This window comes from Ruegeria sp. AD9 (assembly GCF_056542305.1).
Genome location: NZ_JBQFZP010000005.1, coordinates 1 through 54961, shown reverse-complemented (window position 1 = coordinate 54961; position 54961 = coordinate 1). Strand labels below are relative to the sequence as shown.

Here is a 54961-nt window from a genome sequence, read left to right as displayed (position 1 = left end):
CGTTGTACAAATCGCACAATTTCGGCCTAACGGTCCGTACGGAGCGTTTTGCACCCGCAGCATCGCGGGAATTTCGGGTGCCGGGGTCATGTCCGGTTTTTTCCGCCCTCAACCCTTCGCAGGATCGGGGATTCTGGGGTTATCCACAAAATTCTCCCGCTGGATATCAACATCTTATCCCCGTCTAATTTTCATGCTGCAGTGCTATTTTCTTGTCGGATGCAGGGCGTGGTGCAACAGTCATCTCACCGCACAGGGTCTTCGGAACCGGGGCGGGACGCAAAGGCCAAGGGGGTCTGAGCAGAGGAAGGCGGATCTTAGGATTTGCATTTAACTGCAAAGGCTTACCGGTTGGTGATCAGCCAGATATGGGTCTCGGACCCAGGTCGGGTGGCCATCTTCTCAAACGGCCAATGCATGTCGCGATGGACCTTAGGGGACAAAGCGGCGGCTGCAGTCTCTCAGGGGGCTGGGGCGACTGGATCGGAGTGCTCCTCGGGGTGCGTCGACCCGGTAAGGCGTCAGGGCGTATCCGTAAGGGTACATGCAAAGACCGCGTCTGCGCACCTGACGCCTTTTCTTATGCCGAAATTCGGTTTCATACAGGCTACCACTCACCCCTGCCGAACGGGAACGGGGCTCTTCTGCGTGCGCGAAAGAGCCCCGATTTAGTGTCAGATATGCAATGCCGCGTCTATGCACCTGTAGGGCTAGATTACTGCGTGTGGGCGCAATCTTCAACCATATATTGCGTTAGAGTCCGGGTTGCCCGCAAGATAAGCGCGTTTACAGGCTTTCCTGCACGTCCGAAGCTGCGTTCTGGATTGCATCCCCGGCCTTTTCGATATCTTTACCCGCGCCTTTGGCGGTTTCGCAGGCGGTCAGTGCAAACAGGCTCAGGCCAATCAGAATTACGCGGATCATGTGTGTCTCCTCAGTGCTCGATACGGATTCGGTAGCACCTTTCTCGACACCAAGCCAGAGCTAGCCTTTGTCCTCACCGCAGAACAGCTCGTACACCACTTCAAGCATCCGGCGCGGGCGGTCATCGGCCAACCGGTAGAAGATGGTTTTGCCCTCTCTGCGCGGTATCACAAGCCCCTCCAGACGCAGGCGGGAAAGCTGTTGCGAAACAGCGGCTTGTCTGGCGGACAACAGCTCTTCCAACTCGGTGACAGATTTCTCACCGGACACCAGGTGACACAGGATCATCAGCCGGCCTTCGTGACTGATTGCTTTGAGGAAGTTGGACGCGCGTGTCGCATTATCGACCATTCGATCCAGGTCGTGTTGCGACATGTCCTGGGACAGCTGTGGAAGTGCCATCGAATGTGTTCCTTGTGAACCCGTTGACCGGGCGTAGTTTCCGTTACGTAAAGCTCGTCGCCTGCGAGCCCCTTCAGTACATGTTTCGATCAATTATTGCTATATATATGAATCAAAAAACCGTGATCAGAAAAGGGGAACCCGCAGCCGTTTTTCCCGCAGCCCCTTGTGCAGGGCGCAATCACGGATGTGGTGGTACTGCGAGGCAGCGGCAGGTGTGGCATTCTTATTGGCGTTGGTCCACATTCGTTCTGTGTTCTCACCGACACCCCCTTGCAGCCCCCCGGAGCCAACACTAAGACTCAGGTAACACTTGTTGGGATAATGTCCCGATCCACAGCAAAACAGGCAGGTTGCGAATGTTCGATCCCGTAGATACCTACATGAATACGCTTGTCCCCATGGTCGTTGAGCAGACCAGCCGGGGCGAGCGCGCTTACGATATTTTCTCCCGCCTGCTGAAAGAGCGGATCATTTTCATCAACGGCCCGATACACGATGGCATGAGCCATCTGATCGTGGCCCAGCTGCTGCACCTTGAAGCGGAAAACCCCAAAAAGGAAATCTCGATCTACATCAACTCGCCCGGTGGCGTTGTGACCAGCGGTTTGTCGATTTACGATACAATGCAGTATATCAAGCCGAAATGTTCCACTTTGGTGATCGGTCAGGCCGCCTCGATGGGATCGGTTCTGCTGGCCGGTGGCGAGAAAGGGATGCGCTTTTCGCTGCCCAACAGCCGGATCATGGTGCACCAGCCCAGCGGCGGATATCAGGGCCAGGCCAGCGATATCATGATCCACGCGGCCGAGACGCAAAAGCTCAAGGATCGCCTTTATGATATCTATGTGCGTCATACCGGGCAGACAAAAAAGGCGGTTGAAAAAGCGCTGGACCGTGACAATTTCATGAGCCCGGAAGAGGCCAAGGAATGGGGCCACATCGACGAGATCGTGGAAAATCGCGCAAAAATGGACGCGGATGAGGTCTGAGTTTCGGAGCCTGCGCCACCGGTGCAGGAACCATTTTGAGATTGTAGCGGCCAAAGCGCTGGCCTAAGCTGCACGAACAGGCGAAAACGCATCCCCGCCGGGGGTGCTGGGATGAGGCCCGAAAGGTAGATCATGGCGACGAATTCAGGCGGTGACGGGAAAAACACGCTCTACTGCAGCTTCTGCGGCAAAAGCCAACATGAGGTGCGCAAGCTGATCGCAGGCCCGACCGTTTTCATCTGTGATGAATGTGTCGAACTTTGCATGGACATCATCCGCGAAGAGACCAAGGCCAGCGGGCTGAAGTCTTCGGACGGCGTTCCGACGCCCAAGGATATCTGCGAGGTGCTGGACGATTACGTGATCGGTCAAGCCACCGCAAAACGCGTTCTGTCGGTTGCGGTACACAACCACTACAAACGTCTGAACCACGCCCAGAAGGCGGGCAATGATATCGAACTGGCGAAATCCAATATCCTGCTGATCGGCCCCACCGGCTGTGGCAAGACATTGCTTGCGCAAACGCTGGCCCGGATACTGGATGTTCCCTTTACCATGGCCGATGCCACAACGCTGACCGAAGCCGGTTACGTGGGCGAGGATGTTGAGAACATCATTCTCAAGCTGTTGCAGGCCAGCGAATACAATGTCGAACGCGCGCAGCGCGGCATCGTCTATATCGACGAGGTCGACAAGATCACCCGCAAATCCGAGAACCCGTCGATCACGCGCGACGTGTCCGGTGAAGGCGTACAGCAGGCGCTGCTGAAACTGATGGAAGGCACCGTGGCCAGCGTTCCGCCGCAGGGCGGCCGCAAACACCCGCAGCAGGAATTCCTGCAGGTGGACACCACGAACATCCTGTTCATCTGTGGCGGCGCTTTTGCGGGTCTGGACAGGATCATTGCACAACGCGGCAAGGGCTCGGCCATGGGTTTTGGCGCCGATGTGCGTGACAATGACGAGCGCGGCGTGGGCGAGATCTTCAAGGATCTGGAACCTGAAGATCTGCTGAAATTTGGCCTGATCCCCGAATTCGTCGGTCGTCTGCCGGTTCTGGCAACGCTGGAGGATTTGGACGAGGAAGCACTGGTCACCATCCTGACCAAGCCGAAGAACGCCCTGGTCAAGCAATACCAGCGCCTGTTCGAGTTGGAAGATGTTGAGTTGGGCTTTACCGATGACGCGCTGAAGGCGATTGCCAAGAAAGCCATCGAGCGCAAAACCGGTGCGCGCGGCCTGCGGTCAATTCTCGAGGATATCCTGCTGGACACCATGTTCGAACTGCCGGGCATGAAAAATGTCAGCGAAGTTGTGGTGAACGAAGAGGCGGTGATGTCCGACGCGCAGCCGCTGTTCATCTATGCCGATGCGGCCAAGGAATCGGCCTCGGCGGGTTGAGGCCGGTCATTTCGCGGCGGCGGGACTTCAGTTGAACAGGTTCAGGGGGCTCTGCCCCCGCTGCCCTTCGGGCATCTCCCCCGGGATATTTATAGCCAGATGAAGCTGGGGATCCGTCGCTCGTACGCGAAGGCATGCGCAATCAGGCAGCGGGAGCTTAAGCAAGCTTTCGAACAACAAAGGTGACGGGTTATGACAGTGAAGCGCATTTCTTCGGGCGGTGAGTTTGAGGCGAAAGTCGGCTATTGCCGTGCGGTGGTTGCGGGCGGCTGGGTTCATGTCGCCGGGACCGTCGGGCAGGGCGACGACGTGGTGGCGCAATGCCGGTCAGCGCTGGACATCATCGGCAAGGCACTGGCTGAGGCGGGCGCGGGTTTTGAAGATGTGGTTCGGGTCACCTACATGTTGCCGGACCGCAATGAGTTCGCGCCGTGCTGGCCGGTTCTGGCCGAGACGTTTGGCGCCAATCCACCGGCTGCGACGATGATCGAATGCGGTTTGATTGATCCGAAGTACCGGATCGAGATCGAAGTGACCGCCTTCCTGCCGCAGTGACACTGGAAGCCCAAGGGGCACTGGACCTTGGCGAGCCTTTGGTCCATACCTTCTCTCGACCGAAATGCCGGAGGCAGCCGATGGGAATCCTGAACAGTCTTTTACGAGCCGTGACGTGGTGGAACGGGTCAACACTGAACACGCAGCTTTATACGGCGCGCAAGGGTGTGAAAGTGGGCGAAGACAATGAAGGCAATGTGTTTTATCGCACCGCCGACGACAGCAGGCGCTGGGTGATTTTCAATGGCGAGGCCGAAGCCAGCCGGGTTGACCCCGAATGGCACGGCTGGTTGCACCGCACCTGGGACGAACCCCCGACCGACAAACCGCTGCCGCACAAAGCCTGGGAAAAACCGCATCAGGAGAACCTGACAGGTACGGCGCTGGCCTATGCGCCTGCCGGGTCGCTGCGGCGGGCCAAGCCGGTTGAGCGCAGGGATTACGAGGCCTGGAGCCCGGAATAAACGAGGCGAAGATGTCGACCCATAACTGGACCGAAGTTCTTGTCGGAGGCGTCGTATTGGCCGGTGCCATCGCGTTTGGCGTTTATGCCAGCCAATCGACCGGCCTGTCGCAAGGTGCCGCGGGCTATGAGCTGGGCGCTTCGTTCCGGTCGCTGGAAGGGGTCGGCGTTGGCACGGATGTCCGTCTTGCCGGGGTGAAAATCGGCACCGTTACCGGGGTCAAGCTGAACCCGGATACCTATCGTGCCGACACGACTTTCTCTGTTGCCGAAGGCGTGCTTGTGCCCGATGACAGCGCCATCGTGATCTCTTCCGAAGGGCTGTTGGGTGGAAACTTTGTCGAAGTCATGCCTGGCGGTTCACCCTTCTTTTTTGAACCCGGAGATGAGATTCAGGATACCCAGGGTGCGGTCAGCCTGATCTCGCTGCTGGTCAAGTTCGTAGCCGGAGATGGCAGCGAATGATGCGCGCCGCCCTGTTTGCCCTGTTGCTGGCTGGTGGAACCGGTGCCGCGGCGCAGCAGAAAGTCAACTCTGGCCCCGGTGCCATGCTGCGGGGGCTCGACAAAGTCAGTGGCCAGACGGTTGATATCGAATTGCAGACAGGTCAGACCGAAGCTGTTTTCGGGCTGGATGTGGCGCTGGGGGATTGCCGGTATCCGGTGGATAACCCGACTGGCGATGCCTTCGCCTATCTGACCATTTGGGAAACGGGCAAAGCGGATCAGCTGTTTGACGGCTGGATGATTGCGACCTCTCCGGCGCTGAATGCGCTGGATCACGCGCGGTATGACGTTTGGGTCATCCGCTGTATCACGCCTTCTGCGGACTGAGTGATCGGCGCGGCAAAGTCAGCGCTCTGGTTCAGGGCTTCTTCCAGTTCTTTCTTGTAAGCCCCACGCGGGATTTCGATCGCCCCAAGGGATGCCAGATGCGCGGTCAGGAACTGCGTGTCAAACAGGTGAAAGCCGGTTTGCCGCAGCCGGTCCACAAGATAGGCGAGCGCGATTTTCGAGGCATCCGTGCGGCGCGAAAACATGCTTTCGCCAAAGAACGCGGCCCCCAGCGTCACACCATAAACGCCGCCCACCAGTGCCGCTCCGTCCCAGACTTCCAGAGAATGCGCATGACCGGACTGGTGCAGCTGGCGATAAAGGGCGTGCAGTTCCGCGTTGATCCAGGTGTCGGACCGGTCAGCGCACCCATCAACAACGCCAGAAAAATCCCGGTTGATTGAAATCCCGAACCCGCAGTTCCGGATGCGGCGGGCCAGACTGCGCGAGATGTGGAACCCGTCCAGCGGAAATATCCCGCGAAACTTGGGATCAACCCAGAACAGTTCAGGATCGTCGCGGTGTTCGGCCATCGGGAAGATACCGATGGAATACCCGTGCAGCAGCAGTTCGGGGGTCAGGCTCATGCCGGTGATAGGGCGACCAGAGGGCGCGGGCCCTCTGGCACATGGCCCTTATTTTTCCATGTTCTCCGCAAGCCAGCGCTCCAGCCAGTGGATGTTGTACGCGCCGCTGTGCAGATCGGGCTCCTGCAACAGGGCGTGGAACAGGGGCACGGTGGTGTCGATGCCGTCTACGATCAGCTCTCCCAAAGCCCGCTTCAGGCGCGCCAGCGCTTCGTTGCGGTCGCGGCCGTGCACGATCAGCTTGGCAATCAGCGAGTCGTAATAAGGCGGGATCGAATAGCCGTCATAAAGCGCCGAGTCCATCCGCACGCCCAGACCGCCCGGCGCGTGATAGGCCGTGATCTTGCCCGGGCAGGGCGAAAACTTCGGCAGCTTCTCTGCGTTGATCCGAACCTCGATGGCGTGACCGTTGATCTTCAGATCGTCCTGACCGAATGACATCGGCTCACCTGCGGCGACAAGAATTTGTTCGCGCACCAGATCGACGTCAAAGATGCCCTCGGTCACCGGGTGTTCCACCTGCAGGCGTGTGTTCATCTCGATGAAATAGAACTCGCCCTTTTCATACAGGAACTCGATGGTGCCTGCGCCGATATAGTTGATCTTGGCCACCGCGTCGGCGCAGATCTTGCCGATCCGGGCACGCTCTTCGGCGGTGATGCAGGGGCCGGGGGCCTCTTCAAAGACCTTCTGGTGACGGCGCTGCAACGAACAATCGCGCTCGCCCAGATGCACCGCATTGCCCTTGCCGTCGCCAAAGACCTGAATCTCGATATGGCGCGGCGTGGTCAGGTATTTCTCGATATAGACCTCGTCATTGCCAAAGGCGGCCTTGCCTTCGGCGCGTGCGGTCATAAAGGCGCTTTCCATCTCGTCCGCGTTCATCGCGACTTTCATGCCGCGCCCACCGCCGCCAGCGGTGGCTTTGATGATGACGGGATAACCGAATTCCTCACCGATGCGTTTGGCGTCGGCCAGCGTGGGAACGCCACCGTCCGACCCCGGAACACAAGGCACACCCAGCGCCTTCATTGTGTCCTTGGCGGTGATCTTGTCGCCCATGACGCGGATATGTTCCGCGGTGGGACCGATGAACGTGATGCCATGATCTTCGACGATCTGCACGAACTCGGCGTTTTCGGACAAAAAGCCATAGCCGGGATGGATCGCCTGCGCGCCGGTGATCTCACAGGCCGAGATGATGGCGGGCACCGACAGATAGCTTTGCGGGCTGGGCGGGGGGCCGATGCACACCGATTCGTCCGCCATGCGCACATGCATCGCGTCGCTGTCGGCGGTGGAGTGGACGGCAACCGTCTTTATCCCCATCTCGCGTGCGGCGCGGATGACGCGCAGGGCGATCTCGCCTCGGTTGGCTATCAGGATCTTGTCGAACATGGGCCCGCCTTACTCGATGATGACCAGAGGGGTGCCGAACTCAACAGCGTCGCCATCGCCCACCAGCACGCGCTTGATGGTGCCTGATTTGGGGGCGTGGATGTGGTTCATGGTCTTCATCGCTTCGACGATCAGCAGCGTGTCGCCTTCGGACACTGTCGCGCCGACGGAAATGAAAGCGGGCGCTCCGGGTTCCGGCTGCATATAGACCGTGCCCACCATAGGCGAGGTGACAGCGCCCGGATGGCTGGCCGGATCTTCGGCGGCAGCAGGGGCCGCCGCGGGGGCCGCAGCCGGTGCCGCAACGGGGGCGGGCGCTGCTGCAGGAACAGCCATCTGAACCGGAGCGGCCACGGTCTGTGTCATACGGCTGACGCGCACGTTCAGGCTGTCTTCTTCGCCATATTCGCGTTTGACCTGCAACTCGGTCAGATCGTTTTCGCGCAGCAACTCGGCCAGAGCCTTGATGAATGCCACATCCGCTTCGTGTTTGGTGTCTGTCATGAGTATCCTCGACGGTTCCCCTTTGGCCCGTCTGTTTCTTGCGGGCTCTGATCAAATTACGCAGGGTTATAGGCTAAGCGGCGGTGCATGAAAAGCGCCGACTCGCACCATCTGGCATGCGTTTCACGCGTAATTTAAAGGGTCGGACAGGTCACAGGGGCATCCCCGATAATTTGGCGACCAGTTCAGACAGCTTTCGTGCGCCGAATTTTTCAAGCAAACGGGCGCGGTAAGCTTCGATTGTGCGGTAACTCAGTCCCAGCTCTGCTCCGATCTCCTTGGCCGACAGGCCACGGCAGGACAGGATGGCCACTTCGCGTTCACGGATGGTCAGTTCAACCAGCGGTCGTTCCTCGGATATGTCGGAAAAGCTCCAGATGCCGTGGCGGAACGGGTCGTCGGGCGTCAGCGACCGACCCCGGGCGCGGCACCAGAACAGGTCCCCGCTGCGGCGGCGCATGACACGCTCATCCGTGTAGTACCCGGTGCCGCGCATCACCTGCAGGCTGCGCTCACCGATCCTCTCCCAATCAGCGACCGAAGGGTAAAGGTGCAACAGCGGCATGTTGCGATAGTCGTTTTCTTCTCCGCCAAAGGTGCGGGCAAATTGCAGGTTGCAGCGCCGGATGATCCGGTTTTCCAGCTCAACAAGCCCGATCGGCGCATATTCAAAGGCGGGGTCGCTCATGTGTGTATGGTGCCGGGAAAGCGCGCGGAAATGAAGGGGGGATGCGATGTCTTGCGCCAGATTGACGCCCGAAACCGAAGGCTTGGTCTGCGCCAAGTTGTGAAAGTTGTAAATGCCAGTTGAAAAGAAATGGTTAACCTCCGGAAACAGATGCTATAATCTGAAAACGAATGTGAATTCCGCCGGATCTGAATTCAGGGAAAGTAGACATGCGCGACACGTTGACAGGCAGCCGCATTCGCGAAAGACGCCAGATTGCCGGACTGCGGCAGGCGGAACTGGCGCGGCAGGCCGGCGTATCGGCGTCTTATCTGAACCTGATCGAACATAATCGCCGCAGGATCGGGGGCAAGTTGCTGGTCGATATCGCGGCGGCGCTGGGCGTTGAACCTTCGGTCCTGACACGAGGGATCGAGGCAACTCTGGTTTCCGCCCTGCGTGAAGCGGCCGAAGAAGCGGTCGGGCAACAGGCCGAGGTTGACGGGCTTGAGGAGTTTGCCGGTCGTTTTCCCGGCTGGGCCGGTGTTCTGGCGCAGATGCATCGCCGTGTCGTGTCTTTGGAGCGGAACGTCGAAACCCTGTCCGACCGCCTTACGCACGACCCGCAACTGGCCGCGTCGATGCACGAGGTTCTGTCAACCGCCGCAGCCATACGCTCGACCGCCGCGATCCTTGCGGATACGCAAGATATCGAGGCCGAATGGCGCGAGCGTTTCCACAAGAACCTGCATCAGGATGCCGAACGGCTGGCAGGCAGTTCCAAGGCGCTGGTGACCTTCCTCGACGAAAGCGACTCGGCAGTTGATCCACGTGCCGTTCCCCTGGAAGAGGTCGAAGCCTTCTTTGAAACCCGCGGCTACACGATTTCCGAACTGGAAGACGGTGGCGATGTGGACGCGGTTGACCTGAGCGGGCTCAATACCTCGGCGGCGCGCACCGTCGCGCGCGAAGTTCTCAGAATTTATCGCGCAGACGCGCAGGCCCTGCCGCTGGAGGCCGTCAAAGCGGTTGTTCAACAGGGTGATCCGAACCCCATCGAACTGGCGCAGCGGTTCTCGGTTGATTTTGCCACCGTCCTCAGGCGGCTGGCCTTTCTGCCGGATGGCATCCTGTCACAACCGGTTGGCATGGTGCTGTGCGACGCGTCCGGAAGTATCCTGTTTCTCAAACCGATTCAGGGGTTTACCTTGCCCCGGCATGGCGATGTCTGCCCGCTTTGGCCGCTGTTCACAGCCCTCAGCCGTCCGCTGGTGCCGGTGCGCAAGCAGGTCGTCCTGACCGGCAGGTCCTCGGCCGTGTTCGACTGCGTCGCTTATGCGTGGCCGCATGCGGTGTCGGGATACGATCAGGACCCGGCCTATCGCTCGGTCATGGTGGTGCGCCCGGTCAGGGACCCGTCAGACGGGGTGCCGGTCACTCAGGTGGGGCCGAATTGCCGTGTCTGCCCAAACCGCGATTGCAAAGCCCGGCGCGAGCCGTCGATTTTGAGCGAAGGTTTTTGACACGTTCATGACAGACCGCTTAATCTGGCGGGAACCGGTCCCGGGATGGAAGGCCGGTTAGGGAGGAATTGAACATATGAGCCGAAAGGTTCTGCTGATTGAGGACGAACCGAACATCGCCGAGGCTATCCGGTTCCTGCTGTCGCGCGAGGGATGGCAGGTCGAAACGCATGGCGATGGAACGGATGCGGTTCAGGTGATCCAGGGGGCGCAGCCCGATCTGGTCATTCTGGATGTCATGCTGCCGGGCAAGAACGGTATGGATATCCTTCGGGAACTCAGAAAAATGGAGGAACTGGCAGGCTTGCCGGTTCTGATGCTGACCGCACGGGGTCAGTCGCGCGACCGGGAAATGGCCGAAAACGCAGGCGTCAGCCGCTTCATGACTAAACCGTTTTCCAATGCCGAAGTTCTGACAGCCGTGCGTGATCTTCACGCGCAGGCGACGCGCATTTGATGTCCGGCGAGGGCAACAAGACCAAACCACCGGGCGCACGCCCTTCGCTTTTTCTGGAACGTCAAAGCTATCGCCGTCACAGGTTGACGGATGCTGCCCGGATTTTGCCCTTTCTGGGCGCGGCGCTGCTGGCCCTTCCGTTATTGTGGCCGGATCGGTCTGGCGGGGATGCGGCGGTGCCCTTGTCCTCGGCGATGTATTACATATTCCTCTGCTGGGGCGCGCTGATCCTGGCCGGGTTTGTCTTTGGGCTGGCCGCCCGCCGCATGGCCGCGCGTGAAGGATCGGACACGGGCGCTGAGTGATGGCCACCATAAATATTCTGATTCTGGTTTGCCTTGGCTATGTCGTGTTCCTGTTCGCGGTGGCCTTCGCCGCGGATCGCATGGCTGCGGCCGGGCGTGGCAAATGGTTGCGTTCGCCCGTGATCTACACTTTGTCCCTGTCGATCTATTGCACTGCCTGGACGTTTTATGGCGCGGTGGGCAACGCCGCGCGGTCGGGGCTGGAGTTTGTCACCATCTACCTCGGTCCGACGCTGGTGATGGTCGGCTGGTGGTGGGGGCTGCGCAAGCTGGTGCGCGTCGGGCGCAGCCAGCGGGTCACCTCGATCGCCGACCTGCTGTCGTCCCGGTATGGCAAGTCGAACACGCTGGCGGTCTGCGTGACCATTCTGGCGGTGCTGGGCGGCACGCCCTATATCGCACTGCAACTGCAATCGATTACCCTGTCATTCTCGATCTTTGCCGAGGCTGACCCGTCAGGCCTCTACCGTGAAGGGTCCAGCGTGTTTTGGGTCGCGGCTGGTCTGGCCGTGTTTGCCATCCTGTTCGGCACCCGCAATCTGGACGTGAACGAACGTCATCATGGCGTGGTCACGGCCATCGCGGTCGAGGCCGTTGTCAAACTGTTTGCGCTGATCGCCGTGGGCGTTTTCGTGGTATGGGGGATCGCGGGCGGCATTGGCCCGATGATGGACCGGATCGACGCCTCGGAAATCGGCCAGTGGAACGTCGATGCCGGGCGTTGGACGACGTTCATCTTTCTGTCCGCCGCCGCCTTTATCTGCCTGCCCCGGATGTTTCAGGTGATGGTGGTGGAAAACGATGACGAAGGCCATCTCAGAACCGCTGCCTGGGCCTTCCCGCTCTACCTGCTGTTCATGAGCCTGTTTGTCGTGCCCATCGCCGTGGTTGGTCTCGACCTGCTGCCCCAGGGTGCCAACCCAGACCTGTTCGTGCTGACCGTGCCGCTGTCCCAAGGCAATGACTGGCTGGCAATGCTGTCCTTCATCGGTGGGTTTTCCTCGGCAACCTCGATGGTCATCGTCAGTGCGATGGCCCTGTCGACGATGGTGTCAAACCATGTGGTCATGCCCATCTGGCTGAACACGCAGGAAGGCACCGGCTCGGTATCGGGCGATGTGCGCAACATTGTTCTTATGGCACGCCGAGTTTCCATTGCCGCCATCATTGCGCTGGGCTTTTTCTACTACCGGCTGTCCGGTGGCGGTGCGGCGCTGGCCTCGATCGGGTTGATCGCCTTTGCCGGTATCTCGCAGATTCTGCCAGCGTTGGTTGGGGGGCTGTTCTGGCGCAGGGCGACCCGGACCGGGGCGCTGGTCGGGCTGACCGTCGGCTTTGTGCTGTGGATTTACACCCTGCTGCTGCCGGGGATGGGCGGCGCGTGGATGCCCGAAACCGTGCTGCAAAACGGCTTGTTCGGTCTCGGCTGGCTGCGCCCTCATGCCCTGTTCGGGATCGAGGGGATCGATCCGATGGTGCATACGGTGATGTGGTCCTTGTCCCTGAACACGCTTGCCTTCTGCGTCGCGTCCCTGCTCAGCTTTCCCAGCCCGTTGGAACGGTTGCAAGGGGCGCAGTTCGTCAACGTCTTCGATCACTCGGTCGCGCCGCGCGGTTGGTCCGGGTCAGTGGCGCAAAGCGAAGACCTGATGATCATGACGCAGCGCATTCTGGGCACCGGCCCCACACAGGAGTTCTTTCAGGCCGAGGCGCAAAAACAGGGTGGCCGTTCGCACCTGCCAGAGCCGACGCCGGGCTTTCTCAACCGTCTGGAACGCGAGCTCAGTGGCTCGGTCGGCGCGGCCATGGCCCATGCGATGATCGGCCAGATCGTGGGCGGATCGTCGGTCTCGGTCGAGGATCTGCTGGCCGTGGCCGACGAATCCGCGCAGTTGCTGGAATATTCCGGCCAGCTCGAGGAAAAGTCCTCCGAACTCAGCCGAACCGCACGCCAGCTGCGCGAGGCTAACGCCAAGCTCACCCAGATTTCTGAACAGAAGGACAGCTTCCTGAGCCAGGTCAGTCATGAATTGCGCACGCCGATGACCTCGATCCGGGCGTTTTCGGAAATCATGCGCGACACCGATGGCCTCAGCCGCCAGGAGCAGACCCGCTATGCCGCGATCATTCATGACGAAGCCCTGCGCCTGACCCGGCTGCTCGATGATCTGCTGGATCTGAGCGTGCTTGAAAACGGGCAGGTCAGCCTCAATCTCAGTGATGACAGCCTGCGCTCGGTTCTGGACCGCGCCGTGCCCAGCGCTCTGGCCGGGGCGGACCGAAAGATCACCGTCCGCCGGACCCGCACGGCCGAACGTATCTTTCTGCATACGGATCTGGATCGGTTGGGGCAGGTGTTCATCAACCTGATCTCGAACGCGCAGAAATACTGTGACGCGGACGATCCGGTGCTGGTCATTTCCGCCCATGATGTCGGCGGCCGGGTCATCGTCGACTTCATCGACAATGGCAGCGGCATCCCACCGGGTGCGCGCTCGATGGTGTTTGAAAAATTTGCCCGCGTGGGCGGCGACAAAGCTGGCGGAGCGGGGCTTGGTCTGGCCATCTGCCGCGAAATCATGCAGCGGCTGGGGGGTGAGATTACCTATCTGCCGGGGCAGGGCGGCGCGGCCTTCCGGATCAGCCTGCCACAGGCCTATCAGCAGGCGGCGCAGTGACGCGGCCATAAAGGACTTGGTAACGCCCGAGGGTGTAAACCGGTTGCCAGGTGCTGGAACAATTGGTGATCGGGCGTCATGTCACAAGATGTCAATGCCGCGTTGGCGCGCAAACTGTCCGTCGGACAAAAGGATCTGGGGGATCGCCCGCGTTCGGTTCTGCGGGCGCTGCGCCTTGGGTTCGCGCGGGCTGCGAGCGACCGGCTGAACCTGCCGCTGGCGGTTATCGGGGCAAAACAATCCAGCCAGTCGCAAGACGTGCCGGGGGACGCGGCGGGGCAGGATTGGCTGCTGCTGGTGTTTGACGGCCCTGAAGGCCGCGCCGCGGCCTGTCTGAACCCGAATGTGGTCTCGGCCATTGTTCAGGCCCAGACCATTGGTCAGGTTCTGCCCGGTGACCCCGGCGCACGCACGTTCACGGATACGGACGCCGCCATCGTGGCTCCCTTGATCGAAGCCGCGTTGACCGGTTCCGCCGCGTTGTTCGACGCCTCATCGGATCAGATTTGCCTTGCGGGGTTGGAATATTCTTTTCGCGCCAAGGATTTGCGCACCCTGTCGCTGGCGATGACGGAAGAGGTGTATCGCATTTTCGAACTGACCGTCGATCTGGCGAACGGAGAGCAGCAGGGTCGCATCTCGGTCTTTCTGCCGGAACATCCTGCCGTCCCGGATGTGGCAGAAGATACCGGGGAAAAGGCTGACCTGCGTATGGATCAGTGTTCAGGCGTGATGCGGGCGGAACTGACCGCCGCGCTGTGCCGCATGTCGCTGCCGCTGTCCGAACTATCCGGAATGCGGATCGGGGACATTCTGCCGTTGCGCGGGGCGCGTCTGGACCGGACCGAGGTTCTGACGATCGACCGGACACGCGCCGGTATCGGCCGCCTTGGGCAATGCGGTGGTCTCCGGGCCGTGCGGCTGAATGAAACCGCTGCATTGCCAGCCCTGACTGGTTCTGACGCGCAGGACTTCATCGCCAGCAAAAGTGGAACACCACCGCAAGATCACCCGGTTGAACCGGCTGTGCATGATGCGCACGCCCAGACCGTCCCGGCCGGGGTGTCAGATCTGACAGATAGCGATCTGATCGTGAACGATTCAGAACGGATGGTCGCGGAAATCACGCAGCTGGCGGGGCTGGCGCCCCCGGAGTCCGCCAGCTAGGTTAAGGGGCACCTAGCCGCCATTGCCGCGCATCTGGTCCAGCATGGGGCGCAGATTGTCCAGCTGATACCCGGCTTTGCCGGTCGCACTCAGGATGTCGTCCGTGCTCATGTGGTCGCACTGGCCCAGCGCCCAGACAACCGAACACCGCGTGCCCGAGGCGCAATAGGCCAGAACAGGGCCTCTGCCGTTTTCCGCCATGTCGCGCTGCCGCTTCACGTTCTCAGGTGTCATCGTCTGGTGGGTCAGCTCCAGCACCTCATATTCCATACCGGCGGCCCGCACCGCTTCGCCGATCGCATCGGATTGCATGGCCGGGGGAACTTCGGCATTGGGCCGGTTGCAGATCACCTTGGCAAAGCCAGCCTCGGCGATGGCCGGAACATCCTCGACCGTGATCTGCGGCGAGACAGCATAGCGGGGGGTAATCTGACGAATCTCCATGACAATTCCTTAGGCCGCGTTTGCCGCCCTGTCCAGCTGCGCGCCCAGCGGTGGTGCCACGAACATCCCAGCCGCCATTGCAACCAGAAAGACCAGCCCGCCCAGCCCGCCATAGCTCAGCGAGGCCATTGCCGGTCCGGGGCACAGCCCGGCCAATCCCCAGCCCATCCCGAACAGAACCGAACCCACGATCAGCCTGCGATCAACCTCGGGCTTGGCAGGGGGTGGAAAGGCTCCGCCGGTCAGGGCGTTTTGGCGACCTGTAGTCATCCGCCATGCCACAAGCATCGGCAGAATGGCACCGGCCATCACAAAGGCCAGCGTCGGATCCCAGTTGCCAAACACATCCAGCCAGCCCTGAACTTTTGTGGTGTCCGTCATGCCCGAAATCAGCAACCCGGCACCGAACAGTGATCCGGCGATCAACGCAATGATAAGACGCATCAGATCACTCCCATCACATGACGCAGCAGCACAAGGGTCACGCCCCCGGCAAGGATATAGAAAACGGTGGCCACGATGCCGCGCAGCGAGAACCGAGAGATCCCGCACACCCCGTGCCCCGAGGTACAGCCATTGGCGATCCGTGTACCGATACCGACCAGCAGCCCGGCCAGAATGACAACACCCAGATTGCTGGTAAGATGCGTCTGAGCCTCGGGCAGGATCAACGGGCGCAGAAGAAGGGGCATTCCGACAAGCCCCGCAATAAAGGCCAGCTTTTCGGCCATGCTCCCCTTGGCGCTGCCATCGACAAGGCCGCCCAGAATGCCGCTTGCGCCCATGATCCTGCCATTGCCCAGCAGGTAAACCGCCCCGGCCAGACCGATCACCAGACCGCCGCACAGCCCCCAGATCCACTCTATATTCATGTGGGAATTCCCTTTGTGATTTGTTGTTCCCGCTTCACAGCTTGTTGACCGGCAATTTCAGGAAAACATCGCCCTGTTCATCCGCCGGGGGCATCTGACCGGCCCGCATGTTGACCTGCAAAGACGGCAGGATCAGCCGCGGCATGGCCAGCGTGGCGTCCCGCGCGTCGCGCATTTCCACGAATTCTTCGATGCTGCGCCCCTGTCCGATATGGACGTTTAGCGCCTTTTGTTCACCTACCGTTGTCTCCCACGCGTATTCGTCGCGGCCCGGAGCCTTGTAATCATGCCCGACATAGATGCGGGTGTTGTCCGGCAGCGACAGTATCTTCTGGATCGACTGGAACAGCGTAGCCGACGATCCTCCGGGGAAATCACAACGTGCGGTACCAAAATCGGGCATGAACAGTGTGTCACCGACAAATGCGGCGTCGCCAATCACATAGGTCATGCAAGCCGGTGTGTGACCCGGCGTATGCAGCACGTCGCCCCGCATCTGGCCGATGTGAAAACTGTCGCCTTCCTTGAACAGCGCATCAAACTGGCTGCCATCGCGCTGAAACTCGGTTCCTTCGTTGAAAACCTTGCCGAACGTGTCCTGCACGGTGACGATCTGATCGCCAATCCCGATCTTGCCGCCCAGCTCCTGTTGCAGATAGGGGGCCGCCGACAGGTGATCGGCATGGACATGGCTTTCCAGAATCCACTCGACCTTAAGGTCCTGCGCGCGCACAAAATTGATGATCTTGTCCGCCGAGGTTGTCGACGTCCGCCCCGAGGCATGGTCGAAATCCAGCACGCTGTCGATGATGGCGCAGGCTCGCCCCTGAGGTTCATGAACCACATAGGAAACCGTGAAGGTCTGCTCGTCAAAAAACGCTTTCACTTTCGGTGTCATGATCTTCTCCGTTTCGGTCACGCATATCATATATGTGAATTGGAATGTGATGCAATATCGAACCTGAATTTGATGCCGGTCAAAGCAACCGCTGAAATCCTGGCTTAATCTTTAGCCTATCCGCGTCAGATTGCCGAAACTTCGACCATGGCAGGCAATTTCCCGCACAAGGTTACGATATTATCTGCGGGTCGCAATCCCGTTACGTATATTGGGGATACTGGCGCCACTTGGGAGGATGGTTATGACACCGACTGGTCTTTATTCCGAAGCCGAGCAGCTTGAACGTAAGCTTGTAAACGCGGGTCTGGAAACGCGTTTGGCGCTTCAGCCGAGTGTAAGTAAGGTTGTTGACCGAATGCGGCAGCAGGGGATGGAGGTGCCTTCGCGCTTGCGTCGTCTGGATGCGGCCTTGTGCGAAGACGCGATTGAAGCGCAGTTTGATAACTTGCCGGTGTGAACCGGATGGTCATCCAAGGGATATCCCGAGGATGACCAGCATCAATCCAAGCACCGACAGAAACAGCGAGGCCAGGTTCCAGGGCAGGACCCCCTGAACCACAGCGCGCAGCTCGTCATCCGACAGATCGGCCTTGCGCGCCCGCATCACGCAAAGAATGCACCAGACCAGACCGGCAAGCCCGGCCACAGACAGGGCCGCACCGCCCCAGGTGATGAATTCAAACATGGTTCCCCGCATATCCTCGTGACCTGATCACGCGCTTAACGGATCGGTTGGGGTCATACAAGTGCGCCGGCCCAATGGGTGCTTGCGACCCGGGCGGCAGCACTGTATCCGGCATTCCACACTAGGGTTTCAGCCTCTGGGACAGGCGCGTTTCGAAGGTGCCCCCGATGATCGGGCCACCGCCGTTCACTGCCAACAACAGGCTGTCCACTTCTGGTTGCAGGTCCATAACCGGGAACAAAAAAGATGAGCATGTCTGAAGAAGCAGAAGCAAATTACAAGGTCACCGCAGGCGAGCTGCGCCAGTTTGTGGAACGTATCGAGCGCCTTGAGATGGAAAAGAAAGACATCGCCGACCAGATCAAAGAGGTCTACGCCGAAAGCAAGTCGCGCGGTTATGACGTAAAGGCCCTGCGCAGCATCATCTCCCTCAGAAAAAGGGACAAGGATGACATCGCCGAGCAAGAGGCCGTTATCGAAATGTACAAAGAAGCGCTGGGCATGACCTAAGCCCGACCGCCACGAAACACGCTCCGCCGCAGTCCATCCCCTGGTCTGCGTAGCGGAGAAATATCGGGGTCAGACTCCCCTGTTCCGGGGCCTTCAACCGCAGCTATCATTTCATTTTGCGTGGTCGGTTTCGTCCGACGCCAAGTGATCAGAGCAGTCGCGCGATCCCGCAGGCACTGCACTTGACGCCTCCGGGCTGTATCGAACCGCCCATAAACTAAACTCGAACCACTATAGCCTCTGAAACGCCTATGGCCAAAGGCGCCGACCCGCGTGATGAACCTGATCGGAACACCCGCATTGATTGCCGCAATGAAGGCATAGGCGGTTTCTACGGCCGGAAAACCAGCCGCCGCACCGGTCCCATCAACCTGGACGGGCCAAAACAGCCACTAAGGTCGTTTTGCAACCGAAACTGAGAAATCTAGGGAAAACTCCGCGCCAAGACTCAAATCCTCAGAAACAGACAGAATGCTGCGCGTTTCCACACAGCCTCCGGACAATGCAGACGTCTTTCGACTCGGATGAATTAAATAAAAGTGGTCAAGCTGGGAACTCTACTTGATTCAGAACCATACCACTTGGCAACTAACTTCATTGAGTTGCGTGGCGCTCTTTTTCCGGCCAGAATTCATCCACAACGACATATGCGATAATTACAAAGAAGGCGGCACTAGCAACTTGTAATACTCGAGTGATGCTCTTGACGTCAGCCTCGTCTGAAAATGGTGCAACAGACCCACCATACACAATCAGAGCCGTTGTAATAGCAGAGCCGGCGGCAGCTGCGAGCGGGACTTGAGATTTTCCAAGTGCTCCGAGGGTCAGACAGAAGAAAAAACATAGCAGAACGGGCGTCAGAATAACCGGAGCTATTACGTTTATTTCATAGCATATGATGGATACTGCCGCCCCAAGAAGGTTTGCCGTCAGCATAGCTTTTGCAACGGTTTTGCCTGCGGCAGGCATAGCCGCAAGTTGCTGGCTCAGCAGAGCGACAAAAAACAGAACCAGCAATGCGGACGCTCCGGAAATAAAGAACGCCATAGCAAACGGAACTGTTACAAGCGACATCCTGACAATTCGGCGATGGGGGTCGAAGTCCGGCGACGTTGCTGCCTTCTTTTGAGCCGCCGTTTGAGGTTCAGCGGGTATCAACACGAACATCAGCGTCGATACGAAGCCTGCAAAAAGCAGGTTCAACGGTATCCAATACACGAGCACCAAAGCCAGATTCTGAGATTGCAGAACCAGGTTTGGAATCATCAAGGCCCCCATGAGGGCGATGACACCCGGCAATACTCCGGCACCAGAAACTGACCAAATGAACGACAGGATTATTCCAATGGCCACGAGGATGAGGAACACAAGAGGATATGGCGAGAAGATTGACGAGACCAAGAAGGAAATGAACATCAATCCAATTGAAAAGACAAACAACTTAGCAAATGCTGCCAAAGGCAAAGCGGCAGGCGCTTGAAGAAAAAGGGCAGTGAAAACCGCCCCGACGACGGCGAGTGGCCACCCGAGAAACAGGCCCAATGTAAATACACCGGTAACACCTAGCGCAAGCCGGGTGACAGAGCGGCGGTCCTCAGTACGCATAGGACAGAATTGATACCACACGGATGTAGGTACGGCCCACGAGGTTCAGCAACGAGTTGTCACTAAGATACATAATCACATCGGCCTGCCCGTTCAGTTGGAAACGAAGATCATCTTCAGCACTACCAGCTTCATAGCCGGGCAAGATAATCCTGACCGGGAACCTTTCCGGCTCACGCAAAAATCCCTTTGTGCTTGGTGGGCTAGCCAATTTTCCGGGTTCATCACCGCCACTCAAAGACACAGCAGCACTGAAGCTCTCAATGACGCCCGTAACAATTTGACCGGGATGCATATCCAACACTACATCAACCGGAGACCCCACCGAAGCTCTTCCCAAGTTGTTCTCGGTAAAGTACGCCTCGATCCAAATGTCGGTTGCATCCAGAAATGTCAGAAGATCTTGGCCGGATCTCGCATACGTTCCGGGGGCTATCAGCAGATTCGAGATTATACCTGTCGCCGGAGCACGCAGTTCAGTCCATTCAAGGTTTAGTTCTGCATCCGCCAAGGCCGCCAACGCGCGCTGGATTTTCGGGTTATCAATCCCGTCAACACCAAGCCGCTGCTTCGCCTTTTCAAGATCTGCTTTTGCGTTCTCAAAGTTCGCCTCGGACTGTGCCAGTTGCCCTCGGGCATCATCGGCCTTTGAGACGGCAATCAACCCTTTCTTTTCAAGCGCAAACACACGCTCCGTCTGCAGACGCATGGTGTCGAGATCACTCTGCGCCCTTGCCAGTTTGGCTTGCGCGCCGCTTACTTCCGCTGACGACGCTCCCACTTCCTGAGTGGCTGCCTCGAGATCGGCTTCGGCTTTGTCGCGATCAATTTCGTAAGGTCTGGCATCAATCCGAACTAGAACGTCTCCTGCCGAAACGACCTGACCGTTTTCAACAAGAACCTCGGTCACCGTCCCAGTGACCTGCGGAACGATCTGGGTCGCCACGGCCTTTACTCTGGCGTTCCCGGTGAAAGGTGTCTTGCGGTCAGCGACCAGATACCAGACGAGAAAGATGAGAATGACAGCCAATGTAGACCAGATCGTTTTCCTCATTTCGCCACTCCTTCAGCGGCGTTTTCGGTGCCCGGTGAGGCGTCGATCCAGACTTTGAACAACTCATAGAAGACAGCAAACAAAACGGGGCCCATGAAAATGCCGATTAAGCCATAGGCCATCATGCCTCCTAGCACCCCGATGAGGATCACAAGCATGGGCGTATCAAGGCCTTTTGAGATAAATACGGGCCGCAGGAAGCTGTCCATAATTGTTACGGGAATCGCCAGTATGGTGAAGATCAAAGCTGCACCTCCGGACATGGAACTCCATGCGTAGATGATAACAGGCAAAAGAACCAAGCCGGGTCCAATCTGGATGATCGAGAGGATCAGGCAGATGAACGCCAGCGTGGCGGCCGAGCCAATCCCGAACAGCACCAACAATACCCAAACGACCACCGCTTGAATCGCTGCAACGCCGATTACACCCTTTGTTACATTACGGATCGTTGCCCCCGCCAATGTTACGAATTCACCGCCACGCGGCGCAAATACACGGTTTGCAAAGTGCTGAAGGCCCTGAACCAGATTCGGCCCTGGGCTAAACAAAGCCCCCATTATCAATACCGACAATGCAAGGCCGAGAAGTCCAATTCCGATCCCCAGCACCTTTCCAAATAAGGATTTAGTGATCTCAAGAATCTGGGCGCCGTATTTTGCAAGCGCACCGTCCAGATTCCGTTCGAACATTCCCCAGACATCGGCAATTTTTCCTCCGACTAGCGGTAGTTCCTTGATACCTTCGGGCGCTGGGGGGATTTTCAATTCACCCCTGTCTGCTTGTTCCGCGAATTCAGACCCAAGTTCTGCGGCACCAGACACCGCAGTTGCGACTGGCCCGAGGGTCAGAACAAGACCCATCAAAACCAAGATCGTCGCTGTAAGCTTCTTTCGGCCTCCTAACTTGGACTGCATCCAATTAAATACCGGGTAAAGCGCCACACAGAGGATCGTTGCCCAGATAACTACGCTTGCAAGCGGGGCCACCATGACCAGAGCGCTGTAAAGGAATAGTCCGAGAAAGAGCAATCGTATCGCCAGATCGACAATCTTCGCGTCCTGGGTCTTTTCCATTCCATCCCTCCACTAGCTGTTTTCTGAACATTACACTCAAAAAGTAAAATATGTATATATGTTTTAGTTTTATGCGTCCGCCTATCAGCTTGAAGACACAAGTTAATCTGGGGCGCGGCCTGAGGTGCCTAGTCAAACTAATACCTGCGCATGAACTCAGTTTGGCTGAATTGGGTATAATCTATTTATCCGTTTTTTCGTCGTCTTGAGACAAGATCGTATCTGCCACCGTGGTAGCTGCTGTCACGAAGACACCGAGGCCCACGATGATGTATACCATTGTGAAGATTTTTCCTGCCGCAGTTTCAGGGGAGAAGTCACCAAACCCCACGGTCGAAATTGTCACTACAGAAAAGTAGATTGAGTCGAGCCAACTCCAACCTTCGACAAAGTGGTAAAAGACCGAGGCCCAAAAAATCATTCCAATTGTGAAGGCAAGGATGCCCTTAACTCTACCGTCCTTGAAAGCGACGCCTATCCCTCGTGTTATTCTGGTTAGTGAGTTCATCTTGTCCTCGTTGATTGAAGAATTCACATATAGCAGTAATTACATGAATGTGGGGAATAGAAGGAATCTGATTGCCTGTAGTTTGGAAGATGTGTCCAGCAGCCATAGTCAAAGCTCATGCAACGTGTCCGTTTCTGGCTTTTGAAATCCACTTCAAACCAGCTGTTCAGAAACTGGGTGTGCCGGGTTTTGTTGCACAATTGCGCTTAGGGATTCACTCCATGAATCCAAGTTGATAGCTGGAGAGTATGAGCAGTTGGTCCCCTACGAAGTACAAGACCAAGAACTGACCGTCGTACAACACGGCGTTGAAGCAGCGCGGTTCACTATCGATCTGGTTTGAACCTGAGATGGCATGGTATGCGCCAGCGACGGGCAAGTGCGGTCGTCAGCCAGAGTTCAGCGATGCAGCGATCCAGGTTTGTCTGATGCTGAAGGTGCTGTTCGGCATGCCTCTTCGCCAGACGACAGGGTTCGTTGAAAGCCTGTTGCGCCCAGCAGGGCTTGACCGGAAAGTTCCGGACTTCTTACCCTCTGTCGTCACCAGAAGACGTTGAACGTCTCTATCCCATACCGCGGTGGAACTGGGCCGTTGCACCTGTTGATCGACGCGACCGGGATCAAAGCTGAGGGCGAAGGTGAGTGGAACGCCCGCAAACATGGCGGCAGTAAAAAAGCGCCTGTGGCGTAAGCTTCATCTCGGAATAGATGAAGAAACACTGGAGATCCGCGCGGTTGATGTCACGACAAGCAACATCGGCGATGCCCAAAGCCGCGCAGAGACAAAGATGAACTGCGTCAAACTCCTTGGCCAAGGCATCATGGCCCGAGACTTCAATCGGCAGGTTGCCGAGTTCTAGGTCCGGATTGCGGTGCTCAACCGCTGCACAGCTCTTGGCATAACCAACACTGAGCCCGTAGCATAAATCCGTCCGGGGAAAGGGGAAGTGTGCTCACCCCCTGATTTGGGCAACAGGCCGGTGTGCCGCACAAACAGAGCGTTGGTCATTTACCCGTTTCTTAGACGTTCGACCAAATCGGCGAGAGTGCCAGCTATACGGTCAAGGTCATTTACAGTTCAGAATAGTAGCCGACCATATATTTCATTAATTTATTGATCAAATGGTCTAGGTTGCCCACGGGATGAAACGGAATATTAGGAGAAAGCCTTGCGATACGTTGCGAAAGGTATGTTGATTTGTTGCGCTGTCGCGTTTGTCGCTGTGTTGGCAGCTTGGCTTTTCCTGTCTTCTGCGTTGTTTTCCTCTGTCAGGAAAACTTTCGTTGAAAATCTGATCTCTAAGAAACTTGGTCAAGAGGTTAGAATTGAAGATGAAGTGCGTCTGGGTCTTGGTCGGCAATTGCAGGTATCAGCGGCGGGGCTGGTATTGCCTGGACCTCCGAATGCTGATGTGAACTTGGCAGCAATCGATGAAATTGAGTTTGAAGTTTCCGCGCGCGACCTCTGGAACAGTAAACTTTCGCTGAGTGACCTTTCTCTCTTGGGGGTTCACCTGAACCTGATCACAGACAAAGCAGGCGTCGGAAACTGGCAGTCCATTTCCCAAGCGGACGTTAATGCCGGGACACCTGCAAAATCTCCGAAGCTGCCAGTATCTGGAATTCTAACGGACCACAAACTTGACCTGACTAATGTTGCCGTTCTTTACCGGAACGATCTAAATGGGCTTGAGTTGAATCTGCAGCTGACTGAGTTGCTTTTGAAGCGTGATTCGGAAACCGACGTTGCGACCGCAGTTGGGACTGGTTCGCTAAACGGAGAGAGTTTTGATCTGAACGGGACATTTCCCGCGGAAGACCCGTTTCAGGTTGCAGTGAACTTCGAACAGATCTCGATTGCCGCTCAGGAAGTCCCTCAAGAGAACGGGTTACAAGTGAAAACGACCTTAGATGTTGCCGAACTTGGCCAGTTTCTCGATATCCTGAAGCTAAACCGCGTTTTGGAAGGTACTGGGAATATTGGTGCAACGTTCAAATCAGTTGACGGCGTAGCACGAATTGACGACCTATCTGTATTGGCTGAATTGGAAGGCGGACAAAGCTTATCGCTGACGGGGCAGGTCGGAGAATTGGGAAACCCGGAAGACGTATCGCTGACAACCCGCATTAGGTTGTACCCTGAAGATGCTGAACCAGCCCCTGCCGCATCGCGATATGATCTTAAACTTATCGCGGTTGACATGGTTATTGACAGCGTGCCTGGGCAGATTCCGCAGCGACAAATGGTTATTGAGACCAACGGCTTCACGTTGGACACGTCTGGCGAAGGCCCGCCCCCGATAGAGTTCTCCGAGCTCTCTAGAACACCCGAAGGCGCCTTAAGGGTTGGGAGCATCAACCTGAGAATTGGGGAACCCGCCAATCCGTTTATCATTTTGAAAGGTTCGGTCGATGACGCGCTTCAGGTGCAAGGAATATCAGCCGAAGGCCTAATGGATATTCATGCAAGCAGTTTGATCTCACCAGAACTCCTAGGACCGGACGACCAACTCGGCAGGTTTTCCGGCGGCTTCCATTTGAACGGTGACATCAATCAGCTTTCGCTGACGAATTTGGATGCAAAGACAAGCGAAACGGAAGTCTGGAACCTCGAGGTGCATGGCACTGTTAAAAATGTACTTAAATTCGAGGACCTGGATTTGGCCATTGATGTCGCAGTCCCATCCGGAGCGGACCTATTGGAGGCTCTATCGCTTGAACGCGTGGAAACTGGGCAGGCTCGCCTTGAAATAGACATCGTTAGTGAAGGCACTGATTGGAACGCGAGTGCCAACGTCGAGGTTGCCGACTCGGTCTTGCAAATTGTGGCCGATCTTGATGATGCGACAAGTGACCCTGTACTGCAGGGTTCCATAGAGAGTGACCTGATAAAGGTAGATCAGATCCGAACCATCGTTCAGGCTGCTGCACAGTTGAGGAAAATAGGCGGTCCAGAGCCGGAAGAGAAAGAAACTAAGCAAGAAGACGAGCGCGACCAAGGTGCGCTAAGAGATGTAACGCTTAAACCTATCGGGCGTTCAATTCTCTTGTCCGGTATGGATATGGATGTCGACATCGACCTTCGGCACATAGAGGGTGCCAAGGGCATCAGCAGTTTGCAGAGCGAACTGACGCTCAACAAAAACGAGCTGAAGGCTGGGCCTTTGAAGTTTGAATACGGGGGCGCAAGTTTTGACGTCAGCGGGCAAATGGATCTATCAAACGACGCGCACCTGCTCACGTTGACCGGCAAAGCGGGTGGCTGGCAGTTGGAGGATATTCTTCACAATCTGAACTTCAAGAAAGGCGCGAGCGGTAAGATCTATACAGACTTTTCGGTGACAGGGGGAACCGATTCACCTAAGCATTTTACTAACACTATGAGCGGCAACGCCACAGTGTCACTGCGTGATGGCTCGATCGAAACCCAGCTTTTAGATCTGGCAGGGTTAGGGCTGCTACCTTGGGTGTTTACCAAGGAAAAACAGAAGGTAGCTCCAATTGTATGTCTGCGAGCGCCGATTAGTATTTCCAATGGGAACCTCTCGACGAAACAAACCACGTTGGAAACAGATCACGTCCAGGTTGTCGTCTTTGGTGCTGTTGATTTGGCGGGCAAGGCCTTGGACCTAAATCTACAACCCCGCAAAATCGGAGAGCCTCTTTCGAGAAGTCCGTGGCCAGTGACTTTAAAGGGCCCGCTGGCTAAGCCGAAGGTTAAGGTCAAAGACGGACCAAAAAGACTGAAACGATCGGATGGTGCGGACAAAATGCCGACAAAAAGAAAGCTATGCGTTCCGGATATCTTGCAATTGCAGTAGCGGCGGGGGCCGACAGAGAAAGAACAAATCTAGGGTTTAAGAAGCAGACAATTCTTCCGAAAAACCGCACGTTCTTTATCACTTTAACCAATGCCGAAAGCAACGATTCCGCATTCTGCGTCTGGCTGAACTTTGACCCAAACAGCTCAATTGATGTCTCGGGGCAAAGTTATGCGTTCCAGGTTGCCATGTCCCTACGGTCAGGACTCACAACAAAAAGATGACGGTCGCGGCAAGGCATATGGCGGACAGGAACAAGTCACCGCACCTGTCATAGCGCGTCGCGATACGGCGCCAGTCTTTCAATCTGGCAAACAGATTCTCGATGCGATGGCGCTGACGATATAGCTTGGCGTCATGTTCAGCCGGATTTCTTCGACCACGTCGCGCCAGTATGCAGGCCTCGGTGCCGCGTTCGGCAAGCGCCTCACGGAACCAGTCTGCATCATACCCTTTGTCTGCCAAGAGTGATTTGGCTCGTGGAAGGCTGCCCAGCAACACCATAGCACCCTTTGCATCGCTCATCTGGCCGGATGAGAGGAAGAACGTCAGTGGCCTTCCACGTCTGTCGCAGACCGTGTGCAGTTTGCTGTTCAAACCGCCCTTTGTGCGACCGATGGCACGGGTTCGAGCCCCCCCTTTTGAGAGGCTTGACGCTGTTCGGTGTGCCTTCAGGTGAGTGCTGTCGATCATGATGGTTTCACCATCCTGTCCTGGCTGAGCCAGTTCCCTAAAGATACGGGCAAAGATACCCATGCGGGACCATCTCACAAAACGATTGTAGAGCGTCTTGTGCGACCCATAATCCGCCGGAGCGTCTCGCCACCGAAGGCCGTTTCGAATGACATGGATGATACCGCTAAGCACCATTCGGTCGTCGGATCGTCCACCCCCGCGAGGTTTCGGGAAAAGGTGTTTGATGCGGTTCACGTGGTCTGACTTATGCCAAAACAGATGCGACATGTGCATTCCTCCCGTCGCCCTTGAATCACGGGCTTACGCCGGTTGGAACCGCCATATCGAACGTCAAGAATGCCGACTTTTCCGCCGTCTGACGGAAGGGGCAACCGTTAGCAAAACACAGCGCCAATTTCCAAAGCCCGCGTTCGGTTGGAGCTCATTTAACGGAGAGTAGAGCGCTAATCCCCTGCTCGATGCGTCCTGCGACAGGCTCCGCAAGCGGGATCGAACGCAGGAAATATTCTGGGTCGACCCCGGCCTCGAAGAATGCCGCCAGAGCCTTTTTCCCCATATCTATTCGCCCGGCCATTGCATGCATGGCGGCAATCAGCATCCAGTCGTACAGATTGTCACGGCCATCCACCTCGCTGATCATATCCGAGGCCACCTCGTATTCGCCCCGCATGAAGGGATCGAGCGCACAAGGGATGTTGATCCAGATTGGCAGTAGCGGGTTGTGTTCTCTTGCGCCTTCGATCATGGCTGTCGCTTCTCGCGTGTCCCCGATTGCGGCGAGCCAACCTCCCACCATCGCAGTCAACAACGTGGCATTCGGGTTCGCCTCGATAGCGCGCTCTATCAGGTTTGCGTACCGGGTGTTCTCACCGTGGAATCGCGCGAAACTCGCAGCGGCGTAGAGAGCTTCCTGACAGTTAGGTGCCAACGCGATGGCCGTTTCTGCATGGCTCCTTCCATCGGAGACAACATCTTCCGCAGACCGGGCGCCCAAAGCTGCTTCCTCGATTAGTGCAATGGCCTTGAGCGCGTGGGCCAACCCGCTCGAAGGATTGTCGCGTAGCGCGGTGTCGATGAGGTCACTGAACTCTTCGAGACTGGATCGGCGTGAAGTCCGCATGTGTGCGTGAAACGCCAGAAGGGCCTCAAAGACACCTGCATCTTCCGCACGCCTCCCGGAGTATTGCGCATTGAGATCTTCGGCGACTGCGCCGTAGGCGTCCGCCATACGGGTCGCGCATTGCCGCGCAATTTGTTCCTGCACATCGAAGGGATCTTCTGAATCGCCGGAAACGCGAAACCTGTCGGACCAGACTAAAGCTTTTCCAGGGTTTCGGTCGAGTTGAACTGACACACGCAGGCTCCCACCAGCCTCCCGGACATTGCCTCTCAAGATGTAGTCTGAGCTCTCTATAAGTTCTTGTTGCCCTATCTCCCGCGTAGAGTGGTCGGTGTGCCAACCTGACAACACTTTGATCTGGCCAAAGCGGGCGAGCTCGAGCGCGATCTCCTCAGGCAACCCTTCTCGGAAAATCAGGGCTTTTTCGGAGTCCGCACCTTCAAACTGCAAGATTGCGAGTGTTGGTAGTCCACGAGGGATTCTTTTTTGGATTTTGCTTTCCTCTACCGCGCGCCGCACGAACTGCGGGCGATACCTGCCCTTCGGAACAGTGATTATGATCTCGTCGGCGACACCAGCCGTCAGGTAGTAGTGTTCAATTGCCTTGCGCAGCTTGATCGCTTCGATCCGGACAATGGAGTCATTGTTTGAGTCGAAATCGGCGCCGCGTCCGAAGATATCCATCGCAAGAGCAGTGCCCTTCAGGTATTCGCCCCGACCCTCAAGTTCTTCGGTAACAATGTGGGCGAGGAATTTCTGTATCCTTGGGCCAGCCGTGAAGTCAGGCGATGCCAGGATTTGCTCAAGTTGTTGGGCTATCTCTTCGTTGCTCGGTTGGTCTCTCATGGTCAGCCTCTGTAGCTTCAACCCCTAAACTCTAAGCCGCAAGCCCGCGCTTGCAACCTGTTTGCAAAATTGCTCCCCATCGGGTGGATCGGTTGGCGTTCGGCTCTGATCGCCCAACTGTTGTTAACAGTTGTCGACGTCCCGCTTCATCACACCGTTGGCTAAGTCCCAATCATCGAAAACGCGGACAGATCCGCAAAAGCCGAAGGGAAACAGAAAGATGAAAGCCTCCAACACCAAGAACCGCTCCTGGACCTCCACCGCCATCACCGCCATCCTGGCTGCCACTGTGACCACCACTGCCGTCACAGCCAATGCTTGTTCGCGCTTCGTTGCCGACACGGACCATGGCACAATCGTGACCCGTTCGCTGGACTGGGGCGGCAGCCGTCTGGGCGCCTATGCCCGTGTCCACCCGGAGGGCGAAGCCCGCGTTTCCTCTGATGTTGCCGAATACGCCAACGTAAAGGAATGGACCGTCAAGTATCACACGGTTGCCATGGAAGAGCACGAGACATTCCACGGTGTCACCGCCGAGGCAATCAACGACCAGGGCCTGAGCGCCATGGGCCTTTACATGAACGACTCCAAACCGTTCGTTACCGAGCACAAGGATAGCGGTGCGCCAGCGGTCAACATGGCAGACCTGACGACATTCATCGCCGAGAACTACGCCACCGTGGCCGAGGTCGTCGCTGGACACGAGGCCGGAGATTTCCAGATCGCCTGGGGAGCAAAGATGCGCGGCAGCGACAGCTACCACGGCGTGCACTTCTCGGCGGTCGACAAAAGCGGCCATATCGCACTCTTCCAGCTCAACGAAGGTGGCTTGGAGGTCGTCTACACCGGCGATACCGACAGCGATCTGCGGGTCATGGTCAACAGCCCGCTCCAGCAGGACCAGCGCGAGTACGCCGCCCAATTTGATCTTGCAAACAATCCGTCGGGGCAAGGCATCCCTGCCGACATCGGGTCGGCCAACCGCAATGTCCGGATGCTCTGGACGTCAATGAACCAGGATTACAGCGATCTGAACTACGCCGAAACGCTGGGCCGCATCCAGCAGGCCTTCGATTACTCGGTGACCGTGCCCTTGAACATCCAGGACCCGCAGGACAACGGCGCAGGCGATGACTACCCCACCTGGGTAAGCTTCCAGTACAACTTGGACAATGGGGATATTCGCACCCGCGCCATGGATACGGCTCAGACGATCACTTTCAACATTGAGGACACGAAGGCCTTCGACGGTCCTGTCTGCGCCGACCTCATCCAGCAGGCCAATGATGGCAATGGCGACGTAAAATGGGGGACCTGCAACGCGAACTCCTGAAACTTAGACCGACCCCTCCAAGTATCACATGACAACCGCCGCTCCGGAAATCCGGGGCGGCGGAACATTGCGAGCCTAAATCCCCTGAACCAAGGCAGACCTCCGCCCGAATTGAATAGTTGCAGCTCCTCGCAGCCAGCCGATCACTTTATACGAGCAAGATTTGTAGGTCCTGAGCCTAAGACACGACCATTAATACCAACCCTGGCGCTGTCACCACTTACACTGAATTGATCTAGCCAGAGGGCCTTTCACCCAACTTGTTATATACACCGAAATCAATAACGATGACGGCATAAGTGGTTCTTTTGATCCGAAAGCCCTGTTTCAATCAAACCAATCCAACAACCGCAGTAATGCATTTGTGTAGTTTCGTAGATGAACCAGATGAATTGCTATGACCTCACGCTTATTCCAATCCACGTCAGACAACTTGGCGTAGCCGCCGATAAAGCTTGGATAGGTGTTCGCGGGCGAAGGTTTGCACCAGTGGCTTTTTCGGTAGCTTCTTCAAACTTCGCTCAAAATCCCGCAATCCGTTCAATTACCCAAAAGGCGGCTAGACTACCAATGCAGTAACTTGTCACGTGTTCAAGCTGGACCGCTCGCTCTTTTACTGCCGGATAGAGAAGCCGGGCCGCGAACCCAATGGTCAGTACCACAACGATAAACAGGATCTGACCAAGCTCTACCCCGACGTTGAAAGCAAACAGGGCCAGTGGAATGTCCCCTTCAGGCAAGCCGATCTCTCTCAGTGCCCCGGCGAACCCCAGACCATGTATCAAGCCGAATGCGAAAGCGACGATCCAGGGGAAACGCACGGCCAACGGGTCACGGTTCTCCGGTGAAAGCAATAGCTCATGGGCGAGGAACACGATTGAAAGCGCAATCACGGCCTCGACAGGTGGAGGAGGGAGGTTCAGCCAGCCGAGAGTGGCCGAAGCCAACGTGATGCTGTGCGCAACGGTGAACGCCGTGATCGCCCAGAACAACCGACTGCGATCGCGTATCAGCAGCACAAGCGCGAAGACAAAAAGCAGGTGATCAAGGCCTTCGAGGATGTGTGTCACTCCGAGCGCGACATAGCTCGAAAGGATGTCGAGAACCCCAGGATCCTCAGGTACAGTGAATGCGGTTTCGGTCCATGTCAGGCGACGCACCTGCGTCTGTCCGGGCTCCAATTCGTACCGCACTAAGGTTTCCGTTCTGGTCTGCTCCAGCCCGACGATCTCGATCACACCGCCCTCAAGGCCTCCTGGACAGGTGGTTACCCATGCGGTTGTCCAGGCACGTCCATCAAAGGACGGTGACGGAGGCGGCTCATGTGAACAGTTCCCTGGCAGGCGAGCCTCTATGGGCATCATTCGACCGTTCACGTCAGGTGCGCGCCAGGTCACGCGCCAGCGCTCTTGCCCCATGGACGCGAGATCGAGATACCCTGGATCAAGCGCGTGGGCCGGCGCGTATCCCGGCAGACAGATGGCGGAAATGGCGAGCAGAAGTAACAGCAGCCGTTTCATCTGTTCAACACCTCTTCGGCGTTGGGCAAGATAATGGTGTAGCGATCCAGCAGCGCCTGACCGAAGTTTTCGCGCATTTTCTTTGTCTCAGCGGCGAGCCATTCGGCCTTTACGCGGTCGCGGATTTCGGACAGCGGTGGCAGCACGGCGTCCATTCTCTCGATTACCCGCACGAGATGCAGGCCATAGCCGCTCTCGACCGGACCCTGCCATTTTCCGACCGGCAGGTCCGCCAGCGCCTCGTGGAACCCCTCTCCAAATGTGCGGTCGATCACCGGCGAAGGCGTTATCGGAAAGGACTGTGGCAGTAGAGTAGCCGGTCCCAGCGTCGCCGGGTCGGCACCGTTCTCCAGCAGCGCCAGAAGTTCTAAGGTATCCCGATCTCCGGGCACAACGATCTGTTCCAGAGCCATTCGAGCGGTTTGCGTGAACCGTTCCGGGTTTTGGTCCAGATACGTCTGAAGCATGGCCTCATCTGGTTCCACCATCGCGGCGCCGGATTCTGCGAGGAACTTCATCTTCTGGTTCAATCGCTGGCGTATGACCACGTCGCCTTGATCAAGTCCGAGGATCAGCGCCTCGCGGACATAGGCCTCTTCCAGCGCCCACGATTGCATCAAGTTCTCCAACTCCCGGATCGTGGGGGGGCGGTTCCAGGTGGCAATGAAGTTCTGCACCAGTCGGTTTGCCTCGCTCTCGGTCAAGCTGATCATATCGGGGCTGAGCGCAACTGGCTCATCCTCGATCGCCGCGTATGCGGCAAAGATCAGGGCACCAAGCGCGAAGAAATGGACAAGCGGGGAAAGAAGAAGCGTGCGCATGCGTATCATCAGGCCTTCGGGTATCAGTCGCCACAAGGGGGTAAGCTCTACGGTCGGCGATGTGATTGCAAGCTATTACACAAAACCTAAGTAATCTTGAGGCATATACAATCGCCAACCTCGCGACGCTTGCCGCCGGATTCCATGCATTCTACGATGAGCAAGGGTATCATGGCACGGAAGCTTTGACACCAAACAGGCGCCCTTAATCAGGCCAGATTGCCCGCGCCAAATCTCTATACCAAGCACGACGTCCGTTTGATCTCGGTCATGGCTACTGTTCGACCAAACCGCTAAAATATGGTTTTATGCTAAAACAGAAGCGTTGGGAGGAGAAGACATGGAACAGCAGAGACACGCCGCCGTAAAAAACGCGATTGCCTTGCTCGCAACGACTGTCCTCACTACGGCAATGCCAGCCCATGCGCAGGAATGGACCCCAGCTTCGGAACAGCTCGCCGATACCTATCCTGCTCCCGCCTATTCGCCTTATGCAGGACGAACCTTCCCTGAGCGGCCGCTGTGGGGAGAGACGCATCTTCATACGGGACAATCCATGGACGCCGGAGGTTTCGGTGCGCGCCTTGACCATGAGGATGCTTATCGTTTTGCGCGCGGAGAAGAGATCATCGCGTCCTCTGGCCAGCCTGTTCGCCTGTCGCGCCCATTAGACTGGCTGGTTATTGCAGATCACTCGGACGGTATGGGCATGATCTTCGACGCTCTTGCAGGCAATCCGTCGGTTACGCGCTATGAACAGGGCAAACGTTGGTCCGACGGGTTCCGCGCGGGCGGACAGACAGCAGTGGATACAGCGCTTGACCTGATCGGAAGCGTTTCTCAGGGCGCCATCGAAGAGGAAATGTTCAACAATTACATGCCCGGCTCGCGAAGGTTCGCAACGATTTGGTCGGACAACCTCAAGACCGCCGAGCGCTTCTACGAGCCCGGCATCTTTACCCCAATGCTCGGGTTCGAATGGACTTCGCTCGTCGCGGGCAACAACATGCACCGCAACGTGATTTTCCGCGATGGGCCGGACCGCGTTGGGCAAGTTGTTCCCATGGTGATGACGCCGCCCTGGGGCAGTCCCGATCCCATGGATCTCTATGCCTATCTCGAGGCCTACGAGGAGAAGACCAACGGCGCGGTGCTGGCACTTGCACATAACGGCAACCTGTCCAACGGCGTAATGTTTCCGATCGACATCCGGTTCGACGGCTCGCCTGTGACTCAAGAGTACGTTGAAGCCCGGGCCAAATGGGAACCGCTCTATGAGATCACTCAGATCAAGGGCGACGGCGAGGCACACCCGTTTCTCAGCCCGAATGACGAGTTTGCCGACTATTACAATTGGGATGTCGGCAACCTCGATCTATCCGAAGCCAAGACCGAGGATATGCTGGCGCGAGAATATGCCCGCGAAGCGCTGAAGAGCGGGCTGGCGCTGGAAGCTGAGTTCGGGACAAATCCTTACAAGTTTGGGTTCAGCGGCGCGACAGACAGTCATACCGGTCTTGTGACCGCCGAAGAAGAGAATTTCTTTGGCAAGCACACCGGGTACGAGCCGTCCGCAGAGCGGATGCAGCATCCTTTCATGAAGAATGAAAACGGTGAGCTGTTCGCTTGGCAGATGGTCGCTGCCGGTCTCACGGCGGTCTGGGCCGAGGAGAATACCCGCGAAAGCATCTTCGACGCCATGGCGCGCAAGGAAGTCTACGCCACGACCGGCCCTAGAATATCGGTTCGTTTCTTCGGTGGCTGGGACTTTGACGAGGCCGATATCGCATCTCGTATTCCGTCAACCGTAGGGTATTCGAAAGGCGTGCCAATGGGCGCTGACCTGTCCGCTGCACCCGATGGTGCCGAGGCGCCAACATTCATGGTGGCCGCGCTAAGGGATCCGATTGGCGCCAACCTCGACCGCATCCAGGTCGTGAAGGGCTGGCTCAATGAGGACGGCACGACCAGCGAAGCCATCTATGACGTCGCCTGGTCCGACGGGCGCGTCCCCGGCTCGGATGGCATGCTGCCCGCGGTAGGCGATACGGTGAATGTGGCAACCGCGAGCTGGGCCAACTCGATCGGGGCATCCGAGCTTGCGACCGTCTGGACCGACCCGGATTTCGATCCGGCACGCCCGGCCTTCTACTACGCCCGGGTATTGGAGATCCCCACACCGCCTTGGTATGTCTACGATGCCTATCGCTACGGGATCGAGATTCCTGAAGGTGCACCAATGTCGCAGCAGGAGCGCGCCTATACCTCGCCGATCTGGTACACGCCGGCAGGCTGACGGATGGCGGAATTTGGGATGACAGTAACCCTCGACAGCCCCTTTGATGGCGCTGCTGTGCTACCGGAAGTGTCGCAAGGCTTCGAGAAAACCAATATCGTATACCACAGTTGGTACTCGCGCCGATTTTTCGGATAGCAAACAACCAAATTGAGAATGGTATTTCCATAAGGTGGGCCAAGGAGTAAGCCTAAAATATATTCAAAAGCGTAATATATTGATAAATAAGTGAATTTTTAAGGGATATGGTGCTGCTGGAGAGAATTGAACTCTCGACCTCTCCCTTACCAAGGGAGTGCTCTACCTCTGAGCTACAGCAGCGCTGTGGGCGGGTGATTAGACTCAAACGAAACGCGGCGCAAGGGTGTCTGGACGGTTTTTTTCGCCTCCTGTAGAGAAAGATCATGACGGATAAAAATTCACCCAAAAAACAAGGTAAACCCGGCGATGCGCGCGAGGCGCGGCTGAAGGCGGCGCTGAAGGCCAACATGGCGCGTCGCAAGGCGCAGGCCAAGGCGCGTGCGGCCGCGGGGGACAAGCCTGACAAGGACGAGGGATAAGAGCAGATGGATTCGATTCTGGTAACGGGCAATGGCCCGCTGAACGGTCAGATACCGATTGCGGGGGCCAAGAATGCGTGCCTGACGCTGATGCCCGCAACATTGCTGAGCGAAGAACCGCTGACGCTGACCAATGCGCCGCGGCTGAGCGACATCAAGACCATGACCGCGCTGCTGCAATCGCTGGGGGCCGAGGTGTCGTCGCTGCAGGACGGTCAGGTGATTGCAATGTCCAGCCACAGCCTGACCAGCCAGACCGCCGATTATGACATCGTACGCAAGATGCGCGCCTCGAACCTTGTGCTGGGCCCCTTGCTGGCGCGGTTCGGGCAGGCGGTTGTTTCTCTGCCCGGCGGGTGCGCGATCGGCGCACGGCCGATGGACCTGCATGTCGAAGGGCTCGAGGCGCTGGGCGCCGAGATCGAGCTGAAGGACGGCTATCTGCACGCCAAGGCTCCGGGCGGTCTGAAAGGCGCCGTGCATCAGATGCGCTTTGCCTCTGTCGGAGCAACAGAAAACATCGTCATGGCCGCCACGCTGGCCAAGGGCACCACGGTGCTCAAGAACGCCGCGCGCGAACCCGAGATCGTCGATCTGGTTGAATGCCTGCGCAAGATGGGTGCCCAGATCTCTGGTGAAGGCAGCTCGACCATCGAAATTCAGGGCGTCGATCGGCTGCATGGGGCCACACATCAGGTTGTCACCGACCGGATCGAGCTGGGCACCTATATGCTGGCCCCGGCGATCTGTGGCGGCGAGGTGGAATTGCTGGGCGGGCGCATGTCGCTGGTCGAGTCCTTTGCGGCCAAGCTGGATGCGGCTGGCGTCAGCGTTTCAGAAACCAAAGGCGGTCTGAAAGTGGTCCGCAAAAACGGGCGCGTGCGCGCGGTGGATGTGGTGACCGAACCTTTCCCCGGCTTCCCGACCGACTTGCAGGCGCAGATGATGGCGCTGATGTGCACGGCTGAGGGCACCTCGGTTCTCGAAGAACGCATTTTCGAAAACCGCTTCATGCACGCCCCCGAACTGGTGCGCATGGGCGCGCATATCGAGGTGCATGGCGGCACCGCCACGGTCGCCGGTGTTGAACGCCTGAAAGGGGCGCCGGTGATGGCGACCGATCTGCGGGCTTCGGTCTCGCTGATCCTTGCCGGATTGGCGGCAGAAGGCGAAACAACGGTCAGCCGGGTCTATCATCTGGACCGCGGATATGAACATGTGGTGCGCAAGCTGGAAGGCGTGGGTGCAAAGATTGAACGGATCAAGGGCCAATGACAGACGCAAGTTTTGAAGACGGGCGCGAGGCGCCGCTAAATCTTGGGGCCGAGGATGCAGATGACCTTCAGGTAATCTCGACCCTCGCGCAGGATGCCGTGTTTCCTGTGACCGAGATGAAGTGGCAACCGGCGCAGCGCCGCTTTGGCCTGCTGCTGAACCGCTTCCGCTGGGAAGACAAGGATGCCGCCGCCCGCCGCGACCGCCCGTTTGAACGGGTGCAGTCGGTGCTGGTCTTCGGTTCGGTTCTCTCGGTGTCCAGTCAGGGCATTGATCGCGGTGACACCGACATGATCATGTCGTTGATGTCGGTCGTTTTCGAACCCGGCGAGGATGGCGCGGGCCATGTCCTGCTGACGCTGGCCGGTGACGGCGCGATCCGCCTGACAGTCGAGGCCCTGGATGCCACCCTCAAGGACGTCACGCGCCCCTATCAGGCCCCATCCCGTCAGGCCCCGCATCACCCCGAATAGATGCAGAACAAGCGCGGGATTTCTCAGGCGTTTTCGAAGGTGCCCGAAGGTGTCACTCTGCGTCGCGCCACCGTTTTCGACGTTTTCGACATCAGTCGGGTTCTGATCCGTTCGATCACGCAGCTCTGCGGGGCCGATCATCAGGGTGACCCGCAGGCCATCGCGCAATGGACCGATAACAAGGACCCGGCCTCGATCCGGGGCTGGATCAAACCTGGATCGCAGATCTGGCTGGCTGAACGGGCCGGGCAGGTGGCCGCCGTAGGCGGTTTGTTGGAAACCGGAGAGATCACTCTGCTTTACATCGACCCGGATCATAAGGGCTGTGGTCTGGGGGCGGCGGTTTTGAATCGGCTGGAACGGGAACTGCTCGCGGCGGGATGTTCCTCAGCCTCGCTTGAGGCAACAAAAACCGCGCAGGATTTCTATCTGCGCCACGGCTGGCAGGCTACCGGCCGGTGCTGCGGCCACGGGGATCTGTCCTGCTTTGCCATGCACAAATCGCTGCACCCCGTGGGCTGAGGGTTGAGGCCGCGCGCTCCGGGCGATATGTCCCAATGCGCAACGCCCGGAGTGCCAGATCATGCCCGTTTTCCTTGATACCAAATCGCCCGATTTCGAACCCGCCTTCCGGACCCTGCTCTCGGCCAAGCGCGAGGACAGCCCGGATGTGGATGCGGTTGTGGCGCAGATCATCGACGACGTGCGCAACCGGGGCGATGCGGCGGTGATCGAACTGACGGCCAAATTCGACCGGCTGGCGCTGACGCCCGAAACGCTGGCCTTCAGCGCACAGGAGATCGCGGATGCGGTGGCGCAGGTCGGGGCCGACGATCGCGCGGCGCTGGAACTGGCCGCTTCCCGTATCCGGGCCTATCACGAAAGGCAATTGCCCGAGGATCAGGAATGGACGGATGCGACGGGCGCAACACTCGGCTGGCGCTGGTCTGCTGTCTCGGCCGCAGGGCTTTACGTGCCGGGTGGGCTGGCCTCGTACCCGTCATCGGTGCTGATGAACGCCATCCCGGCCAAGGTGGCCGGTGTGGAACGGCTGGCCATCGTGGTGCCCACGCCCGAAGGGCAGGTGAACCCGCTGGTGCTGCTGGCGGCACAGCTGTCGGGTGTGGACGAGGTCTATCGCATCGGCGGCGCGCAGGCCGTGGCGGCGCTTGCCTACGGCACCGACACCATCGCGCCGGTCGACAAGATCACCGGACCGGGCAACGCCTTTGTCGCCGCCGCCAAGCGGCGCGTCTTTGGCAAGGTCGGCATCGACATGATTGCCGGCCCCTCGGAAATTCTGGTCATCGCCGACAAGAACAACGACCCTGACTGGATCGCGCTGGACCTGCTCAGCCAGGCCGAGCATGACGAAAGCGCGCAGTCGATCCTGATCACCGATGACGCCGCATTCGGCCAATCCGTCGCGCAGGCGGTCGAAAAACGGCTGGAAACCCTGCAACGCCGCGCCATCGCTGGGGCCAGTTGGCGTGACTACGGCGCGGTGATCACCGTGCGCAACCTGGACGAGGCCGCCGCCCTGTCCAACCGCATTGCCCCGGAACATCTGGAACTTTGCGTGGCCGACCCGCGCGCGCTGAGCGAAAAAACCATCCACGCCGGAGCCATCTTTCTGGGTCAGTACACACCCGAAGCCATCGGCGACTACGTCGGCGGTCCCAACCACGTGTTGCCCACCGCCCGCTCGGCACGGTTTTCGTCTGGCCTCAGCGTGATGGATTTCCTCAAACGCACCACGCTTAGTCAGATGACTCCCGAAGCCCTGCGTGCCATCGGCCCTGCTGCCGAACAGCTGGCGCAATCGGAAAGCCTCGAGGCGCATGGCCTCTCGGTCACCGCGCGCCTGAACGGCCTGAATGGCTGAAATGACGCAAAGACCGGGCGCATATGGCGTTTCTGTGCGTTGCCCGTTGAATATCATTGTTATAGGTCTGTGCTGACGCAAGGAATGTGACTGTAAAGATGACCCGCATCTCGCATATCGAACTGGATGATAGAAATCTGCCGCCGCCCACGCCCGAGATCGAGCAGGAGCGCAAGGTCGCCATCTATGATCTGCTTGAAGAAAACAGCTTCTCGCTGCCCAAACGCGACGACCGCGTTGTGCCCGAAGGCCCCTATCGCCTTCAGCTTTCGATCCGCGACAAACGGCTTGTCTTCGACATTGAAACCGAGGCCAACGAAAAAGCGGCCGAGTTTCACCTGTCGCTCGGTCCCTTCCGGCAGGTGGTCAAGGATTACTTCCAGATCTGCGAAAGCTATTTTGACGCGGTGAAATCGCTGCCGCCCAGCCAGATCGAAACCATCGACATGGCCCGCCGGGGTATCCACAACGAAGGCAGCCGTGTTTTGCAGGAACGGCTGGAAGGCAAGGCAGATGTCGACACCGACACCGCCCGCCGCCTGTTCACGCTGATCTGCGTTCTGCATTTTGGGGGCTGACGCGTGAAGCCTCTGCCGCAGTCGGTCCTGTTCTGTTGCGACCACAACGCGGTTCGGTCCCCGATGGCCGAGGGGCTGATGAAGAAATTCTATGGCACCGGCACCTATGTCCAGTCCGCCGGTGTGCATAACGATCTGGAAATCGACGGCTTCAGCATCGCGGTCTGCCACGAGGTCGGCGTGGAACTGTCCCGCCACCGGTCGCGCTCCTTCGACGAGATGCAGGAATGGGGCGATGACCTCAGCTCGTTCGATCTGGTCGTGGCGCTTTCACCTGCCAGCCAGCGTCAGGCGCTGGAACTGACCCGTGTTTTTCACCTCGATGTCGATTATTGGCCAATAATGGACCCTACCGGGATGGGCGAGACCCGCGAACAAAAGCTACATCACTACCGACAGACCCGCGACCAGATCATTCAGCACCTGAAAGACCGCTGGGGCGAACCAACGGAGGGGACATGAACCAGACCATCAAAACCTATTTCGATGCCTTCAACGCTGGTGACGTCGATGGCATGCTGGCCTGCCTGTCCGATGACGTGGCCCATCACGTGAACGAAGGCCAGATTCGCGTCGGCAAGGACAAGTTCGCGGCCTTTTGCGCCCATATGAACCGCTGCTACCGCGAAAACCTGACCGACATCGTCGTGTTCGAGGCGCAGGGCGGCACCCGCGCCGCGGCCGAGTTCATCGTCAACGGCACCTATCTGGAAACCGACGAGGGCCTGCCCGACGCGCACGGCCAGACCTATCGCCTGCCTGCCGGATCGTTCTTTGATCTCAGGGACGGCAAGATCACCCGCGTCACCACCTTCTACAACCTTGCAGACTGGACCAAACAGGTCTCGAATGGCTGACGTCAGTGACGTCCGCCCCCTGACCGGAGCGGCACTCGGGGCCGCTCTGGACGATGTCGCCCGCCTGCGGATCCGGGTGTTTCACGCCTGGCCCTACCTCTATGACGGCGATCTGGAATACGAACGCAAATACCTGCAATCCTACCGCGACAGCGACAAGGCCATCGTGGTCGGCGCCTTCGACGGCGACCGCCTGATCGGCGCCTCGACCGGCGCGCCGCTGACCGACCACGCCGACGATTTCGCCGCGGCCTTCGCAGACACCGGGCTGGACCTGTCGCAGATATTCTATTGCGCTGAATCCGTCCTGCTGCCGGACTATCGCGGGCAGGGCGTCGGCCACAAATTCTTCGACACGCGCGAGGCGCACGCCCGCGAACTGGGCTTTGCCAAATGCGCCTTTTGCAGCGTGCAGCGCCCCACCGACCACCCCCTGCGCCCAGACCACTATCGCCCGCTCGACACCTTCTGGCGCGCCCGCGGATACAAGCCCTTACCCGGCGCAATCGCCCAATTCTCGTGGAAGGATATCGGGGAGGAGGGAGAAACGCTGAAGCCGTTGCAGTTCTGGATCAGGGATTTGTAGGGTCCGGGTTGGGGGGCGGTGGAGCAGGTTTTTTTTGTGTTGCAAGAAGTGAGGCCACAAAGCCGAACTTCGCTGCTCTAGCTGTACTCCGCACTACTAGCGGCAGTTTTGCGCAACAAATCCGTTTTTGCAAAGTGCAAGTACTCAGCCTGATTAAACAGTCAGTAGCCATCGCCTAAAAAAGCAAATAGTTTTCTGCTGATTGAGCAAACGCAGTGTGAGAAAATGATTCCTCAAACAGTACTTATTGGTCTAGTTGTTGCCATTGTAGGGTATGTCCTTCAGCAGAGATCATGGCGCCACAACAAAATGGAAGAGGTTCGGCAGAGGGAGTTCGACGCCTGCATGGAGATCATTGAGTCCTTGGCTCGCGCTTTCGACAAAAGGATTTCAGCAACATCAGAGTTCATCGCCCATGTGAATCGTGGAGACGTCACTACCGATGAACTGCAAGACTTTCGCACTAGCGTCCGGGATTGGATGCACGAGTTTTCAACTTTTAAATCAAAAATTTACCACTATTTCGGCAAGGAGAAGATGCTTGAGTTTGAGAACTCGGTGCATTCTTCATTGCGAGATGTCAGTGATACTTTACTGCGAACGTATCGCCTTGGAATGGAGAACTTGAGCGCACAGCATTTAGAGGAACACAAGTCTTGCTCCAAAAAATTAGATGTCTCTAGGTATAGAGCCTATCGATTTTTGGCGGAACTAAACGAGATGACTGCCAATGAAGAGACGGGTAGAAGTGCGCTGTACAACAATATCGATGTTGGAAGTCTTGACCTGATATCCCGGACTTATCTCGTTCAAAGACTTTTCGGCATGCGGTCATAAGCATTGAGAGCCACGCTCATCCTATAGCTGATACGTGAAGCCCACCAAGGCGCATGGCCCCTTGCAAGACTGATAATCCGATCAGGGTCTGAAAAAGGATAACCGGGAGTATTGTGGTAAACTTCCCAAACGGATCGAGGGAAAGGTAAAGGAAGTAGACTTGCGACAAATGCCGCTTGCTTTGCATCCAAGTCAGAGGCTCGAACGCCGAATGTCTTCTGTGAGGTGACCTCACAACCCTCCATCTTAAATCCAAGGTATGCGTTGTGTATGTAATAATCGAAAATACGCCTCTTAGAGACGTGTAAATTGAGAAAGACTGCAAGCAAGATTTCATTCAGCTTTCTCGAAAGTGATCTTTCATATCTTTTCAGAGAAATACGAACTACTTGTTGGTCAATCGTGCTCATGCCGTTCAGCGACCCGCGCGTAACAAGGCGTTTTAGGGCTCGCAGAAGAGACCTAAATTCAAACCCGTTATGTGAAAAGAAGCGACGATCTTCGAGGTAGAGCGTTGCGACTTCAAAATTTGTTAGTGTGGGTTCTTGCCTAGAAATAGAGTGCTGAAATATCCATCCGAAATTGTCATTGAACTCTATATCTCTCTTCACGCGATCAAGATCCCGATTGAGATTAAGTAGGTATCTCTTGAGGCCTAAGGTGCTCTTAGGGGAGTAAAGTTGTGCAGGTTTGATTTTCATCGTGTGCCGAACAGACTCAATTTAAGTGGTTCCATATGGTTCGCACACCAGCCGGAAAATGCAAAGACATCAATTATTCCTTATTTTCTTATACTTTGCTCGATAGAGGAAGGTTAAACACTCATCCTGTCTGCCCGGTACAAACTGTTCCATTGCTGGTGAGACATGCCCGTTGAAGACTGCGGGAAATGGCTTGTTCGACCTCCTCTACTCCTTTCATGGTCGCCCCTCATGGCCGCGTTTCGGTGTTTGCAATGCGTGGCTGTGAACTTCCGGATTGGGCTGGCAGCGGCCCAATGCAGTCGCCGCAGACGGATTACAAAGCAATGGCCGATAAGGGCTCTTTTCCCCCTTCACCCGCCCCCAGCACCAGATTGAACTGTACACGCGGCGGCTCTCACGGTTTAGTGCCTCGACACATCGGCTCAGGGGACCCCACCAATGAAAGTCGCAACCGCAGCATATGATCTCGACTGGCTCGACAGCTGGGCGCAGTACGAGGACAAGCTGGACCGATGGGTTGCCGAGGCTGCCGGGCAGGGGGCCGGGCTGCTGGTGTTCCCCGAATACGGCGCGATGGAGGTGTCGACGCTTGATGGGGCCGAGGTGGCGGGTGATCTGGAACGCTCGATCCGCGCGGTTTCGGACCGGTTCGAGGATGTACAAAATTTGCACTCGCGCCTCGCAAGCGCGTACAAAACGTACATTCTGGGTGCATCGGCCCCGGTTGTGGATGGGTCCGGCCGCCCGGTGAACCGCGCCGCGTTCTACGCCCCGGACGGTGGCCGCGACCATCAGGACAAGCAGATCATGACCCGCTTTGAACGCGAGGATTGGGACATCGCGCCGGGTGGTCCGCTCAAGCTGTTCGACACCGCGCTGGGCAAAATCGGTGTTCTGATCTGCTATGACAGCGAGTTTCCCCTGCTGGGCCGCGCACTCAGCGAAGCAGATGTGATCCTTGTACCGTCCTGCACCGAAGCGCTGTCGGGGTATTGGCGTGTTCGCATCGGGGCAATGTCAAGAGCATTGGAAAATCAATGCGTTACAGTTATGTCGTCACTGGTCGGAGCCAACGACTGGTCCGAGGCAGTGGACATGAACACCGGCATGGGCGGCGTTTTCGGCCCGCCGGACAAGGGGTTTCCGGCCACCGGAGTGCTGGCCGAGGGCGCTCTGAACCAGCCCGGCTGGACCTATGCGGATGTCGACCTGTCCGCCATCGCCGAGGTCCGCGCCGATGGCCATGTGCTGAACCGGACCCATTGGCCAGAGCAGGACGCCCGAGTCGAAACGGTCACATTATCCGCCCTTTAGATGAATCCGCCCTTGAAATAAGGGAAAAATAGGCTCATTTAAGCGCACATCCCCGCAGATTCTGCGGGCGCAACCTAATGATGGAGACAACATGGCCAAGGAAGATACGCTCGAATTTCCCGGTGTCGTGAAGGAACTCCTGCCTAATGCGACGTTTCGGGTCGAGCTGGAAAACGGCCATGAAATCATCGCACATACGGCAGGAAAGATGCGCAAGAACCGCATCCGTGTTCTGGCCGGCGACAAGGTTCAGGTCGAGATGACCCCCTATGATCTGACCAAGGGTCGGATCAACTACCGCTTCAAATAACGTCTGCCGAGATGGCGTTTATACTGGGATCGGGCAGCCCAAGGCGGCTGGACCTGCTGGCGCAGCTTGGCGTGCAGCCCGACGCCATCCGCCCCCCTGACATCGACGAAACACCGCTGAAGGGTGAGCTTCCTGTTCCGTATTGCAGCCGCATTACGCGTGAAAAAGTAAAGGCAGTTCAATCGGATAGCGACGACATCACGCTTTGCGCGGACACGACTGTTGCACTGGGGCGGCGTATTCTGGGCAAGCCTGAGGATGAGGGCCAAGCCGCAGAGTTCCTGTACGCTCTGTCCGGTCGCCGTCACCGGGTGATCACTTCGGTCGCCGTTCGGCGCGGGGATCGCATCCTGCAGCGCGATGTCGTCTCGCAGGTCAAGGTCAAACGCCTGTCGGACGTTGAAATCAACGCTTATCTGGCGACCGGTGATTGGCAGGGTAAAGCCGGGGCCTACGCGATCCAAGGCCCTGCCGGCGCATTCATCCCATGGATTTCGGGCTCGTTCACTGGCATCGTGGGGCTGCCCCTGTCCGAGACCGCCGCCTTGCTGCAAGGGATCGGCTACCCACTGTATAGCGAGGCATCATGAAGGGTCGAACCATCGTTCTGGACCATATCCAAGACCGCGAAGCCGCGGCATTGATGGTCGACGGAAAGCTTGATGATCTCCTGATCGCCACCGACGCACCCGCGCCCGGCACCATCTATCGCGCCCGTGCCGATCGACCGGTCAAAGGGCAGGGCGGCATGTTCCTGGTTACACCCGACGGCCCAGCTTTTCTGCGACAAGTCAAAGGGTTAGCGCCGGGTGCCACGCTTTTGGTGCAGGTTGGCGGATATGCCGAGCCCGGCAAGGCCATCCCTGTAACCAACCGTATCCTGTTCAAAAGTCGCTTTGCCATTGTCACGCCCGACGCGCCGGGCCTGAACATCTCGCGCAGCATCAAGGATGAAGACAGGCGGGATCAACTGCTTGAAATCGCGCATGAACAAATGGGCGACAGCCCCTACGGGTTGATCCTCCGCTCCTGCTGCATGGATGCGGATGCCGGTGACATTGCCGACGACATTTCGGCCATGCTTGTGCAAGCTGAACAAGTGATGAACGACGAGGGGTCCGACGTCGAACTGCTCAGCGAAGGTGACAGCCCGCATATCCTCGCATGGCGCGACTGGACCGATCCTGCCGAGGTTGTGACTAAAACCGGCAGTTTTGAAACCCATGGTGTGCTGGATGCGCTGGATGTTGCCCGTGGCATCTCCGAACCTCTACCCGGAGGCGGACACCTCTATATCGAACCGACCCGCGCATTAGTGGCCGTAGATGTGAACACAGGCGCGGATACGTCGCTGGCGGCAGGAACAAAAGCCAACTTCGCTTGTGCCAAAGCTTTGCCACGTGCGTTGCGTGTGCGTGGGCTGGCAGGGCAGATCACACTGGATCTGGCCCCAATGCCCAAGAAAGACCGCCGAGGGTTCGAATCCGTCCTGCGTGCCGCCTTCAAGTCGGATCCGGACGAGACGATATTGGCGGGGTGGACACCTCTGGGTCATTTCGAGTTGCAGCGCAAACGCAGCCGGTTACCTGTCGCTGAGATCCTGAAATGAGCTGCCCGATCTGCGGAGAAGAAACGCAAAAGAAGTTCCGCCCGTTCTGTTCGAAACGCTGCGCAGACATTGATCTGGCCAAGTGGCTGAATGGCTCTTACGCGGTCCCGTCTCAGCGCGAAGACGACCCTGAGACCGAGGGCGATACGGACGAACACAATACAATGCGACCGCACTGAAAAAATGTAAAAAAGCCTCTGGACACTGCCGGTAGCAAGTCATAGAACGCCTCCACCCAACGACAAACGTCGTTCCCGTGCCCGGGTAGCTCAGGGGTAGAGCAGTGGATTGAAAATCCTCGTGTCGGTGGTTCGATTCCGCCCCCGGGCACCACTATATCATCATAAATCTCTTAAAATCATATATTTAGGCATTCTTGCCTAAAATTTATCCACCTATCTGTCCACCTATGATGTTTGGCACTTCTCTTGCCGAAGCCAGTGTTCGGTTTAATCAATTTGTTTTGTCGAGGGTCGGTCGCAAAAGCGGACGTTCGAACGAATGGACACCAACGACGGGTGTGCGGGACTTTGTTGCCGTTCCCTGCGCTGACTGATGGGTCCGTATTCTGCGCAAAGCCGACCTCGGGGCTCCACGAGTATGGACCGCAATGCGAACGCTTCCAGACATTTGCATAGGGTTCCTGCACCTACGTGACCGACCCAGATATGGCCTTTTGGTTCGTCGCTGCGAACGGCGGCTCCTACGCTTGTTGCGAGATCCTAAAAGTCTCGACTCAGTAGCGTTGGCTCAAACGGCGACTTTCGAGGCCAAGCGACCTAGCGCGGGTCCGACGCGGCGAACTGGCTGGGCGAAAAGCCTGTCTGAGCGTTGAAGGCCCGACTGAAGTTGTTTGGGCTCGAATAACCAAGATCCAATGCGACGGCTGCAACCGACACATCGCCGTGACGCAGAAGTTCTTTGGCACGCTCTATTCGAGAGTTGTTCACGATGTCCCTGAACCGAACCCCATCCAGCATCAATCCTCGCTGCAAGGTTCTGACCCCGATATCCATGCATTCTGCGGTTCTTTCGATGGACACCGAACCCTCATAGATCTGCAGTCGCACCATGGCAGCTACCTTGTGGGGCAAAGTCTTGGGCGGGCCACCAACTCTCTCTCGAGCAATGTCCTCGATAGTCGCTTTCGGTTTGGCCTCCGTGGCGGTCGTCCGCAAAAGTTTGCTGGAAAAGACAACTCCCAATGCAGGTTGATCCCAATGGACTGGGCACCCGAAGACTTCCTCGGCGCGATCTCCTGCGGACGGTTTTGAAGTATCGATCATCAGCCGCTCCGGCGACCACGCTGGTCCAAGGTAGTGCCTGAAGACGCTGAGAAAGACGCCTACTGCCGAAAAAGCGACGTCGGAATACGCACTATGTGATCGCAGTCCGAAGCGATATCCATACCATGCACGGGCGCCGTGTGTTTGAAACTCGATCAGGTCCGCACTCGAGTGATACGAGATCGCCTTTGCAGTTCGCACGAGAGCCGCTCCGAGGTTTGGCGAGGACAGAACGTAGTCTCCCCATGCCCCGTAATCCGCGACGGTGAGATGCGGTGCCCAGAGCAGGCCGATATTCTCTTCCCCAGCGGAACGCCCGACCTCTTGAATGAATGTCGCGAGGGCGTGTTTCGGGATGTAGCCATCGCGACTTTCGATGAAGCGATGGGGCAAACCGGATCGCTTCAACGCTCGTTCAAGCGGTTTTTGCCCGCAGGTTTCAAGCGTGAATTGCGGCATCGCACCAAGCGCCTTGGCGGAGATCATGGGAGGGTCTGCTGGCATACAGGTTTGCTTAATCGTGATTCTGTCGTGAAATGATACGCCGATCTCGCAGCGATATGCCAACCTATGCTCTCGATTTGGCTATTGGCGGGAGGCGAGACGCAGATGACCATAAGTACAAATATGGCAACCAGGCAGGCTGCTCGTGGGCTGTATGCAGGCGTTGCACTTTCAATTCTGGCTGGGCCTGTTGTGGCGGAGATGTCTGAAATCGCCCGCGATACCGTCGTCCGGCGCTCCTGCGAGGCTGCGATCTGGGCGATGCCTGCCGTTGGCGTTTACGATATCGAGTTGGCGATCCAGCGCGATGCGGGGGCCGACAAAGGCGTGATCGCTTATATGAGCGAACCGATGGACAGCCGACACGGCTTCCTGACGGCCAACGACGTGACACCGTATGTATTTGGCGGTGGATACGCGGTGGATGAGCCCGTTGTCATCGATGTTCCGTCAGCCGGAGAAAAGGCGGCATTCTTTGGAACGATCACGAACGCCTGGCAGGTTCCGTTGGCAGATGTTGGCACCTCGGGCGATGATGCGGGCGAAGGCGGGAGGTACCTCATCGTGCCACCGGGATATGACGGCGACCTCCCGCAAGAGGGCTACTACATCTATCCGTCCAACACCTATGGCGTTCATTTCGCCTTCCGCCCTGTAGCAAAGGATGGTGGCACCAGCAAAGATCAGGCTGCCTACGCCCAGACCCTTCAAGTCTACCCCTTGTCCGAGGTCGACAATCCGTCGCCAACTGAATTCATCGACGTAAAGGAGAACCCGATCAACTCGCTTCCCGTGTATGACATGACGTTTTTTCACGACATGAACACGGTCATCCAGCGCGAGCCGGTTCTGGAGCAGGACAAGGTCATGATGGCGATGCTGGCCTCGCTTGGTATGGTGCGCGGCGAGCCGTTTGAACCGGATGAGGAAATGCAGGCCGCGATGCTGGAAGGGCTGCAATGCGCCTATGACACCATGCAGGAGCATTTCATCACGCGCTCGGTCGTTCCGCTCTGGGAAGACCGCAAATGGGGAGTCTGGGCCTTCGCCGAGGGTCAGCCGGAAGCGGGTTTTCCTTATGTGACCGATGAAATGGTGCTGATCGATGACCGCGCGGGCGGTTCGTATTCGTGGATCACCTATCTGCCGAAGAAGCTGGGTGGCGGGACTTTCTACCTTACAGGCCTGACCGACAGCGATGGAGATATGCTGAACGGGCAAGACAGCTACAAACTCAATGTTCCCGCCGACACGCCCGCTGAGGATTTCTGGTCGGTCATCGTCTACAGCATGAAGTCCAAGGGCTTCGTCGCAGGCAATGAGCGCGTGGGCCTGGCAACGCCAAATCTGCCGGACATGCAGGTCAATGACGACGGCTCGGTTGACGTCTATTTCGCGCCAACGGCTCCGGATGGCCTCGAAAGCAACTGGATACCGACCGGCGAGGACTTCTTCTTGCTATTTCGCCTTTATGGGCCAGCGGAAGGATGGATCGAAAGCGGATGGCAACTGCCGGACGTCGAGAAAGCAAACTGATTTTCTGACAGGAGAAAAAGATGAAACGCACATTTCTTGCCGGATGCGCGGCCCTTGCCGTAACAGCGAACATGGCGCTTGCGGAAGGCGGCGATGGCCGCTTCCTAGAGAACGAAGAGTTCAACACGATCATCGGCAACTTCACCTTCGAGAAGGGATTTCCGACCGCTGAGACCACCGAACGTTTGTTCCAGATCCGGACGACCTATCGGGTGATGGAAGTGATCCAGCAAAACGTCTTTGGAGCCTCGCTCTATGCGATGCGCAAGGGTTACGCAGATTTCGGTGCAGGAAAACCTAATCAGGTCATTGTGTTCAAGGACCTGATGGACGCCAAGTCCGAGTTTCTGACAGCCAACAATACAACCGTCTATGCGATGACTTTTCTCGACCTTAACACAGACGGTCCGACAGTGGTCGAAGCGCCTCCCGGCATGCTTGGTTTCTTCAACGACATGTGGATGCGCTATGTTGGCGATGTTGGAAATGCGGGGCCGGACAAGGGCGAAGGCGGCAAATTCCTCGTGCTTCCGCCGGGATACGAGGGAGACGTACCGGATGGGTACTTCGTTTTTGAATCCAAAACCTACGGGGTTTGGCTGGCGCTCAGAGCCTTCCTGGTCGATGGCACGACCGATGCAGCCAATTCGCTGTACGAGCAATTGAAGATCTACCCGCTGGCCCAAGCGGACAATCCGGAACCCACCGAACTAATCGATGGTTCAGGACAGGAAATCTGGACAGTTCATTCCGAAAATTATCACCTCCTGGAAGAGCTTGGGCACCTCGTCGAAGAAGAGCACCCGGACGCGCTGGACGGGGCGCAGAAATTTCTGCTCGCCTCCATCGGCATGGAGTTCGGCAAGCCATTCGATCCCACGCCGGAAGAGAAGGCCATCCTTGAGCCAGCCGCCATGGCGGGCGCGGCGCTGCTTCGGGCCAATATGTGGAACTACGTTGGCGACGACAAATACATCTACGAGGATCGCAAATGGTGGAACCCGTTTGTTGGCGGCGTCTACACCTTTGACCCGAACGGATACCTCGACTACGACGCTCAGGCCTTTTTTGCAGCGTATGCGACAGGCGTGACACCGGCCATGGCGAGCAAAAACGTGGGTATTGGGTCGCAATATTTGTGTACCCATACCGATGGCGAAGGTGTTCCGCTCGACGGTGCGAAGACGTACAAGCTGACAGTTCCAGCTGATGTTCCTGCGAAGGATTTCTGGTCTGTCGTCGTCTACGACAGCGCAAACCGCTCGATGATGGCAACATCACAGCAATTCCCTGCGCTCAGCAGCTACGACGATTTGGCGCAGAATGAAGACGGAACGGTCGACCTCTACTTCGGCCCAAAAGCGCCAGAAGGTATGGAGTCGAACTGGGTCGAAACTGATCCGAGCAAGGGCTGGACAGCCATCGTGCGCCTGTACGGCCCGCTGGAGCCGTTCTTCGACCAGACCTGGAAGATGAACGATTTCGAACTGGTGGATTGATATTCCCTGAGACAACCAACGGGGTTTGCGGGGCGAGCTATGGAAGTAAGGGCGACGTGGGCACTTCCATGTCGTCCTCTTTGGCATGCCCTGCATCTCGCCGTTAGACGGAACCGCAGGGAATGCAGGCTCGCCTCCCTTCCTACGGATTGCTGCAGTCGGCACTGTGCGCTGCTTTCGGGCGCGAAGCTGTCATCGGAACGGTTCCATTGGATGTCTGAAAAGTCGGCAATCTACCAGTTTGATCAGACCGCAGCATTCGTGACTTTGGGCTCGATGCGGCCATTCTCTGCGGCTTGCATGATTGGCTGGTCGCAGTCCCTTAGCGGGCCTTCAACATACGAAGATTGATAGACCTCCTAACAAGAGAGAGTATCACTTCGCTTGTTGGGAGAGGCTGATAACGCGAAAAACCTGCACAGAGTGGCCGATGCCCTTCAGTTCCCGTTCTCCCAGTTCTTGGGTCTCCACATGTTCTTCTATGTCTAGAAGCGCTCGTTGGTTTAAAAGGATCTGCCCATCGCTGGCAAAATCGCAAAGCCTTGATGCGGTATTCACAGCACCACCGATTGCAGTGTAGTCGGCGCGACCATGAAACCCGATAAGCCCAAGCGTCGCGTAACCACTACCGATCCCAATACCCAAACCCATCGCGTGTCCGAGTTTCTCCCAGGGTGCTCGTATTCCCTCGAAAGCTTCGCTTATTGCTGTAGCCAGCTGCACGGCTTGCAGTACGGGCTGATCGCAGGGAACCGGATCATTGAAGAAGACCATCAATCCGTCTCCTGCTCGGTATCCGATTGTTCCCTTGTGTTGGGCAACTAAATGACCAACCTCATCGTGGAAATGCTGGAGAAGGGTAATGACATCTTCCGGCTCAATCGCCTCGGAGATTGCTGTGAAATTCCGGATGTCGCAAAATAGGCAAGCGATGTATTGACGATGGGTTTTAAGAAGCTCGTCAGAGTTTTCTTCTACGACAAGCTCCGCAACTTGAGGCGCAAGGAATTGTTTGAGACGACCCAGCCTGTCAATCTCGCTTTCCTGGCGCTTTACTTTCTCGGTCAGTCTTTCGTTTAAAGCCTCTATTTCATGTGTCTGGTTGCGAACTGTGTGGTTCAAAGCGTCGAGTATAAAATTCTGGTTTAGCAAAGCCGCGATCACCAAAAGCACATAGGCAAGCGCTTCGACGCGTTCATCATAGCCGAGGTACAGTGTGACAATCAGGATGAGCGCAGCAATCCCACCAAGGACGAGCGGAAGCTCCCTGGCATGCCGTTTCCGGTCTCTCCATAAAAAACCTACCGCCAACAATGCGAACACCCACATGAGCACCGCTTGCGCATGCGGGTTTATGGAAGGCGCTTCGTAGCCAATCAAATAGGTCAGCAAAATCCCGGAATAGCACGTGGCCAAGGACGCCAGAGCAGCAAGGACAGCTCCGATCCCGATTGGCATCGAAATTTTAAACTCCTCAGTCGCCATGCCCATACCGTCGGCTACAGCACGCGGCGAGGGTTCCGTGACGGAGTCATTTATGTGTTCGGGATCAGGCATGGTCCTCGTTTGCGCTTGCTTACTGGTAGAGTACTTTTGAATTGAGATTGCGTCAAAATCGCATACCTGCATGGGGAAGTTGGGGTTTCACCAAATCAACTACGATCAACGAAACAATCTCATGCTTCACAGAACAGACTTGCAATCACCCGTCTGGGCGTAGTCACCTAGGACATGGGGATGGAGGAAGCCGATGACACGATGGAAGTTGGTGGTCTGTATCTTGTACACGCTGACCCTTGTTGCTTGCGCCTCCAAAACTCGCACATATGAAAAGACGGTATCGGCTTCGCTGCCGGTAGACTCGCGTACAGCTCTTAGTCGGGCGGCCAATCGGCTTGGGGACCCCAAAGACGGTCGGTCGGGCGTTAAGCTGATCAGTGACGGCGAAGAAGCTCTTGTCTCGCGGCTGTTGCTGGCTGCGGCGGCCGAGAGAACGATAGACGCGCAATACTACCTTCTGCACAACGATCCAACGGGTCACCTATTCGCTGCAAGTCTTTTGCAAGCGGCAGATCGGGGTGTTCGTGTCCGATTGTTGCTGGATGACATGGATACGTCCAGCTATGACGCGATGACTGCCGCGTTGGACAATCACAAGAATATTGAGATCAGGCTATTCAATCCGTTCTGGCGGGAACAAAGCCTTGTGATCGCAGGTCTGACAGATTTCAAACGCATCAATCGCAGAATGCACAACAAGTCCATGACGGCAGACAACGTGTTCACGATTGTGGGTGGGAGAAATATCGGTGCCGAATACTTTCTCGCACGGGAAGAAATGAACTACGCTGATCTGGATGTACTGGCCGCTGGCCCTGTTGTACGCGAGGTGTCGCGAAGCTTTGACTCATACTGGAACAGTGAGTTTGCCGTTCCGGCTCGCGTGGTTGTTGGAGAACCCCAGGAATTTGACCTAAGCGATGCGCGAAGCAGGTTGAATGAACTGGTCGAAGAAGCGAAGCAAACCCAGTACGGTGCTGCCCTCAGAAAGTCAGCACAAGAGAACTTTGCAGATGGGGCCTTATCTTTGGATTGGCTGCCTGCGAAACTTTATGCTGATCCGCCTTCAAAAGCCACCGGTCTCGAGAACTCAGGTCCCGTTCTTGCATCTCAATTGCTTCCGTATTTTGAGAATGCCAGCAGTGAAGTGAACATCGTGTCCGCCTATTTCGTTCCGCGCAACAAAGGTGTGCAATGGCTGACCGAACTGGAGAAACGTGGGGTCGACGTGAAGGTCGTAACCAATTCACTTGCATCTAATGACGTCGCTCCCGTTTACGCGCACTACGCCAAGAAACGCCGTGTACTTTTACGCGGAGGAGTAGAACTCTACGAGTTGCGACCGGACGCCTATCAGTTACAGCGCCGCGGTATTAACTGGGCTCAATCGAGGTCAGGTCTACACTCCAAGGCATTTGCAGTTGATGACCGATACTTGTTCGTAGGGTCGTTCAACTGGGACCCGCGATCTGTCAACATCAACACCGAGATGGGAGTTCTGATTGACTCACCAGCATTGACTGCACAGACCATGGGTGCCTTGGACCACGCGCTACCCGCATACACATATAATGTGACGCTCGAGAAGGCTGGTCAGCTTAAATGGACGACACGAGATAGTGATGGCAACGTTATCGTTTATCTATCAGAGCCGACAGGATCGACATGGGATCACATAGTTGCTGGATTTCTAAGTATTTTACCAATTGGTTCACAGCTTTAGGCTTTTTGGCAGATAGCCGACGCTACCAGAAGACACCGGCTTGTAATACGGCAGCTTTGAGTCGAAAACGTCTGCTGATTGTTTCCAGCCTGTCATTTTGTTTATCCGATATCGAGAATTTGCAAAGTCCGCATTCTGCGCATCGCCGACGTTGATGGCGACCGCAGCATCGGTCGCTATGGGCTCGGAGCGGACATTTCGTGAAATCTGCTCAATATCTGCTTTGCGGGATAAGCAGACTTTACCAAACGAGAAACAGAGCTCAGACACTCAGGCACCTAACGGACTAGGAACATCACCATCGTAAACCCTCCTGATCGGTTCGGTTAGGGAGGGCCACAAGGTTCCTTCGGGACGGGGGCGAAAAATATTCTTGATCGCGTCCCCGGATCCGAAATCAATAATTCTTTTCAATTGGAGCTGAGCATCTTCGGTGCGGCCTTCTTTTTCAAAGATCGCGGCAAGAAACATTCGGGGAAACATAAGATCGGGCTTTAGCCGAAGAGAATGTTCAAGAGCACGTTGGGCGGCGCGGAGGTCGTCTGTGAAGAAGAGCGCAGAGCCTTCATAGAGATGAAACATGTATTCCAGCGGATCTCTCGGGCTCAAAAGGAAAGCCTTTCGAGTCAACTCGATGCCCTCGTCCTTTCGGCCAACGATTGCTAGAACGTGGCCGCAGACAGAACAGTTGAATGCCGAGTTCGGATTGAGCTCTACCGCGCGTTCGGCGATGGGTTCAGCTTTCAGAAAAAGACCCAACCAGATGTAGGCAAATGCCGCGTCGGTCAGAACGGTCGGATTGTCACTGACAACGTCCTATATGCGGAACGATCGTCAGATTTGGCATCAGGTCACTGTCATGCTGGGTGTTCCAGCATGGTTGAATGTGTGTCAGTTCGGC

Annotated in this window: 59 protein-coding genes, 2 tRNA genes and 1 pseudogene; 37 read left to right on the top strand and 25 right to left on the bottom strand. The window is 57.2% G+C overall.

Annotated features, from left to right (window positions below; all coding sequences use genetic code 11):
• Window positions 1–786: 786 nt before the first annotated feature.
• Both ACR0AM_RS09245 and ACR0AM_RS09240 read right to left on the bottom strand, forming a co-directional pair.
• A complete protein-coding gene (locus ACR0AM_RS09245; RefSeq protein ID WP_209505735.1) occupies window positions 787–924 on the bottom strand; it encodes an entericidin A/B family lipoprotein in 138 nt (45 codons plus the stop codon).
• A 60-nt stretch (window positions 925–984) separates the two neighbouring features.
• Window positions 985–1326, bottom strand: a complete 342-nt coding sequence (locus ACR0AM_RS09240; protein WP_480473625.1) for an ArsR/SmtB family transcription factor — start codon at window positions 1324–1326, stop codon at window positions 985–987.
• Window positions 1327–1685: 359 nt separating this feature from the next.
• Here ACR0AM_RS09240 and ACR0AM_RS09235 point away from each other — a divergent pair, with 359 nt between their 5' ends.
• The 6 genes from ACR0AM_RS09235 (at window position 1686) to ACR0AM_RS09210 (ending at window position 5570) form a co-directional block, all read left to right on the top strand.
• A complete protein-coding gene (locus ACR0AM_RS09235) occupies window positions 1686–2318 on the top strand; it encodes an ATP-dependent Clp protease proteolytic subunit (RefSeq protein WP_480622720.1) in 633 nt (210 codons plus the stop codon).
• A gap of 132 nt (window positions 2319–2450) precedes the next feature.
• Complete coding sequence (gene clpX / locus ACR0AM_RS09230) at window positions 2451–3719, top strand: ATP-dependent Clp protease ATP-binding subunit ClpX (protein WP_209505741.1); 1269 nt, start codon at window positions 2451–2453, stop codon at window positions 3717–3719.
• Window positions 3720–3911: 192 nt separating this feature from the next.
• On the top strand, window positions 3912–4274 hold the full coding sequence (locus ACR0AM_RS09225) for a RidA family protein (protein ID WP_480560320.1): 363 nt from the start codon (window positions 3912–3914) through the stop codon (window positions 4272–4274).
• An 80-nt stretch (window positions 4275–4354) separates the two neighbouring features.
• On the top strand, window positions 4355–4738 hold the full coding sequence (locus ACR0AM_RS09220) for an NADH:ubiquinone oxidoreductase subunit NDUFA12 (RefSeq protein ID WP_267364687.1): 384 nt from the start codon (window positions 4355–4357) through the stop codon (window positions 4736–4738).
• A gap of 11 nt (window positions 4739–4749) precedes the next feature.
• Window positions 4750–5202, top strand: a complete 453-nt coding sequence (mlaD, locus tag ACR0AM_RS09215; RefSeq protein WP_267364689.1) for an outer membrane lipid asymmetry maintenance protein MlaD — start codon at window positions 4750–4752, stop codon at window positions 5200–5202.
• Window positions 5199–5570 carry a DUF2155 domain-containing protein gene (locus ACR0AM_RS09210; RefSeq protein WP_480473621.1) on the top strand — a complete coding sequence of 124 codons (372 nt, stop codon included), beginning with the start codon at window positions 5199–5201 and terminating at the stop codon, window positions 5568–5570. The genes mlaD and ACR0AM_RS09210 overlap by 4 nt, the downstream gene beginning before the upstream one ends.
• On the opposite strand, the gene aat is transcribed toward ACR0AM_RS09210, so the two are convergent.
• The 4 genes from aat to ACR0AM_RS09190 form a co-directional block, all read right to left on the bottom strand.
• Window positions 5516–6157, bottom strand: coding sequence for a leucyl/phenylalanyl-tRNA--protein transferase (gene aat, locus ACR0AM_RS09205; RefSeq protein ID WP_480518959.1), 642 nt, complete (start codon window positions 6155–6157; stop codon window positions 5516–5518). The genes ACR0AM_RS09210 and aat overlap by 55 nt on opposite strands.
• 48 nt (window positions 6158–6205) lie before the next feature.
• Entirely contained in the window at window positions 6206–7555 is a 1350-nt protein-coding gene (accC, locus tag ACR0AM_RS09200) for an acetyl-CoA carboxylase biotin carboxylase subunit (protein WP_480495078.1), read from the bottom strand.
• Window positions 7556–7564: 9 nt separating this feature from the next.
• Window positions 7565–8059 carry an acetyl-CoA carboxylase biotin carboxyl carrier protein gene (gene accB, locus ACR0AM_RS09195; RefSeq protein ID WP_480473619.1) on the bottom strand — a complete coding sequence of 165 codons (495 nt, stop codon included), beginning with the start codon at window positions 8057–8059 and terminating at the stop codon, window positions 7565–7567.
• A 151-nt stretch (window positions 8060–8210) separates the two neighbouring features.
• Window positions 8211–8747: a LuxR C-terminal-related transcriptional regulator gene (locus ACR0AM_RS09190; protein ID WP_209505755.1), complete on the bottom strand. Its 537-nt coding sequence runs from the start codon at window positions 8745–8747 to the stop codon at window positions 8211–8213.
• 209 nt (window positions 8748–8956) lie between these two features.
• On the opposite strand from ACR0AM_RS09190, the gene ACR0AM_RS09185 reads away from it, so the two are divergent.
• From ACR0AM_RS09185 to ACR0AM_RS09165, 5 genes are all read left to right on the top strand, one after another.
• A complete protein-coding gene (locus ACR0AM_RS09185) occupies window positions 8957–10249 on the top strand; it encodes a helix-turn-helix domain-containing protein (protein WP_480622719.1) in 1293 nt (430 codons plus the stop codon).
• A 76-nt stretch (window positions 10250–10325) separates the two neighbouring features.
• Window positions 10326–10706 (top strand): response regulator transcription factor, encoded by a 381-nt coding sequence (locus ACR0AM_RS09180; RefSeq protein ID WP_480473617.1) that lies wholly within the window; start codon window positions 10326–10328, stop codon window positions 10704–10706.
• Entirely contained in the window at window positions 10706–11011 is a 306-nt protein-coding gene (locus tag ACR0AM_RS09175) for a hypothetical protein (protein WP_480518966.1), read from the top strand. The genes ACR0AM_RS09180 and ACR0AM_RS09175 overlap by 1 nt, the downstream gene beginning before the upstream one ends.
• Entirely contained in the window at window positions 11011–13689 is a 2679-nt protein-coding gene (locus ACR0AM_RS09170; RefSeq protein ID WP_480622718.1) for an ATP-binding protein, read from the top strand. The genes ACR0AM_RS09175 and ACR0AM_RS09170 overlap by 1 nt, the downstream gene beginning before the upstream one ends.
• 78 nt (window positions 13690–13767) lie before the next feature.
• The gene (locus ACR0AM_RS09165) at window positions 13768–14856 is read left to right on the top strand and encodes a FliM/FliN family flagellar motor C-terminal domain-containing protein (protein ID WP_480622717.1); all 1089 of its coding nucleotides are present in this window, start codon (window positions 13768–13770) and stop codon (window positions 14854–14856) included.
• A gap of 12 nt (window positions 14857–14868) precedes the next feature.
• Here ACR0AM_RS09165 and ACR0AM_RS09160 read toward each other — a convergent pair whose 3' ends face one another.
• From ACR0AM_RS09160 to ACR0AM_RS09145, 4 genes are read right to left on the bottom strand one after another with little or no spacing between them, the layout of a single operon-like run.
• Window positions 14869–15300, bottom strand: a complete 432-nt coding sequence (locus ACR0AM_RS09160) for a protein tyrosine phosphatase family protein (RefSeq protein WP_480622716.1) — start codon at window positions 15298–15300, stop codon at window positions 14869–14871.
• A gap of 9 nt (window positions 15301–15309) precedes the next feature.
• Window positions 15310–15744 carry a DUF6691 family protein gene (locus tag ACR0AM_RS09155; protein WP_480518974.1) on the bottom strand — a complete coding sequence of 145 codons (435 nt, stop codon included), beginning with the start codon at window positions 15742–15744 and terminating at the stop codon, window positions 15310–15312.
• Window positions 15744–16172: a YeeE/YedE family protein gene (locus tag ACR0AM_RS09150; RefSeq protein WP_480495067.1), complete on the bottom strand. Its 429-nt coding sequence runs from the start codon at window positions 16170–16172 to the stop codon at window positions 15744–15746. Before ACR0AM_RS09150 ends, ACR0AM_RS09155 begins: the two co-directional genes overlap by 1 nt.
• Before the next feature lie 34 nt (window positions 16173–16206).
• A complete protein-coding gene (locus tag ACR0AM_RS09145) occupies window positions 16207–17070 on the bottom strand; it encodes an MBL fold metallo-hydrolase (RefSeq protein WP_480622715.1) in 864 nt (287 codons plus the stop codon).
• A 244-nt stretch (window positions 17071–17314) separates the two neighbouring features.
• Here ACR0AM_RS09145 and ACR0AM_RS09140 point away from each other — a divergent pair, with 244 nt between their 5' ends.
• Window positions 17315–17530: a hypothetical protein gene (locus ACR0AM_RS09140; protein WP_480473611.1), complete on the top strand. Its 216-nt coding sequence runs from the start codon at window positions 17315–17317 to the stop codon at window positions 17528–17530.
• 9 nt (window positions 17531–17539) lie between these two features.
• On the opposite strand, the gene ACR0AM_RS09135 is transcribed toward ACR0AM_RS09140, so the two are convergent.
• A complete protein-coding gene (locus tag ACR0AM_RS09135; RefSeq protein ID WP_480622714.1) occupies window positions 17540–17758 on the bottom strand; it encodes a hypothetical protein in 219 nt (72 codons plus the stop codon).
• A 246-nt stretch (window positions 17759–18004) separates the two neighbouring features.
• On the opposite strand from ACR0AM_RS09135, the gene ACR0AM_RS09130 reads away from it, so the two are divergent.
• Complete coding sequence (locus ACR0AM_RS09130) at window positions 18005–18268, top strand: DUF2312 domain-containing protein (RefSeq protein WP_209505782.1); 264 nt, start codon at window positions 18005–18007, stop codon at window positions 18266–18268.
• A 594-nt stretch (window positions 18269–18862) separates the two neighbouring features.
• On the opposite strand, the gene ACR0AM_RS09125 is transcribed toward ACR0AM_RS09130, so the two are convergent.
• The 4 genes from ACR0AM_RS09125 to ACR0AM_RS09110 all read right to left on the bottom strand — a co-directional run bounded on the left by ACR0AM_RS09125 (window position 18863) and on the right by ACR0AM_RS09110 (window position 22511).
• Window positions 18863–19873, bottom strand: coding sequence for a DUF2955 domain-containing protein (locus tag ACR0AM_RS09125; RefSeq protein ID WP_480518976.1), 1011 nt, complete (start codon window positions 19871–19873; stop codon window positions 18863–18865).
• Window positions 19863–20927 carry an HlyD family secretion protein gene (locus tag ACR0AM_RS09120; RefSeq protein ID WP_480518978.1) on the bottom strand — a complete coding sequence of 355 codons (1065 nt, stop codon included), beginning with the start codon at window positions 20925–20927 and terminating at the stop codon, window positions 19863–19865. The genes ACR0AM_RS09125 and ACR0AM_RS09120 overlap by 11 nt, the downstream gene beginning before the upstream one ends.
• Window positions 20924–22003, bottom strand: coding sequence for an AI-2E family transporter (locus ACR0AM_RS09115; protein ID WP_480518980.1), 1080 nt, complete (start codon window positions 22001–22003; stop codon window positions 20924–20926). The genes ACR0AM_RS09120 and ACR0AM_RS09115 overlap by 4 nt, the downstream gene beginning before the upstream one ends.
• A 181-nt stretch (window positions 22004–22184) precedes the next feature.
• On the bottom strand, window positions 22185–22511 hold the full coding sequence (locus tag ACR0AM_RS09110; RefSeq protein ID WP_480518982.1) for a potassium channel family protein: 327 nt from the start codon (window positions 22509–22511) through the stop codon (window positions 22185–22187).
• Between the two features lie 350 nt (window positions 22512–22861).
• On the opposite strand from ACR0AM_RS09110, the pseudogene ACR0AM_RS09105 reads away from it, so the two are divergent.
• The 3 genes and pseudogenes from ACR0AM_RS09105 (at window position 22862) to ACR0AM_RS09095 (ending at window position 26332) form a co-directional block, all read left to right on the top strand.
• Window positions 22862–23202: pseudogene (locus tag ACR0AM_RS09105) on the top strand (transposase).
• Window positions 23150–23371: a hypothetical protein gene (locus ACR0AM_RS09100; protein ID WP_480622849.1), complete on the top strand. Its 222-nt coding sequence runs from the start codon at window positions 23150–23152 to the stop codon at window positions 23369–23371. Before ACR0AM_RS09105 ends, ACR0AM_RS09100 begins: the two are co-directional and overlap by 53 nt.
• 309 nt (window positions 23372–23680) lie before the next feature.
• Window positions 23681–26332 (top strand): AsmA family protein, encoded by a 2652-nt coding sequence (locus ACR0AM_RS09095; RefSeq protein ID WP_480622713.1) that lies wholly within the window; start codon window positions 23681–23683, stop codon window positions 26330–26332.
• Window positions 26333–26539: 207 nt separating this feature from the next.
• On the opposite strand, the gene ACR0AM_RS09090 is transcribed toward ACR0AM_RS09095, so the two are convergent.
• Window positions 26540–27295 (bottom strand): IS5 family transposase, encoded by a 756-nt coding sequence (locus tag ACR0AM_RS09090; RefSeq protein ID WP_480607774.1) that lies wholly within the window; start codon window positions 27293–27295, stop codon window positions 26540–26542.
• Window positions 27296–27449: 154 nt separating this feature from the next.
• Window positions 27450–28994 carry a hypothetical protein gene (locus ACR0AM_RS09085; protein WP_480518988.1) on the bottom strand — a complete coding sequence of 515 codons (1545 nt, stop codon included), beginning with the start codon at window positions 28992–28994 and terminating at the stop codon, window positions 27450–27452.
• A gap of 220 nt (window positions 28995–29214) precedes the next feature.
• On the opposite strand from ACR0AM_RS09085, the gene ACR0AM_RS09080 reads away from it, so the two are divergent.
• Window positions 29215–30327, top strand: coding sequence for a linear amide C-N hydrolase (locus ACR0AM_RS09080; protein ID WP_480518990.1), 1113 nt, complete (start codon window positions 29215–29217; stop codon window positions 30325–30327).
• Between the two features lie 521 nt (window positions 30328–30848).
• Here ACR0AM_RS09080 and ACR0AM_RS09075 read toward each other — a convergent pair.
• Window positions 30849–31847, bottom strand: coding sequence for a HupE/UreJ family protein (locus tag ACR0AM_RS09075; RefSeq protein WP_480622712.1), 999 nt, complete (start codon window positions 31845–31847; stop codon window positions 30849–30851).
• A complete protein-coding gene (locus ACR0AM_RS09070) occupies window positions 31844–32668 on the bottom strand; it encodes a peptidyl-prolyl cis-trans isomerase (protein ID WP_480622711.1) in 825 nt (274 codons plus the stop codon). The genes ACR0AM_RS09075 and ACR0AM_RS09070 overlap by 4 nt, the downstream gene beginning before the upstream one ends.
• Before the next feature lie 340 nt (window positions 32669–33008).
• On the opposite strand from ACR0AM_RS09070, the gene ACR0AM_RS09065 reads away from it, so the two are divergent.
• A complete protein-coding gene (locus ACR0AM_RS09065; protein ID WP_480555606.1) occupies window positions 33009–34964 on the top strand; it encodes a DUF3604 domain-containing protein in 1956 nt (651 codons plus the stop codon).
• A gap of 246 nt (window positions 34965–35210) precedes the next feature.
• Here the strand turns inward: ACR0AM_RS09065 and ACR0AM_RS09060 are convergent.
• A tRNA-Thr gene (locus tag ACR0AM_RS09060) sits at window positions 35211–35285 on the bottom strand.
• An 83-nt stretch (window positions 35286–35368) separates the two neighbouring features.
• On the opposite strand from ACR0AM_RS09060, the gene ACR0AM_RS09055 reads away from it, so the two are divergent.
• From ACR0AM_RS09055 to ACR0AM_RS09010, 10 genes are all read left to right on the top strand, one after another.
• Window positions 35369–35524 carry a hypothetical protein gene (locus ACR0AM_RS09055; protein ID WP_209505784.1) on the top strand — a complete coding sequence of 52 codons (156 nt, stop codon included), beginning with the start codon at window positions 35369–35371 and terminating at the stop codon, window positions 35522–35524.
• 6 nt (window positions 35525–35530) lie between these two features.
• Window positions 35531–36799, top strand: a complete 1269-nt coding sequence (gene murA, locus ACR0AM_RS09050; RefSeq protein WP_480539493.1) for a UDP-N-acetylglucosamine 1-carboxyvinyltransferase — start codon at window positions 35531–35533, stop codon at window positions 36797–36799.
• Window positions 36796–37272: a DUF2948 family protein gene (locus tag ACR0AM_RS09045; RefSeq protein ID WP_480539491.1), complete on the top strand. Its 477-nt coding sequence runs from the start codon at window positions 36796–36798 to the stop codon at window positions 37270–37272. Before murA ends, ACR0AM_RS09045 begins: the two co-directional genes overlap by 4 nt.
• Window positions 37273–37794, top strand: a complete 522-nt coding sequence (locus tag ACR0AM_RS09040) for a GNAT family N-acetyltransferase (RefSeq protein WP_480495062.1) — start codon at window positions 37273–37275, stop codon at window positions 37792–37794. It begins immediately after the preceding gene.
• 61 nt (window positions 37795–37855) lie between these two features.
• The gene (gene hisD, locus ACR0AM_RS09035; protein ID WP_480539489.1) at window positions 37856–39157 is read left to right on the top strand and encodes a histidinol dehydrogenase; all 1302 of its coding nucleotides are present in this window, start codon (window positions 37856–37858) and stop codon (window positions 39155–39157) included.
• 98 nt (window positions 39158–39255) lie between these two features.
• Entirely contained in the window at window positions 39256–39735 is a 480-nt protein-coding gene (locus tag ACR0AM_RS09030) for a UPF0262 family protein (protein ID WP_171722821.1), read from the top strand.
• 3 nt (window positions 39736–39738) lie between these two features.
• Window positions 39739–40197: an arsenate-mycothiol transferase ArsC gene (locus tag ACR0AM_RS09025; protein ID WP_209505795.1), complete on the top strand. Its 459-nt coding sequence runs from the start codon at window positions 39739–39741 to the stop codon at window positions 40195–40197.
• Entirely contained in the window at window positions 40194–40592 is a 399-nt protein-coding gene (locus tag ACR0AM_RS09020; RefSeq protein WP_480622710.1) for a ketosteroid isomerase-related protein, read from the top strand. The genes ACR0AM_RS09025 and ACR0AM_RS09020 overlap by 4 nt, the downstream gene beginning before the upstream one ends.
• A complete protein-coding gene (locus ACR0AM_RS09015) occupies window positions 40585–41178 on the top strand; it encodes a GNAT family N-acetyltransferase (RefSeq protein ID WP_480622709.1) in 594 nt (197 codons plus the stop codon). Before ACR0AM_RS09020 ends, ACR0AM_RS09015 begins: the two co-directional genes overlap by 8 nt.
• A 225-nt stretch (window positions 41179–41403) precedes the next feature.
• Entirely contained in the window at window positions 41404–42015 is a 612-nt protein-coding gene (locus tag ACR0AM_RS09010) for a hypothetical protein (protein WP_480622708.1), read from the top strand.
• Here ACR0AM_RS09010 and ACR0AM_RS09005 read toward each other — a convergent pair.
• Window positions 41988–42716 (bottom strand): biosynthetic peptidoglycan transglycosylase, encoded by a 729-nt coding sequence (locus ACR0AM_RS09005; RefSeq protein WP_480507475.1) that lies wholly within the window; start codon window positions 42714–42716, stop codon window positions 41988–41990. The genes ACR0AM_RS09010 and ACR0AM_RS09005 overlap by 28 nt on opposite strands.
• Before the next feature lie 441 nt (window positions 42717–43157).
• Here ACR0AM_RS09005 and ACR0AM_RS09000 point away from each other — a divergent pair, with 441 nt between their 5' ends.
• From ACR0AM_RS09000 to ACR0AM_RS08975, 6 genes are all read left to right on the top strand, one after another.
• A complete protein-coding gene (locus tag ACR0AM_RS09000; protein WP_480622707.1) occupies window positions 43158–44033 on the top strand; it encodes a carbon-nitrogen hydrolase family protein in 876 nt (291 codons plus the stop codon).
• 91 nt (window positions 44034–44124) lie between these two features.
• The gene (gene infA, locus ACR0AM_RS08995; protein WP_005978431.1) at window positions 44125–44343 is read left to right on the top strand and encodes a translation initiation factor IF-1; all 219 of its coding nucleotides are present in this window, start codon (window positions 44125–44127) and stop codon (window positions 44341–44343) included.
• Window positions 44344–44354: 11 nt separating this feature from the next.
• Window positions 44355–44933: a Maf family protein gene (locus ACR0AM_RS08990; protein ID WP_480622706.1), complete on the top strand. Its 579-nt coding sequence runs from the start codon at window positions 44355–44357 to the stop codon at window positions 44931–44933.
• Entirely contained in the window at window positions 44930–45952 is a 1023-nt protein-coding gene (locus ACR0AM_RS08985; protein ID WP_480622705.1) for a ribonuclease E/G, read from the top strand. The genes ACR0AM_RS08990 and ACR0AM_RS08985 overlap by 4 nt, the downstream gene beginning before the upstream one ends.
• Window positions 45949–46131: a DNA gyrase inhibitor YacG gene (locus ACR0AM_RS08980; RefSeq protein WP_480520993.1), complete on the top strand. Its 183-nt coding sequence runs from the start codon at window positions 45949–45951 to the stop codon at window positions 46129–46131. The genes ACR0AM_RS08985 and ACR0AM_RS08980 overlap by 4 nt, the downstream gene beginning before the upstream one ends.
• Window positions 46132–46210: 79 nt before the next feature.
• Window positions 46211–46285: transfer RNA gene (locus ACR0AM_RS08975), tRNA-Phe, on the top strand.
• A gap of 446 nt (window positions 46286–46731) precedes the next feature.
• On the opposite strand, the gene ACR0AM_RS08970 is transcribed toward ACR0AM_RS08975, so the two are convergent.
• The gene (locus tag ACR0AM_RS08970) at window positions 46732–47724 is read right to left on the bottom strand and encodes an AraC family transcriptional regulator (RefSeq protein WP_209598751.1); all 993 of its coding nucleotides are present in this window, start codon (window positions 47722–47724) and stop codon (window positions 46732–46734) included.
• Between the two features lie 123 nt (window positions 47725–47847).
• Between ACR0AM_RS08970 and ACR0AM_RS08965 the strand changes: the two genes are divergently transcribed.
• The gene (locus tag ACR0AM_RS08965; protein WP_209598752.1) at window positions 47848–49278 is read left to right on the top strand and encodes a DUF1214 domain-containing protein; all 1431 of its coding nucleotides are present in this window, start codon (window positions 47848–47850) and stop codon (window positions 49276–49278) included.
• 20 nt (window positions 49279–49298) lie between these two features.
• The gene (locus ACR0AM_RS08960; protein ID WP_209598753.1) at window positions 49299–50777 is read left to right on the top strand and encodes a DUF1254 domain-containing protein; all 1479 of its coding nucleotides are present in this window, start codon (window positions 49299–49301) and stop codon (window positions 50775–50777) included.
• A 375-nt stretch (window positions 50778–51152) separates the two neighbouring features.
• On the opposite strand, the gene ACR0AM_RS08955 is transcribed toward ACR0AM_RS08960, so the two are convergent.
• Window positions 51153–52334 carry an adenylate/guanylate cyclase domain-containing protein gene (locus ACR0AM_RS08955; RefSeq protein ID WP_209598754.1) on the bottom strand — a complete coding sequence of 394 codons (1182 nt, stop codon included), beginning with the start codon at window positions 52332–52334 and terminating at the stop codon, window positions 51153–51155.
• A gap of 223 nt (window positions 52335–52557) precedes the next feature.
• Between ACR0AM_RS08955 and ACR0AM_RS08950 the strand changes: the two genes are divergently transcribed.
• The gene (locus tag ACR0AM_RS08950; RefSeq protein WP_480622704.1) at window positions 52558–54060 is read left to right on the top strand and encodes a phospholipase D family protein; all 1503 of its coding nucleotides are present in this window, start codon (window positions 52558–52560) and stop codon (window positions 54058–54060) included.
• Here the strand turns inward: ACR0AM_RS08950 and ACR0AM_RS08945 are convergent.
• Window positions 54049–54330 carry a hypothetical protein gene (locus ACR0AM_RS08945; protein WP_480622703.1) on the bottom strand — a complete coding sequence of 94 codons (282 nt, stop codon included), beginning with the start codon at window positions 54328–54330 and terminating at the stop codon, window positions 54049–54051. The genes ACR0AM_RS08950 and ACR0AM_RS08945 overlap by 12 nt on opposite strands.
• Window positions 54331–54819 (bottom strand): tetratricopeptide repeat protein, encoded by a 489-nt coding sequence (locus tag ACR0AM_RS08940; protein ID WP_480622702.1) that lies wholly within the window; start codon window positions 54817–54819, stop codon window positions 54331–54333.
• Window positions 54820–54961 lie beyond the last annotated feature (142 nt).

Bases quoted from the DNA above. Each gene is read 5' to 3' on its own strand.
- ACR0AM_RS09245 (WP_209505735.1), bottom strand. From the start codon at position 924: ATGATCCGCGTAATTCTGATTGGCCTGAGCCTGTTTGCACTGACCGCC.
- ACR0AM_RS09240 (WP_480473625.1), bottom strand. From the start codon at position 1,326: ATGGCACTTCCACAGCTGTCCCAGGACATGTCGCAACACGACCTGGAT.
- ACR0AM_RS09235 (WP_480622720.1), top strand. From the start codon at position 1,686: ATGTTCGATCCCGTAGATACCTACATGAATACGCTTGTCCCCATGGTC.
- clpX (WP_209505741.1), top strand. From the start codon at position 2,451: ATGGCGACGAATTCAGGCGGTGACGGGAAAAACACGCTCTACTGCAGC.
- ACR0AM_RS09225 (WP_480560320.1), top strand. From the start codon at position 3,912: ATGACAGTGAAGCGCATTTCTTCGGGCGGTGAGTTTGAGGCGAAAGTC.
- ACR0AM_RS09220 (WP_267364687.1), top strand. From the start codon at position 4,355: ATGGGAATCCTGAACAGTCTTTTACGAGCCGTGACGTGGTGGAACGGG.
- mlaD (WP_267364689.1), top strand. From the start codon at position 4,750: ATGTCGACCCATAACTGGACCGAAGTTCTTGTCGGAGGCGTCGTATTG.
- ACR0AM_RS09210 (WP_480473621.1), top strand. From the start codon at position 5,199: ATGATGCGCGCCGCCCTGTTTGCCCTGTTGCTGGCTGGTGGAACCGGT.
- aat (WP_480518959.1), bottom strand. From the start codon at position 6,157: ATGAGCCTGACCCCCGAACTGCTGCTGCACGGGTATTCCATCGGTATC.
- accC (WP_480495078.1), bottom strand. From the start codon at position 7,555: ATGTTCGACAAGATCCTGATAGCCAACCGAGGCGAGATCGCCCTGCGC.
- accB (WP_480473619.1), bottom strand. From the start codon at position 8,059: ATGACAGACACCAAACACGAAGCGGATGTGGCATTCATCAAGGCTCTG.
- ACR0AM_RS09190 (WP_209505755.1), bottom strand. From the start codon at position 8,747: ATGAGCGACCCCGCCTTTGAATATGCGCCGATCGGGCTTGTTGAGCTG.
- ACR0AM_RS09185 (WP_480622719.1), top strand. From the start codon at position 8,957: ATGCGCGACACGTTGACAGGCAGCCGCATTCGCGAAAGACGCCAGATT.
- ACR0AM_RS09180 (WP_480473617.1), top strand. From the start codon at position 10,326: ATGAGCCGAAAGGTTCTGCTGATTGAGGACGAACCGAACATCGCCGAG.
- ACR0AM_RS09175 (WP_480518966.1), top strand. From the start codon at position 10,706: ATGTCCGGCGAGGGCAACAAGACCAAACCACCGGGCGCACGCCCTTCG.
- ACR0AM_RS09170 (WP_480622718.1), top strand. From the start codon at position 11,011: ATGGCCACCATAAATATTCTGATTCTGGTTTGCCTTGGCTATGTCGTG.
- ACR0AM_RS09165 (WP_480622717.1), top strand. From the start codon at position 13,768: ATGTCACAAGATGTCAATGCCGCGTTGGCGCGCAAACTGTCCGTCGGA.
- ACR0AM_RS09160 (WP_480622716.1), bottom strand. From the start codon at position 15,300: ATGGAGATTCGTCAGATTACCCCCCGCTATGCTGTCTCGCCGCAGATC.
- ACR0AM_RS09155 (WP_480518974.1), bottom strand. From the start codon at position 15,744: ATGCGTCTTATCATTGCGTTGATCGCCGGATCACTGTTCGGTGCCGGG.
- ACR0AM_RS09150 (WP_480495067.1), bottom strand. From the start codon at position 16,172: ATGAATATAGAGTGGATCTGGGGGCTGTGCGGCGGTCTGGTGATCGGT.
- ACR0AM_RS09145 (WP_480622715.1), bottom strand. From the start codon at position 17,070: ATGACACCGAAAGTGAAAGCGTTTTTTGACGAGCAGACCTTCACGGTT.
- ACR0AM_RS09140 (WP_480473611.1), top strand. From the start codon at position 17,315: ATGACACCGACTGGTCTTTATTCCGAAGCCGAGCAGCTTGAACGTAAG.
- ACR0AM_RS09135 (WP_480622714.1), bottom strand. From the start codon at position 17,758: ATGTTTGAATTCATCACCTGGGGCGGTGCGGCCCTGTCTGTGGCCGGG.
- ACR0AM_RS09130 (WP_209505782.1), top strand. From the start codon at position 18,005: ATGAGCATGTCTGAAGAAGCAGAAGCAAATTACAAGGTCACCGCAGGC.
- ACR0AM_RS09125 (WP_480518976.1), bottom strand. From the start codon at position 19,873: ATGCGTACTGAGGACCGCCGCTCTGTCACCCGGCTTGCGCTAGGTGTT.
- ACR0AM_RS09120 (WP_480518978.1), bottom strand. From the start codon at position 20,927: ATGAGGAAAACGATCTGGTCTACATTGGCTGTCATTCTCATCTTTCTC.
- ACR0AM_RS09115 (WP_480518980.1), bottom strand. From the start codon at position 22,003: ATGGAAAAGACCCAGGACGCGAAGATTGTCGATCTGGCGATACGATTG.
- ACR0AM_RS09110 (WP_480518982.1), bottom strand. From the start codon at position 22,511: ATGAACTCACTAACCAGAATAACACGAGGGATAGGCGTCGCTTTCAAG.
- ACR0AM_RS09090 (WP_480607774.1), bottom strand. From the start codon at position 27,295: ATGTCGCATCTGTTTTGGCATAAGTCAGACCACGTGAACCGCATCAAA.
- ACR0AM_RS09085 (WP_480518988.1), bottom strand. From the start codon at position 28,994: ATGAGAGACCAACCGAGCAACGAAGAGATAGCCCAACAACTTGAGCAA.
- ACR0AM_RS09080 (WP_480518990.1), top strand. From the start codon at position 29,215: ATGAAAGCCTCCAACACCAAGAACCGCTCCTGGACCTCCACCGCCATC.
- ACR0AM_RS09075 (WP_480622712.1), bottom strand. From the start codon at position 31,847: ATGAAACGGCTGCTGTTACTTCTGCTCGCCATTTCCGCCATCTGTCTG.
- ACR0AM_RS09070 (WP_480622711.1), bottom strand. From the start codon at position 32,668: ATGCGCACGCTTCTTCTTTCCCCGCTTGTCCATTTCTTCGCGCTTGGT.
- ACR0AM_RS09065 (WP_480555606.1), top strand. From the start codon at position 33,009: ATGGAACAGCAGAGACACGCCGCCGTAAAAAACGCGATTGCCTTGCTC.
- ACR0AM_RS09055 (WP_209505784.1), top strand. From the start codon at position 35,369: ATGACGGATAAAAATTCACCCAAAAAACAAGGTAAACCCGGCGATGCG.
- murA (WP_480539493.1), top strand. From the start codon at position 35,531: ATGGATTCGATTCTGGTAACGGGCAATGGCCCGCTGAACGGTCAGATA.
- ACR0AM_RS09045 (WP_480539491.1), top strand. From the start codon at position 36,796: ATGACAGACGCAAGTTTTGAAGACGGGCGCGAGGCGCCGCTAAATCTT.
- ACR0AM_RS09040 (WP_480495062.1), top strand. From the start codon at position 37,273: ATGCAGAACAAGCGCGGGATTTCTCAGGCGTTTTCGAAGGTGCCCGAA.
- hisD (WP_480539489.1), top strand. From the start codon at position 37,856: ATGCCCGTTTTCCTTGATACCAAATCGCCCGATTTCGAACCCGCCTTC.
- ACR0AM_RS09030 (WP_171722821.1), top strand. From the start codon at position 39,256: ATGACCCGCATCTCGCATATCGAACTGGATGATAGAAATCTGCCGCCG.
- ACR0AM_RS09020 (WP_480622710.1), top strand. From the start codon at position 40,194: ATGAACCAGACCATCAAAACCTATTTCGATGCCTTCAACGCTGGTGAC.
- ACR0AM_RS09015 (WP_480622709.1), top strand. From the start codon at position 40,585: ATGGCTGACGTCAGTGACGTCCGCCCCCTGACCGGAGCGGCACTCGGG.
- ACR0AM_RS09010 (WP_480622708.1), top strand. From the start codon at position 41,404: ATGATTCCTCAAACAGTACTTATTGGTCTAGTTGTTGCCATTGTAGGG.
- ACR0AM_RS09005 (WP_480507475.1), bottom strand. From the start codon at position 42,716: ATGAAAATCAAACCTGCACAACTTTACTCCCCTAAGAGCACCTTAGGC.
- ACR0AM_RS09000 (WP_480622707.1), top strand. From the start codon at position 43,158: ATGAAAGTCGCAACCGCAGCATATGATCTCGACTGGCTCGACAGCTGG.
- infA (WP_005978431.1), top strand. From the start codon at position 44,125: ATGGCCAAGGAAGATACGCTCGAATTTCCCGGTGTCGTGAAGGAACTC.
- ACR0AM_RS08990 (WP_480622706.1), top strand. From the start codon at position 44,355: ATGGCGTTTATACTGGGATCGGGCAGCCCAAGGCGGCTGGACCTGCTG.
- ACR0AM_RS08985 (WP_480622705.1), top strand. From the start codon at position 44,930: ATGAAGGGTCGAACCATCGTTCTGGACCATATCCAAGACCGCGAAGCC.
- ACR0AM_RS08980 (WP_480520993.1), top strand. From the start codon at position 45,949: ATGAGCTGCCCGATCTGCGGAGAAGAAACGCAAAAGAAGTTCCGCCCG.
- ACR0AM_RS08970 (WP_209598751.1), bottom strand. From the start codon at position 47,724: ATGATCTCCGCCAAGGCGCTTGGTGCGATGCCGCAATTCACGCTTGAA.
- ACR0AM_RS08965 (WP_209598752.1), top strand. From the start codon at position 47,848: ATGACCATAAGTACAAATATGGCAACCAGGCAGGCTGCTCGTGGGCTG.
- ACR0AM_RS08960 (WP_209598753.1), top strand. From the start codon at position 49,299: ATGAAACGCACATTTCTTGCCGGATGCGCGGCCCTTGCCGTAACAGCG.
- ACR0AM_RS08955 (WP_209598754.1), bottom strand. From the start codon at position 52,334: ATGCCTGATCCCGAACACATAAATGACTCCGTCACGGAACCCTCGCCG.